At 74.4% G+C, this 57671-nt stretch carries 40 protein-coding genes, 2 tRNA genes and 1 riboswitch (1 of these 43 running past the window's edge); of the genes, 29 read left to right on the top strand and 13 right to left on the bottom strand.

Annotation, left to right across the window (positions count from 1 at the left end; translation table 11 throughout):
• On the top strand, positions 1-839 hold the end of the coding sequence (locus tag FZ988_RS02330; RefSeq protein ID WP_149202363.1) for a penicillin acylase family protein. Its footprint begins 1756 nt before the window's first position; the window shows 839 of its 2595 coding nt (coding positions 1757-2595); its start codon lies beyond the left edge, outside the window; it ends in the stop codon at positions 837-839.
• Here the strand turns inward: FZ988_RS02330 and FZ988_RS02325 are convergent.
• Positions 814-1467, bottom strand: a complete 654-nt coding sequence (locus FZ988_RS02325) for a 5-formyltetrahydrofolate cyclo-ligase (RefSeq protein WP_149202362.1) — start codon at positions 1465-1467, stop codon at positions 814-816. The two genes, FZ988_RS02330 and FZ988_RS02325, sit on opposite strands and share 26 nt — an antisense overlap.
• A 108-nt stretch (positions 1468-1575) precedes the next feature.
• Between FZ988_RS02325 and galU the strand changes: the two genes are divergently transcribed.
• From galU to FZ988_RS02290, 7 genes are all read left to right on the top strand, one after another.
• Positions 1576-2475 (top strand): UTP--glucose-1-phosphate uridylyltransferase GalU, encoded by a 900-nt coding sequence (gene galU / locus FZ988_RS02320; protein ID WP_149202361.1) that lies wholly within the window; start codon positions 1576-1578, stop codon positions 2473-2475.
• Positions 2476-2485: 10 nt separating this feature from the next.
• Positions 2486-3793, top strand: coding sequence for a molybdopterin molybdotransferase MoeA (locus FZ988_RS02315; protein WP_149202360.1), 1308 nt, complete (start codon positions 2486-2488; stop codon positions 3791-3793).
• Between the two features lie 2 nt (positions 3794-3795).
• The gene (locus FZ988_RS02310) at positions 3796-4398 is read left to right on the top strand and encodes a GNAT family N-acetyltransferase (protein WP_149202359.1); all 603 of its coding nucleotides are present in this window, start codon (positions 3796-3798) and stop codon (positions 4396-4398) included.
• 64 nt (positions 4399-4462) lie between these two features.
• Positions 4463-5575, top strand: coding sequence for a hypothetical protein (locus FZ988_RS02305; protein ID WP_149202358.1), 1113 nt, complete (start codon positions 4463-4465; stop codon positions 5573-5575).
• A 93-nt stretch (positions 5576-5668) separates the two neighbouring features.
• Positions 5669-5741 (top strand) — tRNA-Ala (locus tag FZ988_RS02300).
• Between the two features lie 95 nt (positions 5742-5836).
• Positions 5837-6202, top strand: coding sequence for a cytoplasmic protein (locus tag FZ988_RS02295; protein ID WP_149202357.1), 366 nt, complete (start codon positions 5837-5839; stop codon positions 6200-6202).
• Between the two features lie 151 nt (positions 6203-6353).
• Entirely contained in the window at positions 6354-7868 is a 1515-nt protein-coding gene (locus tag FZ988_RS02290; RefSeq protein WP_149202356.1) for a family 20 glycosylhydrolase, read from the top strand.
• 57 nt (positions 7869-7925) lie between these two features.
• Here the strand turns inward: FZ988_RS02290 and FZ988_RS02285 are convergent, their stop codons facing one another.
• Positions 7926-9434: a dolichyl-phosphate-mannose--protein mannosyltransferase gene (locus FZ988_RS02285; RefSeq protein WP_149202355.1), complete on the bottom strand. Its 1509-nt coding sequence runs from the start codon at positions 9432-9434 to the stop codon at positions 7926-7928.
• A 66-nt stretch (positions 9435-9500) separates the two neighbouring features.
• Between FZ988_RS02285 and rsmI the strand changes: the two genes are divergently transcribed.
• Positions 9501-10340 (top strand): 16S rRNA (cytidine(1402)-2'-O)-methyltransferase, encoded by an 840-nt coding sequence (gene rsmI / locus FZ988_RS02280; RefSeq protein WP_149202354.1) that lies wholly within the window; start codon positions 9501-9503, stop codon positions 10338-10340.
• 112 nt (positions 10341-10452) lie between these two features.
• Here rsmI and FZ988_RS02275 read toward each other — a convergent pair whose 3' ends face one another.
• Complete coding sequence (locus FZ988_RS02275; protein ID WP_149202353.1) at positions 10453-11082, bottom strand: isochorismatase family protein; 630 nt, start codon at positions 11080-11082, stop codon at positions 10453-10455.
• Between the two features lie 59 nt (positions 11083-11141).
• On the opposite strand from FZ988_RS02275, the gene metG reads away from it, so the two are divergent.
• From metG to FZ988_RS02240, 7 genes are all read left to right on the top strand, one after another.
• On the top strand, positions 11142-12950 hold the full coding sequence (metG, locus tag FZ988_RS02270; protein WP_149202352.1) for a methionine--tRNA ligase: 1809 nt from the start codon (positions 11142-11144) through the stop codon (positions 12948-12950).
• A 1-nt stretch (position 12951) separates the two neighbouring features.
• Positions 12952-13878 (top strand): TatD family hydrolase, encoded by a 927-nt coding sequence (locus tag FZ988_RS02265; RefSeq protein WP_149202351.1) that lies wholly within the window; start codon positions 12952-12954, stop codon positions 13876-13878.
• A 191-nt stretch (positions 13879-14069) separates the two neighbouring features.
• On the top strand, positions 14070-15362 hold the full coding sequence (locus FZ988_RS02260) for a resuscitation-promoting factor (protein WP_246169102.1): 1293 nt from the start codon (positions 14070-14072) through the stop codon (positions 15360-15362).
• Positions 15363-15637: 275 nt separating this feature from the next.
• Positions 15638-17068, top strand: coding sequence for a resuscitation-promoting factor (locus FZ988_RS02255; RefSeq protein WP_246169100.1), 1431 nt, complete (start codon positions 15638-15640; stop codon positions 17066-17068).
• 149 nt (positions 17069-17217) lie between these two features.
• Positions 17218-18072 carry a 16S rRNA (adenine(1518)-N(6)/adenine(1519)-N(6))-dimethyltransferase RsmA gene (rsmA, locus tag FZ988_RS02250; protein ID WP_149202350.1) on the top strand — a complete coding sequence of 285 codons (855 nt, stop codon included), beginning with the start codon at positions 17218-17220 and terminating at the stop codon, positions 18070-18072.
• 56 nt (positions 18073-18128) lie between these two features.
• Entirely contained in the window at positions 18129-19103 is a 975-nt protein-coding gene (locus tag FZ988_RS02245) for a 4-(cytidine 5'-diphospho)-2-C-methyl-D-erythritol kinase (protein ID WP_149202349.1), read from the top strand.
• Complete coding sequence (locus FZ988_RS02240) at positions 19103-21052, top strand: ABC-F family ATP-binding cassette domain-containing protein (RefSeq protein WP_149202348.1); 1950 nt, start codon at positions 19103-19105, stop codon at positions 21050-21052. Before FZ988_RS02245 ends, FZ988_RS02240 begins: the two co-directional genes overlap by 1 nt.
• Positions 21053-21061: 9 nt before the next feature.
• Here FZ988_RS02240 and FZ988_RS02235 read toward each other — a convergent pair whose 3' ends face one another.
• Positions 21062-21550 carry a MarR family winged helix-turn-helix transcriptional regulator gene (locus FZ988_RS02235; protein WP_149202347.1) on the bottom strand — a complete coding sequence of 163 codons (489 nt, stop codon included), beginning with the start codon at positions 21548-21550 and terminating at the stop codon, positions 21062-21064.
• The gene (locus FZ988_RS02230; RefSeq protein WP_149202543.1) at positions 21547-22158 is read right to left on the bottom strand and encodes a TetR/AcrR family transcriptional regulator; all 612 of its coding nucleotides are present in this window, start codon (positions 22156-22158) and stop codon (positions 21547-21549) included. Before FZ988_RS02230 ends, FZ988_RS02235 begins: the two co-directional genes overlap by 4 nt.
• A 163-nt stretch (positions 22159-22321) precedes the next feature.
• On the opposite strand from FZ988_RS02230, the gene FZ988_RS02225 reads away from it, so the two are divergent.
• The 6 genes from FZ988_RS02225 (at position 22322) to FZ988_RS02200 (ending at position 28370) form a co-directional block, all read left to right on the top strand.
• A tRNA-Gln gene (locus tag FZ988_RS02225) sits at positions 22322-22393 on the top strand.
• 146 nt (positions 22394-22539) lie between these two features.
• Positions 22540-24156: a bifunctional UDP-N-acetylglucosamine diphosphorylase/glucosamine-1-phosphate N-acetyltransferase GlmU gene (glmU, locus tag FZ988_RS02220; RefSeq protein ID WP_149202346.1), complete on the top strand. Its 1617-nt coding sequence runs from the start codon at positions 22540-22542 to the stop codon at positions 24154-24156.
• 4 nt (positions 24157-24160) lie between these two features.
• Positions 24161-25144 (top strand): ribose-phosphate diphosphokinase, encoded by a 984-nt coding sequence (locus tag FZ988_RS02215; protein ID WP_149202345.1) that lies wholly within the window; start codon positions 24161-24163, stop codon positions 25142-25144.
• Positions 25145-25383: 239 nt separating this feature from the next.
• A complete protein-coding gene (locus FZ988_RS02210) occupies positions 25384-26016 on the top strand; it encodes a 50S ribosomal protein L25/general stress protein Ctc (protein ID WP_149202344.1) in 633 nt (210 codons plus the stop codon).
• A gap of 97 nt (positions 26017-26113) precedes the next feature.
• The gene (gene pth / locus FZ988_RS02205) at positions 26114-26713 is read left to right on the top strand and encodes an aminoacyl-tRNA hydrolase (RefSeq protein WP_149202343.1); all 600 of its coding nucleotides are present in this window, start codon (positions 26114-26116) and stop codon (positions 26711-26713) included.
• A gap of 130 nt (positions 26714-26843) precedes the next feature.
• Positions 26844-28370 (top strand): sugar transferase, encoded by a 1527-nt coding sequence (locus FZ988_RS02200; protein WP_149202342.1) that lies wholly within the window; start codon positions 26844-26846, stop codon positions 28368-28370.
• An 84-nt stretch (positions 28371-28454) separates the two neighbouring features.
• Here FZ988_RS02200 and FZ988_RS02195 read toward each other — a convergent pair whose 3' ends face one another.
• The 6 genes from FZ988_RS02195 to FZ988_RS18865 form a co-directional block, all read right to left on the bottom strand.
• Positions 28455-30872, bottom strand: coding sequence for a right-handed parallel beta-helix repeat-containing protein (locus tag FZ988_RS02195; protein WP_149202341.1), 2418 nt, complete (start codon positions 30870-30872; stop codon positions 28455-28457).
• 480 nt (positions 30873-31352) lie between these two features.
• The gene (locus FZ988_RS02190; RefSeq protein WP_188078940.1) at positions 31353-33044 is read right to left on the bottom strand and encodes a DUF4214 domain-containing protein; all 1692 of its coding nucleotides are present in this window, start codon (positions 33042-33044) and stop codon (positions 31353-31355) included.
• A gap of 15 nt (positions 33045-33059) precedes the next feature.
• A riboswitch (cyclic di-GMP riboswitch) is annotated at positions 33060-33134 on the bottom strand.
• A gap of 276 nt (positions 33135-33410) precedes the next feature.
• Positions 33411-35732, bottom strand: a complete 2322-nt coding sequence (locus FZ988_RS02185; protein WP_149202339.1) for a right-handed parallel beta-helix repeat-containing protein — start codon at positions 35730-35732, stop codon at positions 33411-33413.
• Positions 35733-35801: 69 nt separating this feature from the next.
• Complete coding sequence (locus tag FZ988_RS02180) at positions 35802-37406, bottom strand: lipopolysaccharide biosynthesis protein (RefSeq protein ID WP_149202338.1); 1605 nt, start codon at positions 37404-37406, stop codon at positions 35802-35804.
• Positions 37403-38476 carry a polysaccharide pyruvyl transferase family protein gene (locus FZ988_RS02175; protein WP_149202337.1) on the bottom strand — a complete coding sequence of 358 codons (1074 nt, stop codon included), beginning with the start codon at positions 38474-38476 and terminating at the stop codon, positions 37403-37405. The genes FZ988_RS02180 and FZ988_RS02175 overlap by 4 nt, the downstream gene beginning before the upstream one ends.
• Before the next feature lie 235 nt (positions 38477-38711).
• Positions 38712-40754: a glycosyltransferase gene (locus FZ988_RS18865; protein WP_246169096.1), complete on the bottom strand. Its 2043-nt coding sequence runs from the start codon at positions 40752-40754 to the stop codon at positions 38712-38714.
• A 168-nt stretch (positions 40755-40922) separates the two neighbouring features.
• Between FZ988_RS18865 and FZ988_RS02165 the strand changes: the two genes are divergently transcribed.
• From FZ988_RS02165 to FZ988_RS02150, 4 genes are all read left to right on the top strand, one after another.
• Positions 40923-42143: a glycosyltransferase gene (locus FZ988_RS02165; protein WP_246169094.1), complete on the top strand. Its 1221-nt coding sequence runs from the start codon at positions 40923-40925 to the stop codon at positions 42141-42143.
• Positions 42144-42179: 36 nt separating this feature from the next.
• Entirely contained in the window at positions 42180-43340 is a 1161-nt protein-coding gene (locus FZ988_RS02160) for an acyltransferase family protein (protein ID WP_188078939.1), read from the top strand.
• A gap of 124 nt (positions 43341-43464) precedes the next feature.
• Positions 43465-44673, top strand: coding sequence for a DUF1972 domain-containing protein (locus tag FZ988_RS02155; protein WP_149202335.1), 1209 nt, complete (start codon positions 43465-43467; stop codon positions 44671-44673).
• Complete coding sequence (locus FZ988_RS02150) at positions 44670-45440, top strand: CDP-alcohol phosphatidyltransferase family protein (protein ID WP_149202334.1); 771 nt, start codon at positions 44670-44672, stop codon at positions 45438-45440. Before FZ988_RS02155 ends, FZ988_RS02150 begins: the two co-directional genes overlap by 4 nt.
• Before the next feature lie 22 nt (positions 45441-45462).
• Here FZ988_RS02150 and FZ988_RS02145 read toward each other — a convergent pair whose 3' ends face one another.
• Positions 45463-47004: a glycosyltransferase family 39 protein gene (locus FZ988_RS02145; RefSeq protein ID WP_149202333.1), complete on the bottom strand. Its 1542-nt coding sequence runs from the start codon at positions 47002-47004 to the stop codon at positions 45463-45465.
• Complete coding sequence (locus FZ988_RS02140) at positions 47001-48953, bottom strand: tyrosine-protein kinase domain-containing protein (RefSeq protein WP_149202332.1); 1953 nt, start codon at positions 48951-48953, stop codon at positions 47001-47003. Before FZ988_RS02140 ends, FZ988_RS02145 begins: the two co-directional genes overlap by 4 nt.
• Before the next feature lie 238 nt (positions 48954-49191).
• Here FZ988_RS02140 and FZ988_RS18395 point away from each other — a divergent pair, with 238 nt between their 5' ends.
• The 3 genes from FZ988_RS18395 to FZ988_RS02120 form a co-directional block, all read left to right on the top strand.
• A complete protein-coding gene (locus FZ988_RS18395) occupies positions 49192-49959 on the top strand; it encodes a hypothetical protein (protein WP_188078938.1) in 768 nt (255 codons plus the stop codon).
• 135 nt (positions 49960-50094) lie between these two features.
• A complete protein-coding gene (locus tag FZ988_RS02125) occupies positions 50095-54288 on the top strand; it encodes a PKD domain-containing protein (protein ID WP_149202329.1) in 4194 nt (1397 codons plus the stop codon).
• 219 nt (positions 54289-54507) lie between these two features.
• Positions 54508-57671: LamG-like jellyroll fold domain-containing protein (locus tag FZ988_RS02120; RefSeq protein ID WP_149202540.1), on the top strand; the 3164-nt coding region annotated here is incomplete at its 3' end.

The raw sequence follows: 57671 nt of genomic DNA, 5'->3' as shown, positions 1-57671 counted from the left end.
CGGGCACGCCCATCGACGCCGAGCTGACCTCGCAGATGCAGAACGACGCCTGGAGCGCGTACGCCGCGGCGCTCGTCCCTGCGCTGCTGCAGGCACCCGTCGAGGACGAGGCGGCGGTCGACCGCGCGTTCACGCGGGAGGGTGTCGACCTGCTGCGCGACTGGGACCTGTCGCAGGACGAGGACTCGGCCGCGGCCGCGTACTTCGCGGCCGTGTGGTCGACGCTGCTCGAGCTGACGTTCTGGGACGACCTGCCCGAGGAGGAGTGGCCCAGCGGCGACAGCAGGTGGCTCGAGGTGGTGGTGCGCCTGCTCGAGCAGCCGGACAGCGCGTGGTGGGACGACAGACGGACCGTCAACGTCGTCGAGAGCCGTGACGAGATCCTGTCGCGCACCCTGACGACGGCCCGCCTGCGGCTCACGGTCGACCTGAGCAAGGACGCGGGCGACTGGGAGTGGGGCCGTCTGCACACCGCCGCGCCCGAGCACGCGGTCCTCGGGGGCGAGGGCGTCCCCGGCGCCGTGCGTCAGCTCGTGAACCCGCGTCCGCTCCCGGTGAGCGGCGGCTCGTCGATCGTCAACGCGACCGCCTGGGACGCCTCGACGGGCTCGTTCGAGGTCACCTCGGCCCCGTCGATGCGCATGGTCGTCGACCTCGCGGACCTCGACGCCTCGACGTGGGTCACGCTCACGGGCACCTCGGGGCACCCGGGCAGCGTCCACTACACGGACCAGTTCGCCGCGTGGGCCCGGGGCGAGACGTTCCCGTGGCCGTTCTCGGCCGAGGCGGTGCGCGAGGCGTCGTCGCGCGAGCTCACGCTCCGTCCGGAGACCTCCTGAGCCAGCGGTAGGTGGTCGGCGTGGCCACCACGTCGACCGGACGGTCGTGCGGCTCGCGCGGCAGCGGGCGCGTCGTGGCGTCGTACACCTCGTCCGGGTACACCATCGCGAGCACGAGTGCCTCAGGCCGCGCGTGCTCGAGCACCCGGTCGTACCAGCCGCCCCCCTGGCCCAGCCGCGCGCCCTCGGTGTCGACCGCGAGCGCGGGTGCGACGATCGCCTCGGCCTCGGCGAGCACCTCGGCACCGAGCGTGGGACCGCTCGGCTCGGGCGGTCGCCCGGGTGCCCGGACCTCGAGGTCGGCGGCCGTCGTGAACCATGCCCAGTCGCGCTGGAGCCCGGTGCCCAGCACGGGCAGCAGGATCCGGGTGCCCCGTTGGGCGAGGCGCTCGAGCAGCGGGACGGTGCCCGGCTCGTTCGGCCGCGACACGTAGGCGGCGACGACACGTGCGGCCCGGATGTGCGGCAGGTCCCCGACGACCTGCGCGAAGTCCTCGGCGGCGCGAGCCCGGGCCTTGGGCGTGAGCCGATCGCGCTCGGCCCGGATGTCCTTGCGCAGCGCCTCCTTCAGCTCGCCGGGGTCGAGGCCCGCGACGCGTGCAGGGTAGGGCTGGGCGGCGGTGCTCATGGTCACATCATCGCAAAGAATGCGTCGGGTGCGTGCCACGCCACCCGGTTGCGCGGAGTTCACGCGCTCGAAGCGCCGCCGCAGCCTGCGCGGGCTAGCCTGCCCGACATGACCATCCGCAAAGCCGTCATCCCCGCCGCCGGCCTCGGGACGAGGTTCCTCCCGGCCACGAAGTCGACGCCCAAGGAGATGCTCCCGGTCGTCGACAAGCCCGCGATCCAGTACGTGGTCGAGGAGGCCGTCGCCGCCGGCCTCGACGACGTGCTGATGATCACCGGTCGGTCCAAGCGCACCCTGGCCGACCACTTCGACTCGGTGCCCGAGCTCGAGAGCGCGCTCGAGGCCAAGGGCGACACGACCCGCCTCGCCGAGGTCCGGCGCTCGACCGAGCTCGCGAACGTCCACTTCGTGCGTCAGGGCCAGCCCAAGGGCCTGGGGCACGCCGTGCTGTGCGCGAAGCAGCACGTGGGCGACGAGCCGTTCGCGGTGCTCCTCGGCGATGACCTGATCGACGAGCGCGACGAGCTCCTGACGGTGATGCTCGCGCTCCAGGAGAAGACGGGCGGCTCGGTGATCGCCCTGCTCGAGGTCGAGCCGGACCAGGTCCACCTCTACGGCTGCGCGGCCGTCGAGCCGTACCCCGACGCGGGCGATCCGGACCAGGTGCGGGTCACCGGCCTCGTGGAGAAGCCGGACGCCGCGGACGCACCGAGCAACCTCGCGGTGATCGGTCGCTACGTGCTGAACCCCGCGGTGTTCGGGGTCCTCGAGACGACCGGCCCGGGCCGCGGCGGCGAGATCCAGCTCACCGACGCGCTCGCCACGCTCGCGTCCATGAGCCCGCAGGACGGCGGCGGCGTCTACGGCGTCGTGTTCCGCGGCCGTCGCTACGACACGGGGGACCGGCTCGACTACCTCAAGGCCGTCGTGCGGATCGCCGCCGACCGCCCCGACCTCGGCCCCGACCTGCGCGCCTGGCTCACGGAGTACGTCGCGACCCTGACATGATGACGGCCCTATGAGATCTGTCTCCGACCAGCTCGCCGCGGTGCTCGCCGCGGCCCGTCCGGTGTCCCCGCTGGACGTGGTGCTGGCGGATGCGGACGGCTGCATCCTCGCGGAGGACGTGACCGCGCCGCAGGACGTCCCTGCCTGGGCGGTCGCCGGGTGCGACGGGTACGCCGTGCGGTCGGCCGACGTCGGCACGCGCGGTCCCGGTGCCGTGCCGGACACGACGCTGCCGGTCGTCCATGACGCACCCGTCACGGCGACGGCGGCGATGCGGCACGTCCCCGGCACGGCCATCCTCGTGGCGGCCGGCGCGCCGATGCCGCACGGGGCGGACTGCGTCGTCCCGGTCGAGCAGACCGACCGTGGCCGCGCGCAGGTCCTGGTGCGCGGCGGGGCCGAGCCGGGCGAGCACATCCGTCCCGCGGGGCAGGACGCACCCGCGGGCGAGGTGGTGCTGCACGCCGGCACCCGGCTCGCGTCGCGGCATCTCGCGGTCGCGGCCGCGATGGGCCGAGGGCGGCTCCGTGTGCACCCGGCGCCCCGCGTGGTCGTGGTGTCCGTGGGTGACGAGCTCGTCGAGCCGGGGCGCCCGCGTCGGGACGGGACGACGTTCGACGCCGACGGTCACGCGCTCGCCGCGGCCGTCAAGGGCACCGGTGCCAGCGCCGTGCGCGTCGGCCCGGTGAGCGACGACCGCGCCCACCTGCGTGAGGTGCTCGCGGACCAGCTCGTGCGCGCCGACCTCCTGGTCATCACGGGCGGCCTGAGCGCCGGCCCCTGGGACACGGTGACGGACGTGCTGGCACCGCTCGGGACGGTGCGGTTCGACCAGGTCGCGATGACGCCCGGCCGGCGGCAGGGCTTCGGCACCGTGCGCGCGGCCGACGAGGAGGCGGACGGGTTCGTGGGCGCGAGCGGCGCCGGTGCACGTGACGGCCTGGGTGTCGGGGACGAGGGCAGCCCCGGCGGCGTCCCGGTGTTCGCGCTGCCCGGCCACCCGGTCGCGGCCCTCATCTCGTTCGAGGTCTTCGTCCGTCCTGCCCTGCGCGCCATGGCGGGCCACGCGGACCTGTTCCGGCCCTCGCTCCGGGCCGCGGTCACGCGTCCGTGGGCGTCGCCCGCCGGGCGCCGGGAGTTCGTCCCCGCGACCGTGACGGGCTCGCCGAGCCAGGGGTACGTCGTGACCCCGGTCGGGGAGCCCGGCCAGGTGTCGCTGCGCGCGCTCGCCGGCGCGAACGCGCTCGCCGTCGTCGGTGAGGACACGACTCTCGTGCGGGCGGGCGACAGCCTCGCCTGCCTCGTGCTGGAGGACTGAGCATGGCCCGGGGCTGGCCGGTCGCGCTGCTCGAGGACGACGTGCTCCTGCGTCCGTTGCGCCGTCGGGACGCCCGTGCGTGGCTCGCGGCCCGGTCGCGGAACGCCGCCTGGCTCGAGCCCTGGGAGGCGACGTCCCCCGACCCGGTGGCTGGTCCGGCACCGACGTTCGGGGAGTTCGTGCGCGCGCTGTCCGCGCAGGGACGCCAGGGCACCGCCCTGCCGCTCGCGGTCGAGTACCGCGGCGAGCTCGTGGGGCAGCTCACGGTGTCGTCGATCGTCCGTGGGTCGCTGTGCTCGGCGAGCATCGGCTACTGGATCAGCGAGCACGTGGCGGGCCGCGGCATCACCCCGATGGCCGTCGCGATGACCGTCGACCACTGCTTCGGGCCCGTCGGGCTCCACCGCGTCGAGGTGAACATCCGACCCGAGAACGCCGCGAGCCTGCGCGTCGTGGAGAAGCTGGGCCTGCGCGACGAGGGCCTCCGCGAGAGGTTCCTGCACATCCAGGGCCGGTGGTGCGACCACCGGACGTTCGCGATCACCGCCGAGGAGGTCCCCGAGGGGCTCGTGGCCCGGTGGCGGGCGCGAAGCACATCGGTGTAGTTCGGCGCTCGACACGCCGACGGCCCTCCGGCCGTGCCGGGGGAGGCTCACCTACCGTCGTGACGTGAACCAGGCTGGGCCCGTCCTGACGGCGGTCTTCGGCCTGTGGATCGCGTACCTCGTCCCGCACCGTCTGCGGTACCGCCAGCAGCTCCTCGACGCCCGGTCGGACGACCGGTTCTCCGCGGGCCTGCGGGTGGTCCGCGTGGGCGGGCCGACGGCTACGGGCACGGCGCAGGTGCGGGAGGTGCCCGCGGAGCGGCGAGGGGTGCGTCTGCACCCCGACCGTCCCGCAACCCTCCCGCGTGGAGCACGCGGAGCACGACGAGGAGGCATCCCCATGGATCGACCGCACGGGACGAGCGACCGCGTGCTCGCCGACGCCGTCCGCCACTCCGCGTCCGAGCACGCCCGCCGTGCCGCGCACCTCGCGAGCCGCGCCGCGGGCGCCCGGCGCCGCGCGGCCCTGACCGCCCTCCTGCTCGTCGCGTCCGTCGGCGGCTGGGCGGCGACGATCGCGGTCCCCGGCCTGAGCGTGCTCCTCGGCGCCGCCCCCACCGTCCTCCTCGCGGGCGTCCTCGTGCTGGGTCGCCGCGCCGTCGTCGCCGGTGCGCGCGCCGACGCCGCGTGGGCCGCCGGTGCCGCCACGCGGCTCCCCGTGCCCGTCAGCGGCCGGACGCCCGTGGCCGTCGGACGCGCGGTCCACCCCTCCGAGGCGACGACCGAGGTCATGGCCCGCGTCCCGGCCAGGACGACGACCGTCCCCGGCGCCACCGCGCTCGCGGACGCGGCCGCGCGGCTCGCCCAGGACCGGCACGACGCGCACCGCTCCGCCACCGGGCGCTCGTCGGGCACCGCGACGGACGGCGACACCTCCCAGCAACGCTCCACCCCGGTGCGCACACGTGCGGCCCGCGAGCAGGAGGCGCCCGGCGACACCTGGGCCCCCGTGCCCGTCCCGCGCCCGTCGTACACGCTCAAGCCGTCGGCCCGTCGGGCCGAGCCGGCACCCCTCGTCCTCGACGAGACGCGTCACGCGGAGGCGACAGCCACCACGGACGACCGCACGGACGCGCAGCGCGACACCGACGAGGCGCGCGAGACGACGAGCGCCCCGCGGACGGGCAGCCTCGACCTCGACGCCGTGCTCGCGCGCCGCCGCGCGGCCGGCGAGTGAGCGCGCAGCTCGTGCCGGCCGCACCGGACACGACGGCGCGCGGGCAAGGATGCGGAGCATCGCCCGACGGGTGCTAACCTGTTACCCGCTCAAGGGGCTGTGGCGCAGTTGGTAGCGCGTCTCGTTCGCAATGAGAAGGTCAGGGGTTCGAATCCCCTCAGCTCCACCCTGTGAAGGCGGACGGTCCTTGGACCGTCCGCCTTCGTCGTCCCCGGCCGTGAGGGCATCGACAGGCTGTCCCGCCGGGTCCACACTGCCGAGATGACCCTCGACCCGGTACGGACGAACCCGGACCACTACCGCGTGGTCTTCGAGAACGAGCGCGTGCGCGTGCTGGAGTACCGGGACGTCCCGGGTACCCGGACGACCGTCCACGAGCACCCGGACAGCGTCATGTACACCCTCAGCGCGTTCCGGCGCAGGCTGCACCGCGGGGACCAGCACCGCGACGTCGAGCTGCCCGCCGGCGCGAGCGTCTGGCTCGCCGCGCAGCAGCACGCCGGCGAGAACATCGGCGAGACGCCCACCCACGCGATCTTCGTCGAGCTCAAGGAGCCCGCACCGGGCGGCGCACGGGGCGCAGCCGAGGGCCGCACCCCGCCGGAGGTCGGCCCCAGGCTGCCCTGAGCCGCAGACGCGGCGCGCTCCGCTCGCCGTCCTCCTCCCGCAGGGGTGCGCGGTCGGCTAGCCTGGCCGCGGCCGGTCGCCCCACGGGGCACCGCGCCCTGACCGGGGGGCAGGAGGGGCGAGCGCCCCGTGACGGCGGAAGGCGGATCCGTTGACCGAGATCCCGGTCATCCCAGCACCCCTCGAGGCGGAACGGCGGCCCGGTGAGCCGTTCGTCATCGGCCCCGGCCTGCGCATCGTCGCCGGCCCCGAGCCGGACGCGGTGTCGACGGCCATCCTGGTCGCTGGCCGGGTCGGCGAGGCCGTCGGGACACCCGTGGCAGTCGTCGAGGAGGACGACGGGTCCGCGGGCGTCATCGTGCTCCGCCTGACCGCCGACAGGACGGACGTGGGGCTCCCCGCGGACGTGGACCCGCGCCTCGCGGACGAGGCGTACCGGCTCGAGGTCTCGACGGAGCGGGTCGTCGTGACGGCCCTCGCCGGCGCCGGGCTCTTCCGAGGCGTCATCACGCTCCAGCAGTCCTCCCGGCCCTCCGGCGGCGGCCTGTACGAGGTGCCCCCGGTGCACGTCGTCGACCACCCCAGGTTCAGCTGGCGGGGCCTGTCGGTCGACCTCGCGCGGCACTTCTTCGACCTCGAGCAGCTCAGGTCGGTCGTCGACCTCATGGCGAGCTACAAGCTCAACGTGCTGCACCTGCACCTCACGGACGACCAGGGCTGGCGGCTCGAGATCCCGTCCCGGCCCGAGCTGACGGCCGTCTCGGGCACCACCGCCGTCGGCGGGGACCCGGGGGGCTGGCTCACCGGGCAGGACTACGCCGCGATCGTCACGCACGCGGCCTCGCGGTTCATCACCGTGGTCCCGGAGATCGACATCCCGGGCCACGTGAACGCGGCCCTGCACGCGTACGGGGAGCTCACGCCCTCGGGCGAGCCCACGCGCGAGTACACGGGCACCGACGTCGGGTTCAGCCGGCTCCACGTGGACCTCCCGGGGACCGCACCGTTCCTGCGGGACGTCCTCGGCGACGTCGCCGCGATGACACCCGGGGCCCACGTGCACATCGGCGGGGACGAGGTGTTGACGATGGACGCCGAGGAGTACCGGCGCCTCGTGCACCTCGCGATGGCCGAGGTCGATGCGGCCGGCAAGGTCGTGGTCGGCTGGCAGGAGGTCGCGACCGCGCTCGTGCCCGACGGCGCGCCCGCCGACGCCGCGGCACCCGTCGTCGTGCAGTACTGGGACGAGCGCGAGGGCGCCGACGACGTCACGCGCGCGGCCCTGGCCGGTGCGGACGTGCTGCTCTCGCCCGCGAGCAAGGTGTACCTCGACATGCGCTACGACGCGTCGACTCCGCTGGGCCTCGACTGGGCGGGACACATCGAGGTGCGCGACAGCTACGAGTGGGAGCCGCTCGACGTGCTGCCGGGCGTGCCGCGCGAACGTGTCGTGGGCGTCGAGGCGGCGGTGTGGACGGAGACCATCCGGACGTCGGACGACCTGTTCTTCCTCCTCCTGCCGCGGCTCGCCGCGGTCGCGGAGGTCGCCTGGTCGGCTCCCGGCAGGCGCGGGTGGGAGAGCTTCGCGGCGCGCGTCCCGGCGCACGTCCCGCGGTGGGAGACCGCGGGGCTGGTGTGGTACCGGTCGCCGCAGATCGACTGGTGAGCGTGGCGGGACCGACGGCCCCACCTCTGGGTCGGGCCTGCCCGTGGGTGCAGGCGGTCAGACCCAGCTCGGCAGCCACATGTGGAGCTGCCAGGTGCGGAACGGGATGACCTGCGCGGTCCACAGCGGGTAGTAGAAGACGCTGACGGCGAGGACGAGCGTGGCCAGGCCCACGAGCACGGCTCGGACGGTGAGCGTCCGGTCGTTCCTGCGGCCCCACGCGACGAGGCGCCCGACGGCGCAGGTCAGCGCGAGGACCAGCCACGGCAGCAGGACGATCGCGTAGAACGTGAAGATGGTGCGGTGGGAGTACGCGAACCACGGGAGCCAGCCCGCGGCGACCCCCGTGAGCGCGACGGCCGCGACACCGTCACGCCGTCGCACGACCCACCAGACGCAGGCCACGAGGGCGAGGGCGGCGAGCCACCACAGCACCGGGTTGCCGAGCGACGTGACCGCCTGCGCGCACCGCTCGGCCCCGCACGCCTGCTCGGGCGGCTCGGGCGACTCGTAGAAGAACGACGTCGGCCGCCACTGGAGCACCCAGCCGAGCGGGTGCGCGGCGTACGGGTGCTCGGCCGTCAGGGTCGTGTGGAAGCGCCACATCTCCTGGTGGTAGTGCCACAGGGCGCGGAGCGGGTCGGGCAGCCACGTCACGCCCTCGCCCGGGTGCATGGCGGCCCACGCGCGGCCGTACCCCCCGCTCCCGCGGAGCCAGGCGCCCCACCCGGCCAGGTAGCTCCCGGCGGCGACGACGACGACCGACGCGAACGCCGGGACGGCGTCCCGCACGAGGGTCCCCAGCCGCGGGCTTCGGACGCCGGCGCGGCGGCGGGACGCGACGTCCCAGGCGACGGTCATGAGGCCGAAGGCGGCGAGGAACCACAGGCCCGACCACTTGGTGCCGACCGCGAGCCCCAGCAGCACCCCGGCGACGAGCCGCCACGGGCGCAGCCCCAGGCCCGGGCCCCAGCGGCTCGCCGCGCGGGGCGGCCCGGTCGTCGCGAGGAGGCGGGACCGTGCGCGGTCGCGGTCGAGGAGGAGCGCCCCGAAGGCCGCGAGCACGAACGTCATGAGGATGCCGTCGAGCACGGCCGTCCGGGACATGACGATCGCGGTGCCGTCGACGGCGAGCAGGAGGCCGGCCGTCGCCCCGAGGGTCGTGGAGCCTGTCAGGCGGCGGGCGATCCGCGTCAGGAGGAGGACGGCGACGATGCCGGCGACCGCCGTCCCGAGCCGCCAGCCGACAGGGTCCTGGGCGCCGAGCAGACGCAGGCCGAGCGCGATCACCCACTTGCCGACCGGCGGGTGCACCACGTAGCTCGCGCGGTCGGTGTAGGTGTCGACCTGCCCGGCGACGAAGCCGGGATCGGGCTCGGCGGGCCACTGCGCCTCGTACCCGAGGTTGAGCAGCGTCCACGCGTCCTTGACGTAGAACGTCTCGTCGAACACGAGGTCGTGGGGCCGGCCGAGGCCGGGGAGCCGGAGCGCCGCAGCCACGGCGGTCACGCCCAGCGCGGTCACCCACCCGAGGACGCGATCGTCACGGAGGAGGGCCGGGCGCACGCCGCCAGGCTAGGGCACGCGCCGGTGCGGCCGGGGGGTGCGGGTCGGTGGCCTAGCCTGGCGGCCATGAACCCCGGCCGGATCGTCCTCGCGGCGACGCCCATCGGCGACCCCGCGGACGCGTCGCCCCGCCTGCGCGGGCTCCTCGAGACGGCGGACGTCGTCGCCGCCGAGGACACGCGCCGCCTCGCCGGCCTCGCGCAGCGGCTGGGCGTGCGCATCGGCGGACGGGTCGTCAGCCACCACGAGCACAACGAGGCGAGCCGTGTGGCCGAGCTCCTCGACGTCGTCCGTGCGGGTGGGACGGTCCTCGTCGTCTCCGACGCGGGCATGCCCACCGTCTCCGACCCGGGCTTCACGCTCGTGCGTGCCGCAGCCGAGGCGGGCCTGCCGGTCACGACGGCTCCCGGCCCGAGCGCCGTGCTCGCGGCCCTCGCGGTCTCGGGTCTCGCGACGGACCGCTTCACGTTCGAGGGCTTCCTCCCGCGCCGCACCGGCGAGCGGGCCCGTGCGCTGGGCGAGCTCGCGCGCGAGCGGCGCACCATGGTCTTCTTCGAGTCCCCGCACCGCCTGGACGCGACCCTCGCGGCGATGGCCGAGGCCTTCGGGGCGGATCGTCCGGCCGCGGTGTGCCGCGAGCTGACGAAGACCTACGAGGAGGTGGTCCGGGGCGGGCTCGCGGAGCTCGCGTCCTGGGCCGCCGACGGGACCCGCGGGGAGATCGTCGTCGTCGTCGCGGGCGTCGTCGACGAGCGCCCCGCGGACGTGGGCCTCCTCGCGGCCGAGGTCCTGGCGCGCGCCGACGCGGGCGAGCGGCTCAAGGACGCCGTCGCGGCCGTCGCGGAGGCCACGGGGGTGCCCAAGCGGGAGCTGTACGCGGCGTCCCTCGCGGCGCGTGGCCGCTGACCTGAACGGCCGCTGACCTGCGCGGATGCTGATCTGCGTGGACGCTGACCTGCGCGGATGCTGATCTGCGTGGACGCTGATCTGCGCGGATGCTGAGCGTGCCTGCCGCTCGCTAGGGCGTGGTGAGCGCCGGGGACGTGAGCAGCTCGACCCCGGCGGCGACCATGTCGGCGCGCGCGGCGGCGCCCAGCTCGGGTGTCACGGGCACGGTCAGGTCCGTGAGCACGCGCGTGCGGTACCCCGCACCGACCGCGTCGAGCGCGGTCGCGCGCACGCAGTGCGACTCCGCGATGCCGACGACGTCGACGTCCGTGACGCCGCGGTCCCGCAGCAGGGCGTCGAGCGGCGTCCCCGCGTCGTCGACGCCCTCGAAGCCCGAGTACGCGGCCGCGTAGCGACCCTTCTTGACCGACACCTCGGGGTGCAGCGCGGCGAGCGCGGGGTGGAGCTCGGCCTCGGGGGTGCCCGCCACGCCGTGCGGCGGCCACGTGTCGACGAAGTCGGGCTCGGTGCTGAAGTGCTCGCCGGGGTCGACGTGCCAGTCCTGGGTGGTGGCCACCACGGCGTACCGCCCGCGCGCGCGGGCCGCGAAGAGGGCGACCGCCTGTGCGACGGCGTTGCCACCCGCGACGGGCAGCGCACCGCCCTCGCAGAAGGTCGGCTGGACGTCGACGACGACCAGGGCACGCACGACCGGCGGCGTGCCGTCGTCAGCGCCGGGCGTCGGGAGGTCGGGTCTCATGGCGTCAGGCTACGGCGGGCGTCGTGAGCCCGTGCCGTCGATCACTAGGATCGGGGCCCATGGCCCACATCCTCTCGGCGGTCGCCTGGCCCTACGCCAACGGCCCCCGCCACCTCGGTCACGTCGCAGGCTTCGGCGTCCCCTCCGACGTGTTCAGCCGCTACATGCGCATGGCGGGCCACGACGTGCTCATGGTGTCCGGCACGGACGAGCACGGGACGCCGATCCTCGTCCAGGCAGACAAGGAGGGCACGACGGCGCAGGAGCTCGCCGACCGGAGCAACCGCATCATCGTGAACGAGCTCGCGGCCCTCGGCTGCTCGTACGACCTCTTCACCCGCACGACGACGCGCAACCACTACGCGGTCGCGCAGGAGATGTTCCGTCAGGTCCACGCCAACGGGTACATGGTCGAGCGCACCACGCGCGGCGCGATCTCACCGTCGACGGGGCGCACGCTGCCCGACCGGTACATCGAGGGCACCTGTCCCATCTGCGGCTACGCCGAGGCGCGCGGCGACCAGTGCGACAACTGCGGCAACCAGCTCGACCCGACCGAGCTGATCGGCCCGCACAGCCGGATCAACGGCGAGACGCCGCAGTTCGTCGAGACCCAGCACTTCTTCCTCGACCTGCCGGCACTCGCGGCGGCGCTCGGCGAGTGGCTCGACGGGCGCGAGGCGTCCGGCACGTGGCGCCCGAACGTCATCCGGTTCAGCCGCAACATCCTGGGCGACATCAAGCCGCGCGCGATGACGCGGGACATCGACTGGGGCATCCCCGTCCCGCTCGAGGGCTGGGTCGAGCAGCCGACCAAGCGGCTCTACGTCTGGTTCGACGCCGTGATCGGCTACCTGTCGGCGTCGGTCGAGTGGGCCCGCCGGATCGGCGACCCGGAGCGCTGGCGCGACTGGTGGAACGACCCGGAGGCGTTGTCCTACTACTTCATGGGCAAGGACAACATCACCTTCCACTCCCAGATCTGGCCGGCGGAGCTGCTCGCGTACGGGGGCCACGGGGACAAGGGCGGTCAGGCGGGTGCGTTCGGGGACCTGAACCTGCCCACCGAGGTGGTCTCGAGCGAGTACCTGACGATGGAGGGCAAGCAGTTCTCCTCGTCGCGCGGCGTCGTCATCTACCTCAAGGACGTGCTCGCGCGCTACCAGGTCGACGCGCTGCGCTACTTCATCTGCGCGGCGGGCCCCGAGAACGCCGACTCCGACTTCACGTGGCGGGAGTTCGTCAGCCGCACCAACGGGGAGCTCGTCGCCGGGTGGGGCAACCTCGTCAACCGCACGGCCGCCATGATCGCGAAGAGCTTCGGCGAGGTCCCGGCCCCCGGCCCGCTCACCGAGGCCGACGAGGCGCTGCTCGCCGCGGTGCGCGAGGGCTTCGACTCCGTCGGCGCGCTCATCGCGCGCCACCGTCAGCGCCAGGCGATCGCCGAGGCGATGCGCGTGGTCGGCGTCGCGAACAAGTACGTGACGGACACGGCCCCGTTCACGCTCAAGGCGCCCGAGCAGCGGGAGCGGCTCGCGACGATCCTGCACGTGCTGGCCCAGGCGGTCTGGGACCTGAACACGATCCTCGCGCCGTTCCTGCCGCACTCCGCGAACGCGGTGCACACGGCGCTCGGCGGCTCCGGCGACTTCATGCCGATGCCGCGCGTCGACGAGGTCACGGACCTCGAGGACGGTCACCCCTACCCGATCATCACGGGCGACTACTCGGCGACACCCGCGTGGGCGTCGAGCCCCGTGCCGGTCGGGGCGCGCGTCGTGAAGCCGACCCCGATCTTCACCAAGCTCGACGACGACGTGGTCGAGGCCGAGCTCGACCGGCTGCGGGACGCCGCGGCGGAGGACTGACGTGGGCAGGGACCGGTCCTGGCCGCCGGACCCGGAGGCCCTCCCGCACGAGCTCGTCGACAACCACACCCACCTCGACGCACCCGCGCCCGGTGCCGGCGGCTTCGGTGCGCCCGACGGTGACGGGTCCGGACCGCCGTCGGTCGAGGACCAGCTCGCCCGCGCGGCACGGGTCGGCGTCACGCGGATGGTGCAGATCGGGTGCGACCTGCCCGCAGCCGCGTGGACCGACAGCGCCGTGCGCGAGCACCCCGCCCTGCTCGGCGGCGTCGCGATCCACCCGAACGAGGCGGTGCTCCACGCGGGCGTGCGCGAGGTCGCCCCTGACGGCCTCGAGCCCCAGCCGGAGCCCCGGCACGACGTCGGCCTCGACGACGCGATCGCGGCCGTCGCGCGGATCGCTGCGGGCAACGAGCGGGTGCGGGTCATCGGCGAGACGGGCCTCGACTTCTTCCGGGCGGGGGAGCGCGGACGAGCCGTCCAGCGCGAGTCGTTCCGTGCGCACGTCGCGCTCGCCAAGGAGCTCGGCCTCGTGCTGCAGATCCACGACCGCGACGCCCACCAGGACGTCATGGACGTCCTGGCGCGGGACGGTGCGCCGGAGCGGACGGTGTTCCACTGCTTCTCGGGAGACGCCGCGATGGCTCGTGAGTGCGCCGCACGCGGCTGGTACCTCTCGTTCGCGGGCACGGTGACGTTCAAGGGCTCGACGGGCCTTCGGGAGGCCGTGCGCGCGGTACCGCTCTCCCAGGTGCTGCTCGAGACGGATGCGCCCTACCTGACGCCGCACCCCTACCGCGGCCGGCCCAACGCGCCCTACCTCGTCGCGGCGACGGCCCGGGCGGTCGCCGCCGAGCTCGACGTCCCGGTCGAGGAGGTGTGCCGCACCGTGTGGCGCACGTCGGAGCAGGTCTACGGTCCCTGGTGACCCGTGGCGGGCCGTGCGTGACGCGGCCGGCCGGCCGGTGGGACGGATGAATCCCGGACGCCCGACTACCGGTCGCCGCGTCCTTTCCGTTACCGTCGAACGCTGAACCACCCGCATGACCCTGCACGCCCCTGCACGACCACCGGACCGCGTGTCCGGTGCGCCCCTGCCCCCGACGGACGGACATCTTCGTGCGCATCGCCTCGACTCTCGGCCGGTGGAACCGGTCGACGGAGCAGGCGGCCCCCGTCGCGGGGCCCGCCTCCGAGGCGAGTGGCACGACCCGGCGTGAGCGTGCGGCCTTGCGTGCCGAGCAGAGCGCACCCCACCTGTCGGCCCGCGGTCGGCTCATCGGCCAGGGCCTCGTCCTCGCGCTCGTGGTCACGGGCACGAGCGCGTTCGCCGTCCTGCACAAGACGGTCACGCTGGACGTCGACGGATCGGTCACGACGGTGAGTGCCTTCGGCCGCACCGTGGGTGACGTGCTCGGGGGGCAGGGCGTGGACGTGGCGGAGGGCGACCTGGTCGTCCCCGCGCCCGACGCCCTCGTGCCTGACGACGGGGAGATCGTCGTGCGCCACGGCCGCGAGGTCGTGGTCGAGGTCGACGGCGAGCGCAGCACCGTGTGGACGACGGCCCTGACGGTCGAGGACATGCTCTCCGAGCTGGGGCTCCGCGAGGGTGTGCGCGCGTCCGTCTCCCGCTCGTCGACGATCGGCCGCGACGTGCTCCGCATGTCGACCGTCAAGACCGTGAACGTGGCGGTCGACGGGTCGACGACGCCGGTCGAGACGACCGGCTCGACGGTGCGCGAGGTGCTCCAGGAGAGCGGGGTCGTGCTCGGCGAGTTCGACCAGGTCTCCGTCCCCCTCGACGCGGCTGCGGTCGACGGCCTCGCCGTCAAGATCACCCGGGTGACGGGCGTGACCCGTTCGGAGACGACCGCCCAGCCCTTCACGACGGTCCGCCAGGACGACGAGACGCTCGTCCAGGGGCGCGAGGTCGTCTCGGTCAAGGGCCGCGAGGGCAGCCGCGCCGTCACGTTCGTCGCCTACGAGGTCGACGGGGTCGAGATCGGCCGCACCGTCCTCGCCGAGTCCGTGCTCGTGCCCGCGGTCGACGAGGTCATCCGCGTCGGCACGAAGGTCGCCCCGGCCGTCCCGACGGCCCCGCCCGTCGAGCCGGGCACGTCGCGGGCCATCGGGCTCGAGCTCACGCTGGCCCGCGGCTGGAACGAGGACGAGTTCGCGTGCCTCGACGCCCTGTGGACCAAGGAGAGCGGCTGGCGGGTCAACGCCGCGAACGGGTCGAGCGGCGCCTACGGCATCCCTCAGGCCCTGCCGGGCTCGAAGATGGCGTCGGTCGCGGCCGACTGGCAGACCAACCCGGCGACCCAGATCACCTGGGGCCTGAACTACATCGCGGGTCGGTACACGACGCCGTGCGGCGCCTGGAGCGCGTTCCAGTCCAAGGGCTGGTACTGAGCCGCCGGACCCTGCCGGGTTGGCAGAAGGTCACGGATAGGTTACGGTCGCATGTCGCTCCGGGCCTCCTGGGGTCGGACGTGCTAGAGACGGCCACTCGCTTCGAGTGACCGACGGGCACGCGCCGGACCCCTGCCCGTAGCCGGTGGGTCGTCGACCAGCCGGTGGGGCGGCGGCTGGGCCCCACGGACGTGGCCCGGTCCACACGACGGCCGGATCAGGGTTCCGGACAGCCTTCCCTCACGGGCCGAGCACGCTCGGCGGCTGGCCCCCCTGTGCCCGGACAGCTCGACGTCTGGAACCACGTGACCTTCCTGGACCTGCTCCGCCCCCGCTCGGCCCGTTCGCAGGCCGACCACCGCACCACCACCGAGCTCCACCCTGACGGCCCGGGACCGGCCCGCGAGGCAGCCTCGCACCGCGTCGCCGACGACGCCCCCCGCCCCCGCCGCCGCGTCCTCCTCGTCGCCACCCTCGCCACCGCGTGCGCCGTGCTCGCCGGCGGCTCGATCGCCGTCGCGTCGGCCCACAAGTCGGTCACGCTCGACGTCGACGGGGAGCTCGTGCGCGTCACGACCTTCGCGGGCAGCGTCGACGGCCTTCTCGCCGAGCAGGGCATCGAGCTGGGCGAGCGGGACGTGGTCGCCCCGACGCAGGACGACGCGCTCGCGGACGGCGGTGACGTCGTGGTGCGCCACGCGCGCCAGGTCACGGTCCTCGCCGACGGCGAGGAGAGCACGGTGTGGACGACGGCCCTGAGCGCCGAGGAGGCGCTCGAGACCCTCGAGACCAGGGCGCAGGACGTGCGGCTCGTTGCGGCCCGGTCCGCGGCGACCGGCCGCCCCGAGCTCGCCGTGCACCTCAACGACGGGGGGCCGGTGGACCTCGTCGTCGACGGGCGCACCGAGCGCATCGAGGACGGGTCCACGGGTGTGGCCGAGCTGCTCGAGCAGCAGGGCGTGACGGTGGGCGACCTCGACCGGGTCCACGTCTACCTTCCGGGCGACGCACCCCCCGCGCCGGTGCCCGCCGAGGCGCCCGCGGCACCCGCCGAGGCGACCCAGGAGGCTGCGTCGGCGAGCGGGGAGGCCACTGAGGTGGGCTCCGCCGAGGTGACCGACGCGGACGCGACGGCGACCGAGCCCGAGGCCGCCGTCGACGCCGTCCCCGCGGTCACCGTCGTGGTGCAGCGCGTCGTCGCGGAGGAGCGCGTCACGCTCACCGAGATCCCGTTCGAGCAGGTCGTCGAGCAGACGGACGCGCTCTACAAGGGCCAGCGTCGCACGGAGGTCGCCGGTGCCACCGGGGAGCGGACCACCGTCCACCGCGTGATCACGGTCGACGGCGTCGACGAGTCCAGCGTCCAGCTGAGCGACCTCGTCACGCGAGCACCCGTCACCGAGGTCGTCCGCGAGGGCACCAAGGCTCGGCCCGCCCCGGCGCCGACCGGCGGCACGGTCGTGACCGGCGACGTGTGGGGTGCGCTCGCCAAGTGCGAGTCCGGGGGCAACCCGACCGCCGTCTCCTCGAGCGGGAAGTACCACGGCCTGTACCAGTTCTCGGTCGGCACGTGGCAGGCCGTCGGTGGCGCCGGCCTTCCGTCCGAGGCGTCCGCCGAGGAGCAGACGCAGCGCGCCCAGGCGCTCCAGGCGCGCTCGGGCTGGGGCCAGTGGCCCGCCTGCGCGGCCAAGCTCGGCCTGCTCTGACGTCGTCCGCGACGTGGCGTGAGCCGCGGGGCGGGTGGGGTGGCCGTGACCGGTCGCCGCACCCGCCCCGCGGTATGACGGCCCCCGCCTGCCGCCCCCCGGCCGCAGCCCGGCGCGGGTCGGGCGCGCGCAGACCCTAGGCTCGCTCCATGACCACCGACGCCCTGCTCGGGCCCGCGCAGATCCGCGAGCTCGCCGGACGCCTCGGGGTTCGCCCCACCAAGACGTGGGGCCAGAACTTCGTCGTCGACTCCGGGACGGTGCGCAAGATCGTCCGCACGGCCGCCGTGCGGCCGGGTGAGCACGTCGTCGAGGTGGGTCCAGGGCTCGGCTCGCTCACGCTCGGGCTCCTCGAGGCGGGCGCGCACGTCGTCGCCGTCGAGATCGACCCCGTCCTCGCCCGGCAGCTCCCGGAGACCGTCGCGGAGCGCGACCCCGCGGGTGCGGAGCGCCTGACCGTCCTGCCCGCGGACGCCCTCGCGATCACCGAGCTCCCCGGCCCGCCGCCCACGGCCCTCGTGGCGAACCTGCCGTACAACGTGGCGGTGCCCGTGCTGCTCTCGTTCCTGGCGCGGTTCGCGTCGCTCGAGCGGGTCCTGGTGATGGTGCAGTCCGAGGTCGCGGACCGCCTCGTCGCCCCGCCCGGCTCGCGCACGTACGGCATCCCCTCGGCGAAGGCCGCCTGGTACGCCTCCGCGCGCGGTGCGGGCTCGATCGGGCGCGCCGTGTTCTGGCCCGTGCCGCGGGTCGACTCCTCGCTCGTCGCGCTCGAGCGCCGGGACCCTCCCGGGACGACCGCCTCGCGTGAGGCGGTGTTCGCGGTCGTCGACGCGGCGTTCGCCCAGCGCCGCAAGATGCTCCGCTCGGCGCTCGCAGGGCTTGCCGGGTCCTCCGCCGCCGCCGAGGACGCCCTGCGGTCCGCCGGTGTCGACCCGACCACGCGCGGCGAGCGCCTGGACATCGCGGCGTTCGCGCGGGTCGCGGAGCACCTCCCGCGCGGCTGAGGGCCGTCCCGCGGCCGTGGACGTGCACGCCTGCCCGGACGTGAAAGAGTGGTGGGGTGTTCGAGACCGCGGTCCCCGAGGTGCACGTCCGTGCGCCGGGCAAGATCAACCTTGCCCTCACGGTGGGCCGCCGTCAGCCGGACGGCTACCACCCGCTCGCGACCGTCTTCCAGGCCGTCTCCGTGTACGAGGACCTGACGGCGACGCTCGCGGAGGAGGTGAGCCTCACCGTGAGCGGTCCGCAGGCGGACCTCGTGCCGACCGACGGGACCAACCTCGTGCTGCGCGCGGCGCACCTCCTGGCCGAGGCGACGGGTGTCGAGGCCGGCGCGCGCCTGCACGTGACCAAGGGCGTCCCGGTCGCGGGCGGCATGGCCGGCGGGTCGGCCGACGCCGCGGCGACCCTGCTCGCCCTCGACACCCTGTGGTCCACGGGCCTGTCCCGCGACGCGCTGGCGGAGCTCGGGGCCACGCTCGGCTCCGACGTCCCCTTCGCGCTCCTCGGACAGACCGCGGTGGGCCGTGGCCGCGGTGACCTGCTCACGCCGGCGATGAGCCGCGGGGAGTACCACTGGGCGCTCGGCGTGCGTGCGACCGGCCTCTCGACCCCTGAGGTGTACGCGACGTTCGACGAGATCGTGGGTGGCACCACCGGCGAGCCGGAGGCCGACGTCCAGCTCATGCAGGCGCTGCGCTCCGGGGACCCCGTCGCCGTGGGCGAGGCGCTCGTGAACGACCTCCAGGACGCCGCGCTCGAGCTCGCACCCGACCTGGCCGAGACGCTGGCGGTGGCGCAGGACGCGGGCGCCCTGGGCGTCGTCGTCAGCGGGTCCGGCCCGACGGTCGCCGCCCTCGCCCGGTCGCGGCAGCACGCGCTCGCGATCGCCGCGGCGATGACCGCCGCAGGCGTCGCCGACTCGGTCCTGTGCGCCACGGGGCCGGTCGCGGGTGCGCGCCTGACGACCGCGTCCGGCACGGGCGCCCCGCACGAGCTCCCGCGCACGTCCGCACGGTCCGGGGACAGGGGCTGATGGCCCACCTGCTCGGTGCGGACGCGATCAGCCTCACGGTCGACACCCGCACGCTCCTCGACGGCGTGAGCCTCGGCGTCGACGCCGGCATGCGCGTCGGCGTCGTCGGGCCCAACGGCGCGGGCAAGTCGACCGTGCTGCGGCTCCTCGCCAAGAGGTTCGAGCCTGACGCCGGGCGCGTCACCTACGCGGGCGGCGTGCGCGTCGGCCTCCTCGACCAGCGTGACGAGCTGCCCGCGGGGACGCGCGTGCGCGACCTCGTGCACGGTGACGACGCGGTGCACACCTGGGCGGGGGACGCGGCCGTGCGCGCCGTCCACACCGGGCTGCTGGGCGACGTCGACCTCGACACGGACGTCGCGCACCTGTCGGGCGGCCAGCGCCGACGCGTGGCGCTCGCCGCGCTCCTGGTCGCGGACCACGACGTGCTGCTGCTCGACGAGCCCACCAACCACCTCGACGTCGAGGGCGTGGCGTGGCTCGCGGAGCACCTCGTGGCGCGGTTCGGCGGGCGTACCGCGCGGGGAGCGCTCGTGGTCGTCACCCACGACAGGTGGTTCCTCGACGCCGTGTGCACGCGCATGTGGGAGGTCACGGGCGCGGTCCCGGGCGGTCCGGGCGGGGCGGTGCTCGGCTACGAGGGCGGCTACGCCGCGTACGTGCTGGCCCGGGCGGAGCGTGAGCGGCAGGCGGCCGTCACGTCTCAGCGTCGGGACAACCTGCTGCGCAAGGAGCTCGCGTGGCTGCGACGCGGCGCGCCCGCGCGCACGAGCAAGCCGCGCTTCCGGCTCGACGCCGCCGCCGAGCTCATCGCGGACGAGCCGCCGCCCCGCGACCCGCTCGAGCTGACGCGGCTCGCGACGGCGCGTCAGGGCAAGGACGTGCTCGACCTCGAGGGCGTGACCGTCACGTTCCCGACGCCGACCGGCGGCGAGCGCACGCTCCTCGACGACGTGACGTGGCGGCTCGGCCCCGGGGACCGCTACGGCCTCGTCGGGGTCAACGGTGCGGGCAAGACGACGCTGCTGCGGCTCCTCGAGGGCTCACTCGTCCCGGGCGCGGGCCGGGTCAAGCGCGGGAAGACGGCCGTCGTGGCGACGCTGACGCAGGACGTCGGCGAGCTGGACGAGCTCGCCGACCTGCGGGTCGTCGAGGTCGTCGAGCGCGAGCGGCGCACGGTCTCGGTCGGCGGCAAGGAGCTCACCGCGTCCCAGCTCGTCGAGCGGCTCGGCTTCACCAAGGAGCGCGCGCGGACGGTCGTCCGCGACCTCTCCGGCGGGGAGCGCAGGCGTCTCCAGCTCCTGCGGCTCCTCGTGGGCGAGCCCAACGTCCTGCTGCTGGACGAGCCGACCAACGATCTGGACACGGACACGCTCGCGGCGCTCGAGGACCTCCTCGACGGCTGGCCCGGCACGCTCGTCGTCGTCTCGCACGACCGGTACCTGCTCGAGCGGGTGTGCGACCGGCAGGTCGCGCTGCTCGGGGACGGCGCCCTGCGGGACCTGCCGGGCGGCGTCGAGCAGTACCTCGAGCTGCGCCGGGCCGCGCAGGAGGGCGGTGCCTTCGCAGGTGCCGCGGCGGACCGCGGTGCGGGGGCCGACGGCGTCCCGGGCGGTCCGGGCCCGACGCCCGGTCGCCCCGGCGACGGCGCGGCGCCCGGTGGCACGGGACCCGGGGACGCGAGCGGCGCCGGAGCGGCGCCGGGCGGCACCGCGGCGGCGCAGGCCCCGTCGGCCGCCGAGGTCCGCGAGGCGCGCAAGACGATCGTGCGCGTGGACCGCGCGCTCTCGAAGCTCGCCGAGCGGCAGGCCCGCGTCCACGAGCGCATGGCCGCCGTCGCGTCCGACCACGCGGCGGTCCTGGCGCTCGACGGCGAGCTGCGTGAGCTCGACGCCGAGCGGGAGCGCCTCGAGGCGGAGTGGCTGGCCGCGGCCGAGGTCGTGGACTGACCGCGCGACTCAGGCGTCGAAGGGTGCCACGACGGTGCGGAGCAGGTCCGCGAGGGTGCGCTGGTCCTCGTCCGTGAGGTCGGAGAGCAGCCGGCGCTCGATGTGCAGCAGGTCCTCGAGCGCCGCGTCCACGCGGCGTCGGCCGTCGGGCGTGAGCCGCACGAGCACGCCCCTGCGGTCCGCGGGCAGCGGGAGCCGGCCCACCAGGCCCCGGGCCTCGAGCCGGTCGATCCGGTTGGTCATGGTGCCGCTCGTGACGAGCGTCTGCGTCACGAGCGCGCCGGGGGAGAGCTGGTAGGGCTCGCCGGTGCGGCGCAGCGCCGAGAGGACGTCGAACTCCCACAGCTCGAGGTCGTGCCGGTCGAACGCGGCGCGCCGCGCGAGGTCGAGGTGCCGGGCGAGCCGGCTCACCCGGGAGAGGACGGCGAGCGGGGCGATGTCCAGGTCGGGGCGCTCGCGCCCCCATGCCTCGACGATCCGGTCGACCTCGTCCGTCATGCGGTTCCCCCGGGCTCGCCGCGGAGCTCGGGTCGTCGCTGGAGGCCGGACAGCCCGTTCCAGGCGAGGTTGACCAGGTGCGCGGCGACGTCGGCCTTCTTGGGGCTCCGGGAGTCGAGCCAGTGCTGACCGGTGAGCGCGACCATGCCGACGAGCATCTGGGCGTAGATCGGCGCCGTGCGCGGGTCGAGGCCGCGACGCGTGAACTGGTCCCCGAGGAGGTGCTCGACCTGGGTGGCGACGTCGCCGATGAGGCTCGAGAACGTCCCCGTCGCCTGGGCGACGGGCGAGTCGCGCACGAGGATCCGGAACCCGTCGGTCGACTCCTCGATGTAGTCGAGCAGCGCGAGCGCCGTCCGCTCGAGCAGGACCTGCGGGTGGCCGCCGGCCTCGAGGGCCAGGGTGAGGGCGCCCGTCAGGGCCTGGATCTCTCGGTCGACGACGACCGCGTACATGCCCTCCTTGCCGCCGAAGTGCTCGTACACGACGGGCTTGGACACCTGGGCGCGGGCGGCGATCTCCTCGACGCTCGTGCCCTCGAACCCCTTCTCGGCGAAGAGCTGACGGGACACGTCCAGGAGCTGCTCGCGACGCTGCGTGCCGGTCATCCGCGCGCGGGCGGGTCGCTTGCTCGAGGAGGCCACGCGCCCATCATGCCGTGCGGCCCTGGCAGACTGGGGGATCGCTCGCCCGACGTCCGCCGGGTCTGCCCGGCCCGGCCGCCCCGACGGTGGCCCGCGCGCAGGCCCGTGACGACCGACGGGTGATCGGTCCGCCCTGGTGTAACGGCAGCACGCAGGCCTTTGGAGCCTTGCGGTCCAGGTTCGAATCCTGGGGGCGGAGCCGCACGTGCGACGGCCGCCGACGACGGCCGTCGCACCCGGGCCCCGCGCGCGACGGTAGAGTGGCGGGGCGCCAGACCATCGCGTGGCGCTGCGCCGTTCGCCCTGCGACCGGCGGAGCAGTCCAGCAGATCCCTCGGGAGTCCAGTGACCAACGCCCGCCCCGCTGCCGTCGTCGTGCTCGCAGCCGGTGAGGGGACGCGGATGCGTTCCACGACACCGAAGGTGCTGCACACCCTCGCCGGGCGCTCGATGCTCGGCCACGCGCTCGCCGCAGCGCGTGAGCTCGACCCCCGCCGCATCGCCGTCGTCGTCCGCCACGAGCGCGACCGCGTCGCGGCCCACGCCCTCGAGGTCGACCCGGGTGTGGTCATCGCCGACCAGGACGAGATCCCGGGGACGGGCCGCGCGGTCCAGTGTGCGCTGGGCGTGCTGGACGCAGCGGCGCACGCCGACCTGGCGCACGAGGGCTCCTCGACGGACGGAGCGGTCAGCCCGGTCCTGGAGGGCCCCGTCGTGGTGCTCGCGGGTGACATCCCGCTCCTCGACGGCGGGACGCTCGCGCAGCTCCTCGAGGCCCACGTGACCGACGGCAACGCGGTGACGGTCCTGACGACCGAGGTGGCCGACCCGACGGGCTACGGGCGCATCGTCCGCGAGGAGGGCACGGGCGCCGTCCTGGGCATCGTCGAGCACAAGGATGCGGACGACGCCCAGCGCGAGATCGCCGAGATCAACTCCTCGGTCTACGTGTTCGACGCCGCGGTGCTGCGCGGTGCGCTCGGACGGCTGGGCCGGGACAACGCCCAGGGCGAGGTCTACCTGACCGACGTGCTGGCGATCGCGCGGGCCGACGGCGGCTCGGTGCGCGCCCTGCGGGTCGACGACCCGGTGCTCGTCGAGGGCGTCAACGACCGGGCGCAGCTCGCGGTCCTCGCGGCCGAGCTCAACCGTCGGATCGTGACGGACGCGATGCTCTCGGGCGTCACCGTGGTCGACCCGGCGACGACCTGGATCGACGTGGACGTCGAGCTCGAGCAGGACGTGACGCTCCTTCCTGGGACGCAGCTGCACGGTGCGACGCGGGTCGCCTCGGGCGCCGTCGTCGGCCCGGACACGACGCTGCGGGACGTGGTGGTCGAGGCCGGCGCGCACGTGGTGCGCAGCCACGGCTCGTCGTCACGCGTCGGCGCGGGCGCCGTCGTCGGACCGTTCTCCTACCTGCGGCCGGGCACGGACCTGGGCGCGGACGGCAAGATCGGCGCGTTCGTCGAGACGAAGAACGCGACGATCGGTGCCCACTCGAAGGTCCCGCACCTGTCCTACGTGGGCGACGCGACCATCGGCGAGCACTCGAACATCGGCGCCGCGACCATCTTCGTCAACTACGACGGCGTGACGAAGCACCGCACGACGGTCGGCTCGCACGTGCGGATCGGCTCCGACAACGCGCTGGTCGCGCCCGTGACGATCGGGGACGGCGCCTACACGGGTGCCGGCTCAGTGATCCGTCGCGACGTGCACCCGGGTGCGCTCGGCATCAACACGGCGCCCCAGCGCACGATCGACCGCTGGGTCCTGCGCCGCCGTCCCGGGACGGCGTCCGCCGAGGCCGCGGCGCTCGCGCTCGGCGAGGACGACGACGCCCCCGCGCTCTCCCCCCAGGCCCGCGCCGAGCTGGCCCGGGCGCAGCAGGCACCGGGTGGGCAGCCCGCGGCCGACGACCACGGCTCTGCAGCACCGTCCACCACCGAAGGGCACTGAACAGATGACCGGGATCCTCTCCCACGACGGTGAGAAGCGGCTCGTCCTCGTCTCGGGTCGCGCGCACCCCGAGCTCGCCGACGACGTTGCCCGCGAGCTCGACGTCGAGCTGGTCCCGACGACCGCGTACGACTTCGCGAACGGCGAGATCTACGTCCGGTACGCGGAGAGCGTGCGCGGGGCCGACGCGTTCGTGCTCCAGAGCCACACGGCCCCGATCAACCAGTGGATCATGGAGCAGCTGATCATGGTGGATGCGCTCAAGCGCGCCTCCGCCAAGACCATCACCGTGGTCCAGCCGTTCTACGGCTACGCCCGTCAGGACAAGAAGCACCGCGGGCGTGAGCCGATCTCGGCGCGCCTCATGGCGGACCTGTTCAAGACGGCCGGCGCCGACCGCCTCATGAGCGTCGACCTGCACGCCGCGCAGACGCAGGGGTTCTTCGACGGCCCGGTCGACCACCTGTGGGCGATGCCGCTCCTCGTCGACTACGTGCGCACCCGCGTGGACCTGACCAACGTCGCGGTCGTCTCGCCCGACGCGGGCCGCATCCGTGTCGCGGAGCAGTGGGCCGCGAAGCTCGGTGGCTGCCCGCTGGCCTTCATCCACAAGACGCGCGACATCAACACGCCCAACCGGGCGGTCGCGAACCGTGTCGTCGGTGACGTCGAGGGCCGCACGTGCGTGCTCGTCGACGACCTGATCGACACGGGCGGCACCATCGCCGAGGCCGTCCGCGTGCTGCTCGCGGCGGGCGCCAAGGACGTCATCGTCGCCGCGACCCACGGCGTGCTCTCCGACCCGGCCGCGCAGCGGCTCCAGGAGTGCGGCGCGCGCGAGGTCATCGTCACGGACACCCTGCCGATCCCCGAGGAGCGGCACTTCGCGCGGCTCACGGTGCTCTCGATCGCGGCGCTCATCGCGCGTGCCATCCGTGAGGTCTTCGACGACGGCTCGGTGACGTCCCTGTTCGACGGCGCCGTCTGACGCGGTCCCGGGTGGGGCCGGTTTCCGGCTCCTGCCCGGTGCGGGTAGAGTAAGCAAGTTGCCTCGGCGAGGGACGTCGGACGGCTGTGCGGCTGGTGCCCACCCCACGACTCCGTGATTGACGCGGCGGTCGTCTCCGCGCGTCCGTCCTGTGTCCCGCGCCGAGGCCGCCGCACCGCGTCAGCTGCTGGTCGAACCAGCGATGAGTCATCCCGTCCTTCCAGACTCCAGGAGTTCCCGTGTCCGAGGTCAAGCTCGCCGCCGTCGCCCGAAACGAGTTCGGCAAGGGCGCCGCCCGCCGCATCCGTCGTGCGCACCAGATCCCCGCCGTCCTGTACGGCCACGGCGCGGAGCCGCTGCACATCGCGCTCCCCGGCCACGAGACGATGCTCGCGCTCAAGCACGCCAACGCGCTGTTCGCGATCGACCTCGACGGTGCGACGCAGCTCGCGATCGCCAAGGACGTCCAGCGCGACCCGGTCAAGAACGTCATCGAGCACATCGACTTCCTCGTCGTGAAGAAGGGCGAGAAGGTCACCGTCGACGTCAACGTCCACGTCGTCGGCGAGTCCGCGCCCGGCACCATCCACGTCGTCGAGGCCCAGTCGGTGACCCTCGAGGCCGAGGCCACGCACCTCCCGCAGGCCATCGAGGTCTCGGTCGAGGGCCTCGAGGCCGGCACGCAGGTCCACGCGTCCGACCTGGTCCTGCCCGAGGGCGCCTCGTTCGTGGGCGACCCCGAGTCGGTCATCCTCGTGATCTCCGTCCCGCAGTCGTCCGCCGCTGACGACAACGCCGCCGCCGAGCTCGCCGCCGAGCAGTCGGCCGCGTCGGCCGCCGCCGCCGAGGCCGCCGGGACCCAGGGGCTCTGAGCTCGGCCGGTCATCCGTGCGAACGCTGCGACGCCTGGTCCTCCTGGGACCAGGCGTCGCTCGTCTCCGGGCACGTCGAACCCTGGGAGGGGATGAGATGAGCGCACCGTGGCTCGTGGTCGGGCTCGGCAACCCGGGCCCCGCCTACGCGGCCAACCGGCACAACGTCGGTCAGATGGTCGTCGACGACCTCGCCCGGCGCGCCGGCTCGGCGTTCACCTCCCACCGGAGCCGCGCGGCCGTCGCCGACATCCGCCTCGGGGTGCTGCCGGGCGGTGCGCCCGGCCCCCGCGTGGTGCTCGCCAAGCCCACGACCTACATGAACGTCTCGGGCGGGCCGGTCGGCGCGCTCGCGCAGTACCTCCAGGTGCCGGTCGAGCGCGTGATCGTCGTGCACGACGAGCTCGACATCCCCTTCCCGACGGTGCGGCTCAAGGCCGGCGGCGGAGAGGGCGGGCACAACGGCCTGCGCAGCATCAGCTCGGTGCTCGGCAGCCGCGACTACGTGCGCGTGCGGGTCGGCATCGGGCGTCCGCCCGGACGGACGGACCCCGCCGACTTCGTGCTGAAGGACTTCGCCACCGTCGAGCGCCCGGAGCTGCCCTGGCTGGTGGACGCGGCGGCCGACGCCGTCGAGATGGTCGTGACGCAGGGGCTCCTGGCTGCGCAGCAACGGTTCCACGCGCCGCCGGCCTGAGCCCCGCGCGCCCCAGGCGTCCACCCTGTCGCGCATGCGGGTGAAATCGGACAGAAAGGACGTAACGCCCAGACCGGTCGGTATACCCTCAACCCAGACAAGCGGCTGGTGACCTGGGGGTGAACGACGCGTGACGATCGCAGCAGAACGAGACCTCCGGTGGTCGAGCCCGGCAGACCGTCGTGGTGCCGCCGCCGAGGTGCGCCGGTCCTGGGCCTCCTCGCAGCCCTTCGTGCAGCGCCTGACGCCCTTCAACGACGCGAGCGCGCGTGAGCACCTGTGGTCGCACCGCGCCGCCGCCTACCGGGCGCGTGTCGTGGTCCTCGACGGCTTCGCCGCCCTGGCCGCCACGCTTCTCATCGGGCTCCCGATCTACGGCCCGGGGCCGCTCCTCGCGGCCGTCGTCGCCGGGGGCGTCGTCGGCTTCGTGGTCCTCGTGGCGCTCGCCCGGGGCTACGAGGCGGGCGAGCTCGGGGACGGGCCGGCCGAGTTCCAGGCCCTCCTGCGGTCGGGGGCGTGGGCGGTCGTCGCGCTCATGACGGCGAGCTACCTCACGAAGGCCGAGATCTCGCGGCTGCTCGTGTTCGGGGGCGTGCCCGCGGCGGTCGCGATCGCCGTGATCGCGCGCTACTTCCACCGGCGGGTGCTGCACCACCAGCGGAGCCACGGCGAGGCGATGATGCGGACGCTCATCGTGGGCCAGGCCGACGCTGCGGCGCGCGTCGTGGCCGACCTCGCCGGCGCCCCGTACCACGGCTACCAGGTCACCGGCGTGTGCGTACCGAGCCTCACCGACGCGCGGCCCGTCGCAGGCGTGCCCGTCGTCGGGGCGGTCGCCGACGTCGCGCAGGTCGTCGCCGACCGGGCGATCGACGTCGTGGTCGTCTCCGGCAGCACGCTGAACGGCGAGGCGCTGCGGCGGCTGTCGTGGGCGCTGGACCGCGCCGGCGCGAAGCTCATCGTGGTCCCGGACATCCTCGAGGTCACCGCGCCCCGGCTGACCGTCAAGCCGACGGCGGGCCTGTCGCTGCTCGAGGTCGAGGTGGGTGCGACCCGGCGGCGGCTGCTCGCGAAGGCCGTCATGGACCGGACCGTCGGGCTCGCCCTGCTCGTCGCGGCCGCGCCCGTGATCGGCGTCGCCGCGCTGGCGGTGCGGCTCACGTCGCCCGGGCCGGCGTTCTACCGGCAGACGCGGGTCGGCGTCGACGGCTCGACCTTCACCATGTGGAAGCTGCGCAGCATGTACGTGGACGCCGATCAGCGCCGGTCGGACCTGGCCGCGAGCAACGAGGGCGCCGGGGTGCTGTTCAAGATGCGGCAGGACCCCCGTGTCACGCCCGTCGGGCGCCTCCTGCGTCGCTTCTCGCTCGACGAGCTCGCCCAGCTCGTGAACGTCGTGAAGGGTGACATGTCGCTCGTCGGCCCCCGGCCGCCGCTCGCGGCCGAGGTCGAGGGGTACGAGGACGCGGTCCACCGTCGCCTGCGCGTCAAGCCCGGGCTCACCGGGCTCTGGCAGGTCTCGGGCCGCTCGGACCTGAGCTGGGACGAGTCCGTCCGTCTCGACCTGCGCTACGTCGACAACTGGTCCGTCGCGATGGACCTCATGATCCTGTGGAAGACCGCGCGCGCGGTGCTCTCCGGCTCGGGCGCGTACTGACGCCGGGCCGACGCACAGAGGGCGCCGAGGGCGCACGCGAGGGCCGGTACCGGAGCATCTCCGGTACCGGCCCTACGTCGTGGCTCAGCCCCGCTTGACCGTCACGGCCACACCGTCGGTGTAGACGTTGTTGGTGACGTTCGAGAGCGCCGTCGTCGTGCTCGGCATGAGGACCGCGCACCGCGCGATGCGCGTGCCGGTGCCGAACACGTTGTCGGTGATGACCGTCCCGCTGATCGGGCCGTAGGACTTCTCGGCGACGTTGATCGTGCACGCCCCGCCGTCGGCCCGGTTGCCCTCGAACCTCACGTTCCCGACGACGCCGGAGTCCTGGGTGATCTGGACACCTGCGTTGTGCGCGTCCTCCATCGTGTTGTTCCGGATGGTGATGTTGGTGCCCCGCTGGATCTGCACGTTGTCGTCATGGGTCGGCGTGTAGTTGTAGTTGGGGTCCTGGAGGTAGTACAGGCTGTCGTGCAGCCACGAGTCCTCGACGAGGACGTCGTTCCCGGTGATCTTGACCTGGTCGATCACACCGTGGATGTTGACCCGGCGCAGCGTGAAGTTCTTCCCGACGATCCCGTCGATGTAGAACGACGGGTCGGCGGCGACGAGCTCCGAGTCCTCGATCGTCAGGTGGTTCGCCTGGTCGGCGTTCTGGATGAGCGACATGTAGCCCGTGAGGCCGGGGCGTCCGCGGACGATCGTGTTGCGGATCGTCACGTCGTTCGCCTTGACCCGCACGAACCCGCGGATGTCCAGACCGTCGATGACGGTGCCCGGCGTCGTGATGGTGAGGTCGCCGTTGTGCACCCGGAGGGCCGTACCCGCGGGGACGCCCGTGTTGGTGGGGCCGGGGACGTCCGGGGTGGTCGGCGCGGGCGGGGCCACGGTGACCGTCCGGGGGGTCAGCGCCTGGTCGGCGCCCGGTCCCACGTTGACGACGACCGCGGACACGGTGTGCGTGCCAGGAGCGGCCGGGACGACGGCGCTGAAGGCCATCTGCGCCCCGGCGACGGGGGCGGTGCCCGCGCCGGCCCGAGGAGTGCTCGCTGCGATGTCGTGCGTCGCACCGGCGACCGTCACGCGCACCGTCAGCGCACCCGCGGTGTCCGGGTCTGCGGCCCAGCCCGACACCTTCACGCCGCCCTCGACGGGCGTGGCGTCCTCGAGGTTGCCGAGCGGCTTGTGGTCGAGCACGGTGCCCGAGGTGCACCCGAGGCTCGTGTCGGCGCCGACGCCCACGTTGACGGCGGTCGCACACACCTCGTGGAGGCCGAGGCCCAGGGGCAGCACGGTCGAGAAGCCGGTCGAGCCGGGGCGGTCGGAGCGCACGCGGTCCGCGCGGACCGTCTGGGTCGTGGTCGTCCCCGTGACGGTCAGGCGCACCTCGAGCGGGGTGCTGGCGTCGACGTCCGTCGCCCAGCCGGACACGCGGAGGCCGCCCGCGTCGTCAGCGGCCGGGTCGAGGGCGCCCTGCGGCGCGTGGTCGAGGACGGCGCCGGAGGTGCAGCCGAGCGCGGTGTCGCGGCCGATGCCGCTGTTCAGCGCCGTGGCGCACACCTCGTACGCCCCGGGACCGAGGGGCAGGAGCGTCTCGAAGGCCGCGGCGTCGGAGCGGTCCGCGCGCGTGCCGTCGGCGGTGACGGTGCGGGTCACCGTGGTGCCCGTGACGGAGAGCCGCACCTGGACGGGTGCCGTGGCGTCGAGGTCGGTGGCCCAGCCGCGCACGCGCAGCCCGAGGGGGCCGTCGGTGGCGGGATCGACCGCGCCGGTCGGGCTGTGGTCGAGGACGTTCACGACGCGCGGCGCGTACACCTTGTCCTCGCCCGGGCCGACGTTGAGGGTCGTGACGGCGACCCCGTGGGTGCCCGGCGGGACGGGGATGACGGCGCTGAAGCCGGTGTTGGGGCCGTAGGCGGGCAGCGCCTTGGCGACGTCGGGCCGTGGGAGGTTCGCGACGAGATCACGGGTGATCCCCGCCACGACGACGCGCACGGTGACCGGGCCGGTGGCATCCGGGTCGGCGGCCCAGCCCCACACCTTGACGGCCTCACCCTCGACGGCGACGCCGTCCAGGTTGCCGCGCGCAGAGCTGTTGACGACCGTGACGGTCTGGCACGCGAAGGTCTTGTCGCTGCCCGCGCCGACGTCGGTCGCGGTCACGCACACCTGCTGGGCGCCCGGCGTGGCCGGGATCACCATGTCGAAGCCGCGGTAGCCGCCCGACTCCGGGAACGACCTGGCGACGTCCGCGCGGTAGGTGGACGCGGTCGCGGTCGTCCGTGACGAGCCCGCCACACCGACCATGACGACGGATGCGGTGGTGTCGGGGTCCCAGGCCCAGCCCTGGACCCGGACGCCGCCGGAGACTGCGGTGACCTTCTCGAGGTTCCCGATCGGGGACCCTGTCCGGGCGCTCGCAGGAGTGGCCTGCGCGGTACCGACGACGAGGGTCGCGAAGGCCGCAGCGACGGCGATCCTGCGCAACGTGCGGGACATGCGTTGTGGTTGGGACACGGTTGGACTCCCGATGGATGGAATGGGCTCGTCGGCGCGTCGCTGGGTGAGCCGATAAAGGGGTTCGCGCCGCCACACTGACCATCGGCAGATGTGCGCGGAAATGAGGAAGTTCAGGCGTCCGGAGTAAATTCCATGAGGGGGATTCCGGACACATCGAGCAATCCCGGCGAACAATGCGTGCGCGACGCCCGATGAAGATCAACAATGCGCGCAATTGTGCGTGGGACTTTAGTCCTCGCGTGAAAGGGCGTGATGTGCAGCACATTCTTGCGAATGCGCTTCCGTCGGCGATGTGATCATGCGACGGCCGTGCGCCGAGCTGTGTGCGGCCCCCTCGGCGGCCCGTCGGCGATCATGGCGTGCCACGGGGCGAGGTGTGGGCCGGGCATGCCGAAGGCCCGACCCCGCGCACGGGGTCGGGCCTTCAGAGGCGTTGGGCGACCGGGCGGTCGTGCCTGGTCAGCCGCGCTTCACGGCGACGACGGCGCCGTCGACGTAGATGTTGCTGGCGACCGTCGACAGTGCGGTCGTCGTCGCCGGCATGAGGATGGCGCACCGCGCGACCCTGGTGTTGAGGCCGAACGTGTTGTTGGAGATGACCATCCCGCCGATCGGACCGTAAGCCTTCTCTGCGACATTGATGGTGCACGCGCCGCCATCTGCCCGGTTGCTGCTGAAGACGACGTTGCTCACCGTTCCGCGGTCCTGGGTGATCTGTACGCCTGCATTGTGCGCGTCGGCCATCGTGGTGTTCCGGATGGTGATGTTGGAGCCCACCTGGATCTGCACGTTGTCGTCGTGCGTGGGCGTGTAGCCGTAATTCGGGTCCTGCGCGTAGTGCAGGTTGCCGTGGAGCCAGGAGTTCTCGACCAGGACGTCATTCCCGGTGATCTTCACCTGGTCGACGACCCCGTGGATGTTCACGCCACGCAGCGTGAAGCTCTTCCCGACGATCCCGTCGATGTACGGGGAGGGCTCGAGCGCGACGAGCTCGGAGTTCTCGATGACGAGGTTGGCGCCGGCGTCGGGGCTCTGCACGAGGGACATGTAGCTCGTCAGGCCGCCGCGGCCCCGGATGATCGAGTTGCGGATGGTCACGTTGGCGGCGCGGACGCGCACGAACCCGCGGATGTCGAGCGAGTCGATGACCGTGCCCGGCGTCGTGATCGTGAGGTCGCCGGTGTGGACGGTCAGGTGGGTGCCCGCGGGGACGCCGACGGGCAGGCCGCCGGGTCCGCCGACGCTGGGGGCGGGTGCGGTCCCGCCGCCCGGTGCGGGCGCGGGCGGCGCGGGCGCCGGGGCGGGCGGCGCGGCGACGGGCGGGGCCGGGGTGGCCGGGACGTAGCTGCCCGTGCGCGTGACGTACTCGGAGCTCGAGACGATCGAGCCGATCACGGCCTCGATGCGCGAGCCGGACTGGATCGCCGACACCCATGCGGCGCGGCCGCCGTCGTCGAGCGGGCGACCGAGGAGCTTGCGGTACTGGACGTCGAGCACCGCGCCGACGTGCTCGGCGGACAGCAGGAAGCCCATCGCGACGCTCACGCGAGTCGTACCGGCCTCGAGCTGGCTCGCCCAGTGGTTGATCTCCACGCCCGCCGCCTCGCGACCGAGGACGTGCTGGTAGAGACGGGTGACCCAGCCCGCCGGCGTCGAGCCCGACTGGACGTAGTACTCGTCGGAGGCGAGGAAGCCGCCCTCCATCTGCTGCAGCGTGAGGCCGCGGTTCATGTGGAGCAGCCAGTTCTGCAGCCCGGGGGCGTCGGGCGTGCGCGAGAGGTACTGGGCGTAGGAGCCGGTGATCAGCCCGCCGCGGTACTCGTCGCTGCCCGTGATCGAGTTCGCGACGCCGACGCGCGCCGCGCCCGCGTTCAGGGCCGCGCTCCAGGCGTTGAGGCCTGCCGCGTCGGGCTCGCGCCCGAAGAGGTCGCGGTAGACGGAGACGACGTAGGACGCGTAGTCGCCCGCTGCGGTCGCGACACGGGTCGGCTGCGCGACCGCGGCGACCCCCGACGGCGTACCGGCCGGGAGCGCGGTCGCGGGACCGGCGGCGGTCACCGCCCCGATCACGACGGCCGCAGCGACCGCGGCGCGCAGGGCGCCTCGCGCACCGCGTGCGGGGAGGCGTGAGGGCAGGGTGAGGTGGGGCACGGGGGGTCTCCGTCGTTCGGCAGCCTGGCTGACCACGTGGGTCCCATGGCTTTGCGCCCCTGCCTTGCGACAGGTTTGCTCTTCTCGCTGACGGCGTGATACTAGGCGCGCTCCGACGCGCGCTGTCTAGGACGTGACTCAGGTCACAGTCGTGGGAACGGGCGCAAACGGACAAAGTGTGCTTAGCGCCGGGGCATTCACCCGTTCGCCGTAGTCCTCGCGGCCCGAGGCGCGGCGTTCGACCCGCTCCGTACGCGTTTGTGCGCGTGCGGTCCGGTTCGCGCGACGGCCTCGGGCCGGGGGCGCACGGCCCGACACGAACGGCCGAGTCATGATCACCCGAACGGGTTGAGTCCCGGGTGAATCTCAGCCGCGGGAGATGTTCGCCACGAGGCCGTCGACGAACGTGTTCCCGCTGACGGTTGCCTTCGCGGCCGTGCCGCTCGGCAGGAGGATGGCGCAGCCCGCCACCCGCCGGGACGTCCCGAAGACGTTGTCGGTCACCCGCAGGCCTGACAGCGGCCCGTACGACTTCTCGGCCACGTTGATCGAGCAGGCGCCGCCGTCCACGTAGTTGCCGGCCACGGTGAGCTCGCCGACGTCGCCGCGGTCCTGCGTGACCTGGAGGGCCGCGTTGTGCGAGTCCTCCATGGTGTTGTTGCGCAGGGTGATGCGGCGTCCGATCTGCACCTGGACGTTGTCGTCGTGCGTGGGTGTGTTGTTGTAGTTCGGGTCCTTGAGGTAGTGCAGGTTGTCGTGGAGCCACGAGTCCTCGACCGTGACGTCGTCACCGGTGATCTTGACCTGGTCGACCACGCCGTGGATGTTGACCCGGCGCAGCGTGAAGTTCTTGCCGACGATGCCGTCGATGAACGGTGACGGGTGCGCCGCCACGAGCTCGGAGTCCTCGATCGTCAGGTGGTTGGCGGGGTCCGAGTTCTGCACGAGCGACATGTAGCTCGTGACGGGCGCCCCGCGGATGATCGAGCGACGGATGGTCACGTCCGGCGCCTTGACGCGCACGAACCCGCGGATGTCCAGGCCGTCGATGACCGTGCCTGGCTCGGTGATCGTCAGGTCGCCTTCGTGGACCGTCAGCGCGGTCCCCGCGGGCACGCCCGTGCTGCCCGGGCCGGGGCGGCCGGCTGGTGCGGGCGTCTCCGGCGAGGGCGCGGGCACCGGCACCGGCGCCGGAGCCGGAGCGGGTGCAGGGGCGGGCGCCGGTGTGGGGGTCGGCGCGGGCGTCGGGGTCGGCTCCGGGACGGGCGCGGGGGTCGGCTCCGGCGTGGGAGCGGGTGTGGGGGCCGGGGCCGGGGTGGGTCCGGGGGCGGGCTGCGGGGTGCCTTCGCCCGGGCCTGCGCCGGCGGGAGGCGTGGTGCCGATGTCGCCGCCGTCGGGCCGGACGAACCCGAGGGTCTCGACCGTGAGCCGCACGCTCGCCCTGGAGCTCGCGAGCGTCAGCGTGGCGTCGGCGGCAGTGACGGGCAGGTAGACCACGTTGTGGTCCGGTCCGCCGGGGCCTGCGACGAGCGCGGGGGCGTCCTGGCACGCGGAGGTGTCGGCACCGGGGCACACGGTCACGGCGGTCTCGCGCCAGGCTCCCGAGCCGCGCAGGCGCAGGGCGACGGCCGTCGCGTCCTTCGGGACGGACGGGACGCGCACGCTCACCGCACCGTGCGGTGGGAGGACCTGGGCGGTCACGACGTCGCCGCCCGGGCGCAGGATCCCGCCCTCGGCGGCTGACGCCGTCTCGACGTAGTAGCCCTGGACGTCGACGTCGACGAGGGTGCCGCTCCCGCGATGGTGCAGCGTGAGGGAGTCGCGTGCCTCCCCGCCCAGCTGCACCGTCACCGTGGCCTGGCGCGTACGGCCCGCGACGGTGTTGAGCACGGACGTCCGGGCGCAGTCCTGCAGCACCTGGCCGGCCGGGCACGCCGCGACGTACCCCGAGCCGCCGCTGTCCGTCGCGGTGAGCGTGACGACGGCGGCCGTGGCCGCGTCGGGCGCGTCGGGCAGGGTCACGGTGGTCGTGGTGCGGTCCGCGAGGGAGAGGTCGCGTGCGCCCGGCGTCGTGGGGCCCGCGACGAAGACGCCGTCGCCGGGCGCGGCCGCCGTGCCCTCGGCGACGACGAAGCCGTGCAGGTCGACGAAGGCCGTCAGGGCGCGGTCCGCGCGCAGGCGCACGGTCGGGTCGGTGGTGCCGTCGGCGCGTGCGAGGGCGACCTGCACGGTCTGCGAGGACGCCTCGTCGGCGTTCACCGCCACGGGTGTCCCGCTCTCGCACCTGACGTCGGCGGCCTCGCACACCTCGAGCGACGCCTTCCCGCCGGCGCGGGCCCCGGTCACCTGGAGGGTCACCGCGACAGCGCCTGCGGGCGCGTGCGGGACGGCGACCTCGACGACCTCACCGGCTGCGAGCGCGGTCCCCGCGAGGACCCGCTCCGGGGCGGTCGGGCGGTACGCGTCGTGCGCGAGGGGGGTGGCGCTCGCCGCGGCCGGCATGCCGAAGAGGACGAGTGCGGCGGTCGCGAGGGCCGCGGGGAGGGTGGGGACGGCGCGGCGGCTGCGACGCGCGACGGCGTGCCGGGCCGGAGGGCGGCCGGGGGCGCTGCCCGTGGTCAGGTGCCTGCGGCGGGGAGTGCTCGTCCGTGCGGTCGCGGCGGCCGGGGCCGGGGTCGGTCTCCTCATGGGGGGAGAGCCTAGGTGCACCGCATGGCAACCCGTACAGTCACCCGTTCGGGTGTGACATATGTCACATCACGATCGATCTTCGTCCGGAGTGTCCCGTTGTGCGGCATTGGTGACCCCGGTCGGCCGGTGACGGGCCAGCCGTGCGACGAGCGCGACGTCGTGCACGTCCCGCCGGACGGAGGGCACCGTGAGCCATGCCGCGACGTGCACGACGCCGGCTGCCCCGACGGTCACCAGGAGGTCGAGGGCGGCGACCCCCGAGCCCACGAGGTGCGCCGTGAGCCACCCCGCGCCGGACGCGAGCGCGACGAGCGTGAGCACCCGGCCGGCGCCGAGGAGCAGCGTCCGCAGCGGGAACCGCGTGTGCCGCGAGAGCCACCACAGGGAGAGCGGCCACGACAGGGCGGGGGCGAGCGCGTACCCGGCTGCCGCGCCGACGATGCCCCACTGGCTGCCGACGACGATGCACGCGACCTTGAGCGCGACGGACACCATCGTGTAGCGCAGGAGGACGTCCGTCAGGCCGCACGCCAGGTAGACCCAGTAGCCCACGTACGCGAGCGTCTGGAACACGCCCGCGACCGCGAGCAGTCTGATCACCGGGGCGACCTCGGTCCACTGCGAGCCCAGCAGCACGTCGGTCAGGGGGTCGGCGCCGGCCACGACCAGGCCGAGCCCCACGACCAGCGTGTAGCCGAGCGCGAGCTGCCCGCGCCGCACGAACTCGTCGAAGCGCGCCGGCTCCTCGCGCAGGCGGGAGAGCACCGGCAGGGCCACCGTCGTCGTGGGCGAGCGGAGCTGGGAGAGCGGGGTCATGAGGAGGTGGAACGCCCGGTTGTACAGGCCGAGCGGCCCCGCCCCGAAGCGCAGGCCGATCACCAGGGAGTCCACGTTGTTGCCGGCGTAGCCGATGACCTGCGTCGCCAGGAGGTTCCAGCCGAACCGCAGGAGGCCGCGCATGTCGGCGTCCCGCCGCGGCAGCCGCGGGACCCAGCGCGCGGCGATCGCGGCGCCGACGAGCAGGGTCAGCGCGACCGACACCTGCTGGGCCACGAGCGCCCAGTACCCCGCGTCCAGGAGCGCGAAGGTGAGCGCGACCGCGAGGCCGACCACCGGCGCCGCGACGTCGACCGCCGCGAGCAGCGCGAACCGCAGGTGCCGGTTCAGGTCCGCGCGGTACTGCGTCGCGAGGCCGCTGAGCAGGAACGTCACGGCGAGGGCGCGTGCGACGGGCACCAGCTCCGGCTCCCCGTAGAGGGTCGCCAGGGGCCCGGCCGCCGCGAACGCGAGGACGGACAGCAGCAGCCCCATCCCGGAGTTCAGCCAGAACAGGTTGTCGCGCTGCGCGCGGGAGAGCGTCTTCGCCTGGATCGCCGCCGACGACAGGCCGAAGTCGCGGAAGATCTCCCCGATGCCGACCACCGCCAGCACCATCGCGACCAGGCCGTAGTCGTGCGGAGAGAGCATCCGCGCCAGCAGCACCACGCTCACGACCTGGACGACCATGCGGATCGCCTGGCCGCCGATCGTCACGACCGCGCCGCGTGCCGCGCGCGCGCCGAGGGGGGCCGAGGTCGGATCGCCCGGCGCCCCGCCCGGTGCCCCGCCCGGTGCGGCCTCAGGCGCACCGCCCGGCCCTGCCGTCGGTCCGACGGACGACGGCGTGGTCATCCGAGCGCCCTCAGTGCGGCCACCGCGGGGGCGAGCGCCGCCCGGGCGATCTCGAGGGACCGCGCGGCGTCGTCGTCGAGGTCGTCGCTCCCGAGGTGGGCCATGACGTCCCCGACCGGGTCCTGCGCGGTGCGGAGGTCGACGACGCGGTCCCAGCGCAGGTCCGCGAGCAGCGGGCCGAACTTGCGCGAGTACGCCAGGGGCACGGCGGGCGTGCCGACCGACAGCGCGTTGAGGCACGCGTGCATGCGGGAGCCGACGACGACCCGGGCCGACGCGACCACCTCGCGCACCTCGGCCAGGTCCGCCGGCACCACGAGCTCGACACCCTCGTGGGCCTGCGCGAGCGCCCGGACGACGGGCACGTCGTTGTCCGGCAGGGGCGAGTCGAGCACGTGCGCGAGCAGCGTCACGCGCCGGTCGGCGGCCGCGAGCGCACCGAGCAGGTCCTCGACGGTGCGCCGGTACGCGGCCGCGTCGACGTGCGGGCTCGGCCGCCACAGCAGCCCCGACACGTTGAGCACGACGTCGCGCGTCCGCTCGACCTCGGGCACCGGCAGGGCGAAGACGACGTCCGTGGTCAGGGCGTCGACCGGCCGGCCGAGCCCCTGCGCGCACCGCGCGCTCTCGCCGTCCCGCGCCAGGACCGTCGTCGCGCGCCGGAGCGTCCAGCGGGCGAGCGCGCGACCCCGGCGGGAGGAGAACGGGCCGATGGTCTGCGGGGCGAGGACCACGGGAACCCCCGCCTCGGTGGCGAGCTCCGCGAAGGCCGTCATGCGGGCGAGCCGCCGCAGCCCGTAGATGTCGGCGAAGCTGTCTCCCGAGCGCGTGTCGAGCACCATGTCGTAGCCGCGCAGCCACTCGAGCAGGCCGGCCCGCCCCGTCACGCGCTCGCGGGCCAGGCTCCGGACGCGACCGACGCGCATGGGCGCCGCGCCCTTGCCGAAGTTCTGGAAGTCGACGGCGGCCCCCGGGAAGGTGCGCCCGACGAGGGCGGCGGTCCCCTGCGCGAGCGCACGCACCCCGAGGTTGGTCGAGGTGTCGTCGGCCCAGGCGACCAGTGCTCGCATCTCGCTCCCCGCGTGCGGGCCGCGCCGGCCGCCGGGTCCGGCGGACGTCGGACCGTCATCGATTCCGTCAGGCCCGTGCGCGCCCCGTGGCACCCACCATGACCAGGATGAATCTATCCAAAACGGACGGGGCTGTGATCGGCCCACCGGGTGAACTTGGCCCGTCGAGGGTCCGTCGGGCTCCGCCGGGCTCCGCCGGGCGACGCCGGACGCCGGCGGGCGCCGGCGGGCGACGTCAGCCGCGCGCCATGCCTGCGCGGACCTCCTCGAGCGCGCGCACGACGTCGGCGGCGTACCGGCCGGTCGAGAACCGGGCGAGCGCCTCGGTGCGTGCCGCGTCGGCGAGGCCCTGGCGCAGCCCCGCGTCGTCGAGGAGGCGCCGCACCGCGCCCGCGAGCGCCGTGGCGTCACCGGGAGCGACGAGGAGGCCCGTGCGACCGTCGTGCACGACCTCGGCCAGGCCCTGCGCGCGTGAGGCGACCACGGGGCGCCGCGCCAGCATCCCCTCCACGGCGGTGTTGCCGAAGGGCTCCGATCGGGACGGGACGAGCACCACGTCCGCGGCCGCGAGGTGGGGCCACGTCGGGTGGACGTAGCCGAGCAGCTGCACGCGGCCGATCAGACGCGGTCGCCCGGTGGCGGCGTCGCGGAGCTCGCGCTCGTACCACTCGTAGCCCGGGAAGACCGTCCCGCACACGTCCAGCGTGACGTCGTAGCCGGCGAGGACCAGTGCGTCGACCGCGTCGAGCGCGACGTCGATGCCCTTGCGGGGCGAGAGCCGCCCGACGACGACCAGTCGCCACGGTTCCGCCCGGTCGTGCTGCGCAGGTGCGGGCTCCGTGGCCGGCCCGGGCACCCCGTTGTGGACCACGCGCACCGCGCCGCCGACGCGAGGCAGGGCCGACGCCACGACGTCCCGGGCGGCCGCGCTGTTCGCGACGACGAGGTCGGCGAGCGCCAAGGGTGCGAGGAGGCCCGCGGTGACCAGGCGGTGGTGCTCCTCCGCCTCGTGCACGTGGCACAGCCGCGGGACCCCTGCCAGGCGCGCGGCGACGAGCCACGTCGGGATCGTGATCGTGTTGACGTACAGCACGTCCGGCCGCTCGCGGCGCAGCAGCCGCGTGAGCCGCAGCGTCGCGGTCACGGAGTCGACGGCGAACCCGGGCAGCCGGCGCGGGTGGAGCAGTGCCTTGCGCAGCACGGGCATCCGTACGCGCCTGACACGCGCCCCGCGCTCGCGCAGCAGCGGGACGAGCGGCCCCGGCCCGGGCAGCGCGACCTCGACGGACCACCCCGCCGCGACGGCCGCCTCGACCGTCTCGAGGAGCTGACGGTCGGACCCGTAGACGTCGGGGGACGGGTGGGCGACCAGCAGGTGCCTGGTGGCGGAGCGCCCCGCGCCGCCGGATGCCGGCCGCCCCGCCCGCTGGGCCCGTCGTGTCGCCGACAGCCCCGCGAGCGTGCCGCGCAGCACGGCCGCGAGCGGTGCGGGGGAGCGCAGCAGCTGGCGCCGGCCCCCGCGCAGGACGACGTCGCGTGCGTAGCCCGGCGCGGTGACGCGCCACCGCCGCACGCCGGCGGGGTCGAGGTGCTTCGCCGCGAACAGCAGCCTGCCGCGGCAGTTCTCGGCGTAGTACGTGCCCGACTTGCGGCGCGGGTCGGCCGTGCGCTGCGTGCCGCCGACGCTGTGCGTCGCGGTCAGGTCGGTCCGGACGACCAGGTGACCGCCCGCGCCGCGCACCCGCCACGACAGGTCGACGTCCTCCCAGTAGAGGAAGTAGTCCTCGTCGAACCCGCCGACGTCGTCCCACAGGCTCAGGTGCACCGCGAGGCACGCGCCGCTGAGCCACTCGGCGCGCTCGGGTGCGACGCCGCGCGTGCGGGTGCGCCCCGTCGCCACGTCCAGGAGCCCGCCGCGTGACCAGGGCGTCCCGTCCTCCCGGTCGATCGCCGGCGCGACGAGCGCGCGCGGGTCCTCACGCACCGCGTCGGCCAGGGCGTCCACGACGGCACCCGCGGCGGCCAGGTCCGGGTTGAGGAGCACGAGCACGTCGCAGCCGAGGGCACGCGCGCGCTCGGCGCCGGCGTTGACGCCCGCCCCGAACCCGTCGTTGGCCTCACGCGCGACGAGGTGCCAGCCGTGCCGCTCGCAGACGCGGGTCACGGCGGCGCGCTCGGCGTGGGTCGAGAAGTTGTCGACGACGACCACGGTGGCCCCGGTGCCCGACGACGTGCGCGCGAGGTGCCGCTCGAGCAGGTCGGCGGAGCCGTAGCTCACGACGACCACCGCCGTGCGCGCGGGCGCCGCCGGGCCGGCGGGCGGTCCCGGCTCGGTGGGGCCTTCCGGCGCTGCTGACCCTGCGGGCACTGACGGCACGACGACCTCCGGGTCGGGGCTGGGAGACGTGCTGCAGCGTACCGACGGCGATGCCCGGCACTGCCCGCCATGTCCCGGATGTCCGTCTTCCCGCTAGCATCCGAGGTCAGCGACGCTCAGGAGGTGCGCATGGCCGGACGGTCTCCCGGTGCCGCGCCCCTGCGGGTGCTCGAGTCCTTCCGGGCGCCACGCTCGACGACGAACCCGTACCTGAGCCTCCTGCTCGGTGCCCTCCCGGCGGACGTCGAGGCCGTGACGTTCGGGTGGCGCCGCGCGCTGACCGGCCGTTACGACGTGCTGCACGTGCACTGGCCGGAGGTGGTGGTCCGGCGCGCGAACCCGGTGCGCGGCGCGGCTGCCGCCCTCCTGCTCGGCCTGGTCCTCGTGCGGTGCCGGCTGACGGGACGCGCGGTCGTGCGGACCGCGCACAACCTGCGCCCGCACGAGGAGCACGGGTTCCTGGCACGCGCGGTGCTCCGCCTCTGCGACCGCTGGACCACGTGGTACGTCCGCCTCAACGACACGACGCCGACCCCGGCCGGCGTCCCCGCGACGACGATCCTGCACGGCCACTACCGCGACTGGTTCGCGCACCTCCCGCGGCCCGACGTCGTCCCGGGCCGGCTCCTGTACTTCGGCCTCGTCCGCCCCTACAAGGGCGTCGAGGAGCTCCTCGAGGTGTTCGGCGACGTGCCGGGCCAGGACGCGTCGCTGCGCGTCGTGGGTCGGCCCAGCGACCCCGCCCTGGCCGAGGCCGTACGCGAGCGGGCCGCGCGGGACGCCCGGGTGTCGGTGCGCCTGGAGCACGTCCCCGACGAGGACCTGGCGCAGGAGATCGGCGCTGCCGAGCTCGTCGTGCTCCCGTACCGGGAGATGCACAACTCGGGTGCGGCACTGCTCGCACTGTCCCTCGGCCGGCCGGTCCTGGTGCCGGACAACGCCGTGACCGCCGCCCTCGCGGCAGAGGTCGGCGACGCGTGGGTGCTCCGCTTCGACGGTGCGCTCGAGGCCGGTCGCGTCGCGCGCGCGCTGCGCGAGGCGCGTGACGCCGCCGGACCCGGGCCCGACCTCTCGGGACGTGACTGGCCCGCCCTCGGGCGTGCGCACGCCGACGTCTTCGCTGCGGCCGTCGCGGTCGCGCACGGTCGCGGCCTACCCGGGTGGCGCGCGCGTGGTCGCGTCCCGGCGGACGCATCCGCCGCCCGCCCCGACCCTGCGCCCGAGGTTCCCGTCGGAGCCGGAGCCGGGGCCGACGCCGACCGCGCCCCACGCACGGGTCTGCCGGGGTAGGCGATGGTGGCCGGGGGTTCGGGACCGGCCGTCCCGATGCCGGTCCTGGCGGCCGACCCGGCCGCCCGGCTCCCGGCCGCGCGCCACGTCGAGGGTCTCGACGGCCTGCGGGCGGTGGCAGCCGTGGGCGTCCTCGCCTACCACGTGCACTTCCTCGTGGGGCCCAGCACCGGGCCCGTCGCCGCCCTGGCCGGGGTCGGCTGGATCGGCGTCGACCTCTTCTTCGCGATCTCGGGCTTCATCCTCTTCCTGCCGTTCGCCCGGGCGCACCGCGACGGCCGGCCGGTGCCGCTCCGCCGCTTCTTCGTGCGCCGCGCGCGTCGCATCCTGCCCGCGTACTGGTTCAACCTGTTCGTCCTGGTGACCCTCACGGTGCCGGGGATCCTCGCGACGCCGTCGGGCTGGGCCACGGTCCTGGCCGACGCGACGTTCACGGCCGACTACCTGGGGCGGCCGTCGATCAACAGCGTGTACTGGTCGCTCTACTGCGAGGTCGCCTTCTACGTGGCCCTGCCGCTCGTCGCACGCGCGTTCGTGGGCCGCCGGTGGCTCGTGGGACTGCCCGCTGCGATCGTGCTCGCCGCGGGCTACCGCACCGCGGTGGTGCTCGCGGCACCCGACGCGGAGAGCCACGCGTCCGCGATCATGCAGTTCCCGGGCGTCCTGGACCAGTTCGCGTACGGGATGGCCGTCGGGGCCGTCTGGGCGTGGGCGGAGGTGCGGCGCGACCGCATCCCGCGATGGGCCGGGCCCGCCGTCGCGGCCGTCGGCGTCGCGCTCGTCGCCTCGGTCGTCCTCGTGGTCCACCGCCTCGTGGGCATGGTGGCGTTCTGGTCGGCCGACCACGCCTGGGGCGTGCCCGCCCTCGCGGTCGTCCGGCCCGGCCTGTCCGCGGGGTTCGCCCTGCTCATCCTCGGTCTGTGCTTCGCGCGCAACCCGCTGCGCCGCGTGCTCGAGCTCAGGCCCCTGCGCTACCTCGGGACCGTGAGCTACGGGCTCTACCTGTGGCACCTACCGGTGGTGCGCGCGCTCGCGGACGGTCTGGGCGACGTCGACGGGTCCGGCCTCGCGTACCTCGGGGCGGTGCTGGCGGTCCTCGCCCTGACGCTCCCGTGGGCTGCGTTCTCCTACCACGTGGTCGAGCAGCGGTACCTCGAGCGGCCGGCGACGGCGCCGACCGCTGGTCCGGCCGGGTGATCTCGCACGGTTTCACCCGTGCGCTCGGCGTCCGTTTGTTCCGGATTGCCCGCTTCCTCGGGCAGACTCATGGGCGGTGCCGCTGACCCTGCTGTACCGGTGAGCCCACTCGTCGGAGGTGTCCATGTCGTCGCAGGCGCTGCGCGTCGCGCTCGTGGGGACCCGCGGGGTCCCCGCCCGGTACGGCGGGTTCGAGACCGCCGTGGAAGAGGTCGGGCGGCGCCTGGCGGCGCGGGGTCACGACGTCGTCGTCTACTGCCGGGCCGGTGAGGGCGAGGCACGGCCGGACGAGCACCTGGGCATGCGGCTCGTGCACCGGCCCGCCATGCGCCGTCGGTCGCTCGAGACCCTGAGCCACACCGGCCTGTCCGTGGCCCACCTGCTGGGCCACCGTGTCGACGCGGCGATCGTCTTCAACGCCGCCAACGCGCCGTGGCTGCCCGTGCTGCGCGCGGCGCGCATCCCGGTCGCGACCCACGTGGACGGCCTCGAGTGGCGGCGGGCGAAGTGGGGTGGCGCGGGTCGGCGCTACTACCGCGCGGCGGAGTCGCTCGCGGTGCGCTGGTCCGACGCGCTGGTCGCGGACGCCCGGGGGATCCAGGACTACTACACGGACGTCTTCGGCGCCCCCACCCGGCTCCTCGCCTACGGGGCCCCGCAGGTCTCCCGTGACCGCCACGACCGCATCGCCGAGCTCGGCCTCGAGCCCGACGGGTACCACCTCGTCGTCGCGCGGTTCGAGCCCGAGAACCACGTCGAGCTCGCCGTCCGGGGCTACGCCGCCTCGGCCGCACGCCTGCCGCTCGTCGTCGTCGGCTCGGCCCCGTACGCCGAGGCCTACACGCGCGCCGTGCGCGACGCCGCCGACGAGCGCGTCCGCTTCCTCGGCGGCGTGTGGGACGCCGAGCTGCTCGACCAGCTGTACGCGAACGCCCTGACCTACGTGCACGGCCACTCCGTGGGCGGCACCAACCCGTCCCTCCTGCGCGCGATCGGCGCGGGCACCGCGACCGTGGCGTACGACGTCGGCTTCAACCGCGAGGTCCTCGGCCACGCCGGCCGCTACTTCAGCGCCCCCGACGACGTCGCGCGGTGGGTGCTGGACGCCGAGCAGGACCCGGCGGGGGCCCGCGAGCGCGGCGACGCGCTGCGGGTGCGCTCGACGGACTACGACTGGGACGCGGTCGCCGACGGCTACGAGGCGCTCGTGCGGGACCTCGCGTCGGGTGCGGCACGGCGCCCGGGGCTGAGCGGTCGCCGACGGCACGGCACCGAGCAGGACGGCGTGCGCACCACCTGGTCCGCACCACGAGAGGCGGAGGTCACCCGATGAGCGGCGTCGAGGCGTACTCCTACCGCAGCGCCCTCGTGGCGCTCGGGGGAGCCCAGAAGCACGCGGCGCGCGGGGCGCCCGCCTACTCGCGCTTCGTCAACCGCAGGCTCGGCCGCTACCTCGCGGCGGCGGCGGCCACCACACGGCTGACGCCCAACGGGGTCACCGGGATCAGTGCGCTCTTCACCATGTCCGGGATCGGCGTGCTGGCCCTGGCCGCGCCGAGCCTGCGCACCGGCGTCGTCGTCGCGCTCCTGCTCGTGATCGGCTACGCGCTCGACTCCGCGGACGGTCAGCTCGCACGCCTGCGGCGGTCGAGCAGCCCCGCCGGCGAGTGGCTCGACCACGTCGTGGATGCCGTGAAGGTCACCGCGCTGCCCCTCGGGCTCCTCGTCGGGCTCGCGCGCTCGGGTGAGGTGGCGACCGCATGGCTGGCCGTCCCGCTGGTCTCCGCGGTGGTCTCGTCCGTCCTCTTCTTCACGATGATCCTCACGGAGCAGCTGAGGCGTGCGACGGGCACGGTCCCGCTCGCGGCGCCCGGTGGTGGGCCGCGGGCCTGGCTCCGCTCGGTCCTGGCGATCCCGACGGACTACGGCCTGCTGTGCCTCAGCTTCCTGCTGCTCGGCGTGCTGCCGGTGTTCCTCGTGGTGTACGCGGGCATCGTCGCCGCGACCGCGGGCTTCCTCGTCCTCGCGTGCGTCAAGTGGTACCGGGAGATCGCCGCCACGCCGAGGCCCACCCCGGCGCCGCAGGCCTCGCGACCGTAGCGCGCGGCGCCCGTCACCGCGGTCAGCGACGCTCGAACCGCACGACCTGCAGCTGCGGTCCGTCCCAGGCCTCGCCCGGGGTCAGGCCGGCGTCCTCGAGGAGCGCGTCGTCGTGGGCCGCCTGCTCGGGCCGGTCCTGACGCCGCACGACCCACAGCACGTCCACGTCCGCGAGGCGGTCGCCGGCGTCGGCGAGCGGGACGGAGGTGCCGAACAGCGTGCCGCCCGTGGCCGGGTCCTCGAGGAGCGTGACGTCCACCAGTCCCTGGAAGGGGCCGGGGTACCCGAGGCTGACCGTGCGTGACGAGCGAAGGATCTCCGCGTCGTCCCCGTCCCTGCTCGCGAAGTAGACCCCGTCGCCGGGCGAGGTCCGCCCGTCGAGGTGCTCGGCGACGAGCGCGAGGTCGGCACCGCTCTTGGCCGTCGTCGTGCGCTGGGACGCGTACACGGGCGCAGCGAGCACCACGACGGCCGCGAGCACCGCGTAGCCGAGCCGGCGGTCGAGCGTCCGCAGGGCCGCGCCCACGAGCAGCGCGACGCCGGGGGCGCAGAAGGTCAGGTAGCGCGGGTTGTACGCCGACGGCGAGAGCACCGAGGCCGCCACGAGGGCCACGGTGGGCACCACGAGCCAGGGCAGCGCCCACGCGACGAGCGGTGTCGGGGTCGCCGGGCCACGCCGCCGCGCCGCGGCCGCCACGGCCACCGCGACGAGGACCCAGCAGAGTGCCGCGAGCGCGATCGCGGCGACCTTCCAGGCGGCGCCCCCGGCCTCGAGCGAGCCACCGGACGCCGTCGTCGCCGTCGGCGTCTCCCCGAGGAACCACTGGTTGACGACGACGTTGCGCACGAGGGCGACGAGCCCGCGGTCGGCCGAGCCGAGCTGGCCGGCCTGGCCGAGGCCCACGACGAGGATGGGCGACACGAGCAGCGCGCCCAGCGCGGACGAGCCCAGCAGGCGCAGCGCCGCGGTGCGGCCCCGCCGGAGCACCAGGACGGTCGCGAGGTGCGCGAGCGGGAGGAGCGCGAGGTAGAGGTTGACCGCGACGGCCAGGGCGAGCAGCGCGCCGTACGCGAGGTCCCGGCGCAGGCGTGGCCGCTCGAGGCTGCCGTGCAGGAGCACCGTGAGCCACACGCCGAGCGCGAGCGAGACGGCGAACGGCCGCGCCTCGATGCCCGCCCAGGTCACGCGCGGCAGGACGGCGAGCACCACCGACACGAGGACGGCCGTCGACCGGCCGGCCAGGCGCCCGGCGAGCAGGTGCACCCCGGCGGCTGCTGCCCCGACGGCGAGCGCGCTGGGCAGGCGGACGCTGAACGGCGACGCGCCGAACACCGCGACCCACGCGTGCATGAGTGCGTAGTACGTGCCGTGCACGGCGTCGATGTGGTCGAGCAGCTGGCCGAGCGCGCCGAGGTCCCGTGAGGCGGCTGAGATCGTCGCGACCTCGTCGGACCACAGCGAGACGTGCCACGAGCCCACGAGGGCGACCAGTGCCGTGGCGAGCCCTGCGAGGGTGGCCCGCCGCGCGAGGCCCTCGGTCGCCACCGGACCCGGGGGGTTCACGCCCGGTCGTGGCTCTCGTCGGTCGCCGGCTCGTCCGGCGTGGGTGCGGGTGCGTGACGCGGTGCCGCGCGGCGCTCCACCTCGGTCGCGTGCGCCACCTCCGGAGCGCGCTCCACCTCTGTCGTGCGCTCCGCCTCTGTCGCGTGGCCCACCGGCGTCGCGTGCTCCGCGCTTGTCGCGTGCTCCGCGCGCGCCCCGTGCTCCGCGCTCGTTGCGTGCTCCGCGCTCGTCGCGTGCTCCGGCGTCGTCGCGTGGTCCGGCGTCGTCGCGTGGTCACGGTGCGCCGCGGCGGTCCCGGTGGTGTCGTCGTCGGCCGCCGCGCCGTCGGGCCGCGCGTCGTGATCGCCGCGCCCGCCGGCGCCGTGCTCCCGTGCCGGGTCGAGGTCGACGTCGAGGTCGTGGTCGGCCACGGCCTCCGCGTCGGCGTGGACGGCGACGGGCTCGCTCAGGACGGGCGCGGGGCCGAAGAGGTCGTCGAGCGTCCCGGTCCGGTGGGTGTCGGCGGGGGCCGCGGCACCGAGGCCGCGCCGGGCGTCGGCGGCATGGTCCGGCGCCGAGGCCCGACGGCGGCGCTCCCGCATGCGCTCGCGGCGCGTCGGGGTGGGCGTGGACTGGGTGTAGCCGTAGTGGATGTCCGTCTTGGCGGCCTGGGCGCCGTTCACGACGAGTCCCAGGCACGTTGCGCCGACGGTGTCGAGGGACGCGAGGGCGTCGGCGAGCTCGTGGCGGCGCACCTTGCGGCTGCGGGCCAGGACGAGCGCGCCGTCGGTCCGGCGCGCGAGCACGGCGGCGTCGGTCAGGGCGAGCAGCGGGGCGGTGTCGAGGATGACGAAGTCGTAGGTGCGCGTGACCTCGTGGAGGAAGGCCTCCATGGCGTCGGAGTCGACGAGCTGGCTCGGGTTCGGGGGGATGCGGCCCGCGGCGATCACGTCGAGCCCCTCGGTGCCCCACGGCTGCACGACGTCGGCGACGGTCGCCTCGCCGATGAGCACCGCGGACAGGCCCGCGCCGCCCTCGAGGCCGCAGATCTTCGCGACGGACGGGTTGCGCAGGTCCGTGTCGACGAGCAGCACGCGGCCGCGCTTCTCCGCCATCACGAGCGCGAGGTTGACGGCCGTCGTCGACTTGCCCTCGCCGGGCACGGACGACGTGACGACGATCGCACGCAGCGGTCTCGACGCGTCGAGGAACTGCAGGTTCGTCCGCAGCCTGCGGTAGGACTCCACGAGGACGCCGTGCGGGTTGTCCAGGAGCATCTGGCCCCGCACGCCGACGGACCTGTCGAAGGGGATGCTGCCGAGCGCCGGCCGGGCTGGGTACGCCGGGAAGTCCCGCGGGGAGCGCACCCGCGTGTCGAGCTGGGCGCCGAGCAGGGCGAGCAGCACGCCGAGGCCCAGGCCGACGGCGCCGCCCGTCGCGACGTCGAGCTTGGTGTTGGGCGAGAAGGGCGCGAGCGCGGGCCGGGCCTCGGCGACGATCGTCATCTCGACGGATGCCGCGCCGTCGGCCGACGTCGGTGACAGGTCGCGCACGGTCGTCGACAGCTCGCGTGCGACGGCGTCGGCCACGGCCGCCGCGCGCTCGGCGTCCGCGCTGACGGCCGAGATCTCGATGATCACCGTGTTCAGGGGCGAGTCCGCCTGCACGGTGCCGGCGAGGGCGCGCGCCGACACGTCGAGGCCCAGCTCGTCGATCACGGGGTCGAGGACGACGGGCATCGTGGCGAGCTGCACGTAGGACTCGACGAGGTTCTGGGTGTACGTCGCCCCCTGGACGAGCTCGCTGACCGTCTCGCCGCGCGCGAGCGAGACGAAGATCTTGCTCGTCGAGCGGTACATCGGCGTGCTCGTGGCCGCCTGCGCGTAGCCGAGCCCGCCGCCCACGAGCGCGAGGACCAGGATGACGAACCACCGCTTGCGCAGCACGGCGAGGTACTCGCCAAGCTCCATCCGGCGCTCCTCGGATCGGGACGTGTCAGGCACGTGACGGGCAGGGCTGGCCGGGCCTGCGCGTGCGCTGATCCCGTCCGACGTCCCGAGGGACGTGGCCGAGGCCCCCGTCGCGTACCCAGGGGGCCACCCTAGTGCCGGATCTCACCCGGCCGGAGGCCTTCCTGGTGCTCGCGGCGGACCGGGGGCCTGCGCCTATGCTGACGGCGGCCACGCTGGGTGGTGCTCGCGGAGGGTGGTGGACGCCGTGACGGACTCGTCGCGCGAGGGGACCGGGGACGGGTCGCCGGGCCCCGGGGAGGCGGACGCCCCGGCAGGCACCGCCGCGGGCCGTCTCGGTCCCGGCTCGACAGGCCGACGGCTCGTGATCGCGGGTGCGGCGGTCGTGCTCGTCGCCGCCGGTGTGCTCGTCGCGACCCAGGTCGCCGGGGACGACGGTGGCGCTCCGTCGGCGTCGCCGTCGAGCACCGCCACCACGACCGCGCCTGACGCCACGCCCACGCCCGACGCGACCGGGTCGGCCGCGCCGCAGGGCCCGGGCGCGACGGCGGCGCCCGGTGCTCAGGAGAGCCAGGCCCCCGGTGCGGGCGACCCGGAGGTGCGGCCCACCGCCGAGCCCGTGCCGCTCGACGGCGAGGCGGCGCCCGCCGCGGGCGTGACGGCCGAGCTCGCACTCATCGAGGCCGTCGAGGGCACCGCGACGATCCCGGGCGAGGTCGGCGGGCCTTCGCTGCGGGTGACCGTGGCGATCACCAACGCGACGGGGCAGGAGCTCGACCTGACCGGCGCCGTCGTCAACCTCTACACCGGTGCCGACCGTGCACCGGCGATCGACCTGCTCGAGCCGGGGCGCGCCGACTTCCCCCTGTCGGTGCCCGACGGTGGCACGGCCGAGGGGCGGTTCGTGTTCCTGGTGCCGCAGGACGCGAGGGGCGACGTGCTCGTCGAGCTGGACCTCTCGACCGAGGCGGACGTCGTGCTGTTCCAGGGCGCCGCACCCGCCTGAGCCGCGGTTCGAATTCCACCCGGTCGGCCGACGTCCGGATGTCCGTTTTGACCTTAAAGTGGGCATTCCAGACCGTCGGTCCGCCGTGGTGCCACCGCGCCGCGAGCAGGCCTTTGACCCCGAAAGGGGAGCCGCATGCCGCGGAACCACCGCCGTCCCCGTGCCCAGCGCCTCCTCGCAGCCGTGACCGCATCCCTCACGGGTGCCGTGACCGGCCTGGCGTCGTTCGCGCTCGCGGTCGCCCCCGCGTCCGCCGACACGGTGCCCGCGGACACCGCGGTGCCCGCGACCGTCGCGGCCGACGGGCTGCCGACCGTCCAGATCGACGGCGTCGTGTGGAACCAGCAGATCGCCGGCAACACCGTGTACGTGGCGGGCAGCTTCACCTCCGCGCGGCCCGCCGGGGCTCCCCCGGGGACCGGCGAGACCCCGCGCGCGAACATGCTCGCCTACGACCTGACGACGGGCGAGCTCGTGCCCTCGTTCGCGCCCGTGTTCAACGGCCAGGTCAAGGACCTCGCAGTGTCGCCCGACGGGACGCGCCTGTACGCGGGCGGGCAGTTCACGTCGGTCGACGGCCAGAACCGGTACCGGGTCGCCGCGTTCGACGTCGCGACGGGGGCGCTCGTGCCCACGTTCCGGCCCACGGTGAACTCGACCGTGAACGCGATCGCCGCGACCGCCGACGCCGTCTACATCGGTGGGATCTTCACGAGCGTCAACGGCACGGCGCGCACCGGTGTCGCGGCCCTCGCGCCGGGCAACGCCTCGACGCTCGCGTTCAGCCCGTCGGTGCCCGAGGGTGGCATCAACGCCATCACCGTCGCGCCCGACGCGGCCTCGGTCGTCATCGGCGGGAGCTTCACGTCGGTCAACGGCTCGTCCAACCCGGGGTACGGGCTCGCCCGTGTGACCGCCGCGACAGGAGCGCTCCTGCCCCTCCCTGCCAACGCGGAGGCCCGCAACGCCGGCAGCAACTCGGCCGTGCTGAGCCTGGAGACGGACGGCGAGTACTTCTACGGGACCGGCTACCACTTCGGCAAGGCCGGCAACATCGAGGGCACGTTCGCCGTCGACTGGGGGACGGGCGCGATCGCGTGGGTGGAGGACTGCCACGGCGACACGTACTCCGCGTTCCCGGTGGGCGACGTCGTCTACCAGGCGAGCCACAAGCACTTCTGCGGCAACAGCGGCGGCTTCCCGCAGACCACGCCGTGGAGCTACCACCGCGCGACCGCCGTGACCAAGGCGGCCATGGGCGTCAACACGCCCGACTACTACAGCTACCCGGACCACGACGGCGTGGCCTCGCCGCGGTTCCTCGACTGGTACCCGGACGTCAACGAGGGCACGTACACCGGCAAGTCGCAGGGCCCGTGGACCGTGAGCGGGAACGACGACTACGTGCTCATGGGTGGCGAGTTCACCGAGGTCAACGGCGTGCCGCAGCAGGGGCTCGTGCGCTTCGCGGTCTCCGACATCGCGCCGGACGAGGTGGGGCCCGAGCGCGCGGGGTCGAGCTTCCCCCTCGTGGCGACCTCGGACGCCGCCGGGACCGTGCGGCTGACGTGGCGGTCGAACGAGGACCCCGACAACGCGACGCTCGAGTACAGCATCTACCGGACCGACCAGGCGGGTGCGCCGATCCACCGGACCTCCATGACGACGAGGTTCTGGGAGCCGCGGGGCATGTCGTTCCTCGACACCGGCCTCGCGCCCGGGTCGAGCCAGCGGTACCGCCTCGTCGCGACCGACCCCTTCGGCAACCAGGCGCAGTCGGCGTGGGCCACGGTCACCGTGGCGTCCACCGGGGCGCTGTCGGCCTACGCGCAGGAGGTGCTCGACGACGGGCCGACGCAGTACTGGCGCCTCGGCGAGCCCTCGGGCTCGACCCTGGAGGACGCGACCGGGTTCGACGACGCCACGGCCGGCTCCGGGCTGACCCGCGGCGTGACCGGTGCCCTCGCCGGCGACGCGGACCGGGCCACCACGTTCAGCGGGACGTCGTCCGGCACGGCCGGGAGCACCGAGGCGATCAACGCGCCCGAGACGTTCACCGTCGAGGCCTGGGTCCGGACCACGTCCACCCGGGGCGGGAAGGTCGTCGGCTTCGGCAACCGCGCGAGCGGGACGTCGACCTCGTCGGACCGGCACGTCTACCTCGACAACGCGGGGCGCATCCACTTCGGCATGCAGTCCGGCACCTTCCAGACGGTCAGCAGCCCGGGCAGCTACCGGGACGGCGTCTGGCACCACGTGGTCGCGACGTACGGCTCGGGCACGATGCGTCTGTACGTCGACGGCACCGAGGTCGCGCAGCGCGCGGACGTCCAGTACGACCGTGCCTACTGGGGCTACTGGCGCATCGGCGGCGACAGGCTGAGCGGGTGGCCGAGCCGACCCTGGAGCGACTTCCTCGCCGGTGGCATCGACGAGGTCGCCGTCTACCCGTACGTGCTGACGGCCGAGACCGTCGCGCAGCACCACACGACCGGTCGGACGGGGTCCGGGGCGAACCGCGCGCCGGCCGCCGCGTTCACGTCGACGACCTCCTACCTCGACCTCGCGGTCGACGGATCGTCCTCCACGGACTCCGACGGCACGGTCGTCGGGTGGGCGTGGACGTTCGGTGACGGCGCGACCGCGACGGGTGCGAGCGCGAGCCACACGTACGCCGAGGCCGGCACGTACCCCGTGACGCTCACGGTCACCGACGACGACGGCGCGACGGCTGCCTTCTCGGCGTCCGTCACGGTCGTCGCCCCGCCGGCACCCGGTGAGGCGCTCGTGCGCGACGACTTCGCGCGGACGACGGCCAACGGCTGGGGCGTCGCCTCCACGGGCGGCCCGTGGACGTCGTCCGGCGTCGCGAGCCGCATCGCGGTCGACGGCGGGGCGGGCGCGCACACGCTGGTCGCGGGCGGCACGCTCGGCTCGGCGCTCGACGCGGTGTCGTCGTCGAGCACGGAGGTCCAGGTCACGGTCAGCGCCGACAAGGTGCCCACGGGCAGCGGTGCCTTCCTGACCGTCCAGGGGCGGCGCACCTCGGCGACCGAGGCGTACGCCGCGCGGGTGCGGCTCCAGGCCGACGGCTCCGTCCAGCTCCACGTCACGCGCAACGGGACGCCCGTCAACGGCGGGACGGTGAGCGGCCTGACGTTCGCGGCGGGTGACGAGCTGCGCGTCCGCCTCCAGGTCGACGGGGTCTCCCCGACGACCGTCCGCGCCAAGGTGTGGAAGGTCGGGACGCCGGAGCCCGCCGACTGGCGTGCGACGACCACCGACGCGACCGCCTCGATGCAGGTCCCCGGCGGCGTCGGCGTGACGAGCTACCTGTTCGGCTCGGCGACCAACGCGCCCGTGACCGTGCGGTACGACGACCTGTGGGCCGGGCCGGTCGGCACGACACCGGACGGGCCCGTGCAGGAGCCCGCCAACGTCGCGCCCACCGCGTCGTTCACGGTCGGTACGGCCGATCTCGCCGCGACGGTCGACGGCTCGGGCTCGACCGACCCCGACGGGTCGGTCACGGCCCACGCGTGGGACTTCGGCGACGGCGGGACCGGCGCGGGTGCGACCGCGTCCCACACGTACGCCGCGGCGGGGACCTACCAGGTGACCCTCACGGTCACGGACGACGACGGCGCGACGGCGTCGACGGTGCAGCCCGTCACGGTCACGTCGCCACAGGTCGAGCCCGGCGGTGACGCCGTGCGGGACACCTTCGGCCGCACCGTCGCCGACGGCTGGGGCGCCGCCGAGGTCGGGGGAGCCTGGACCGTCGCCGGCACCGCGAGCCGGTTCGCGGTCGACGGCGCCGCGGGCGTCCACACCCTCGTCGCAGGCGGGACGCAGACGTCGACGCTCGACACGGTCGCGACCACGAGCGCGGACGCGTCCGTGACGGTCACGGCGGACAAGGTCCCGGCGGGCAGCGGCGCTTTCGTCCACGTCCAGGCGCGCCGGACCTCGGCCACGGAGTTCTACGGCGCACGGCTGCGGCTCCAGGCCGACGGCTCCGTCCAGGTGCACGCGACACGGAACGGCACGCCGCTCAGCGGCGGGACCGTGAGTGGCCTGACGTTCGCGCCCGGCGACCAGCTCGTGGTCCGGGTGCAGGTCGACGGCACCGCGCCGACGACGGTGCGCGCCAAGGTGTGGAAGGTCGGCGAGCCCGAGCCCGCCGAGTGGCGCGCCACGACCACCGACGCGACCGCGTCGATGCAGGTGCCCGGCGCGTTCGGCCTGAGCACCTACCTCTTCGGCTCCGCGACCAACGGGCCGGTCGTCTTCCGGTACGACGACCTGGTGGTGCGCGGCGTGGCCTGAGTGCATGAGCGGCAGCCGCCGCAGAGCAGGGCCGACGGGCGTCCGGGTGACCGGGCGCCCGTCGGCGTGCGGGGCCGCCGCCCGGTGCGCGGCGTCGCCGGCGGAGGTTCACCCGCTCGGCGGACGTGGAAATGTCCGGTTCGCCCATAAAGTGGGGGATTCGTGAAGCGGTGCCGTCGGACCCCCGCCGTGGCCCGCTCGAGTCGAGGAGTCCGGCCCATGCACGCACGTCAGCGGTTCCGTCCGTTCGTCGCCCTCGCAGCCGCAGCCGTGCTGACCGCGACGGTCCTCGTCGCCTCACCGGCCCACGCGGACACCGCACCGGCGGACCCCACGCTCCCGACCACCGTCACGGCCGACGGCCTCCCGACGGCGCAGATCAACGGCGTCGTGTGGAGCCAGGTCATCGTCGGGAACACCGTGTACGTCGGCGGCAACTTCACCAAGGCCCGGCCGGCGGGTGCCGCTCCGGGGACCAACGAGGTGAACCGGAGCCACCTGCTCGCGTACGACCTCACCACGGGCGTCCTCATCTCCTCGTTCGCGCCGACCCTCAACGGCCAGGTCAAGGACCTCACGGTCTCCCCGGACGGGACCACGCTGTACGCGGCCGGGCAGTTCACGCAGGTCAACGGCCAGAACCGCTACCGCGTCGCCGCCTTCGACACGAGCACCGGGGCGCTGTCCAGCACGTTCCGCCCGACGATCAACGCGACGGTCAACGCGGTCTCCGCGACGAACACCACGGTGTACGTCGCAGGCTCGCTCACGAGCGTCAACAAGGTCGCGCGCACCAAGCTCGCGGCCCTCGACGCGAGCACGGGGGCGACGCTGCCGTTCGCCGCGACGCTGACCGACGGCACGATCAACGCGATGACGATCGCCCCCGACGGCGGGTCCGTCGTCATCGGGGGCAGCTTCACGACGGTCAACGGCTCGTCGAACCCCGGCTACGGCCTCGCCCGGCTCGACGGCACGACCGGCGACCTCATGCCGCTGCCCGCGAACACCTACGCGCGCAACGCCGGCACCAACGCGGCGATCCTCAGCCTCGAGACCGACGGCGAGAACTTCTACGGCGCGGGCTTCCACTTCGGCGGTGCCGGGAACATCGAGGGGTCGTTCGCCGCGGACTGGGACACGGGCAGCCTGGTGTGGGTCGAGGACTGCCACGGGGACACGTACTCGGCGTTCCCGGCCGGCGGTGCCGTCTACCAGGCGAGCCACAAGCACTACTGCGGCAACACCGGCGGCTTCCCGCAGACCGACCCGTGGTCGTACTACCGCGCGACGGCCGTGACCAAGGTCGCGACGGGCGTGAACACGCCCGACATCTACGGCTACCCCGACCACGACGGCGAGCCCGCCCCCACCATCCTCAACTGGTACCCGACCATCAACGCGGGCACGTTCACGGGCAAGACCCAGGGCCCCTGGACGGTCAGCGGGAACGACGACTACGTCCTCATGGGCGGTGAGTTCACGCAGGTCAACGGCGTCGCGCAGCAGGGGCTCGTGCGGTTCGCGGTGTCCGACATCGCGCCCGACTCCCAGGGGCCGGTGCTGAGCGGCAGCAGCTTCCCGCTCGTCGGGAGCTCGTTCGCGGCCGGTACGGTCCGCCTCACGTGGAAGGCCAACTACGACCGGGACAACGCGACGCTGACGTACCGCGTGTACCGGACGAGCCTGGACAGCACGCCCGTCTACGAGGAGACGCGGACCGCGTCGTTCTGGAACCTGCCGACGATGGGCTTCATGGACACGGGCCTGACCCCGGGCTCGAACCAGCGCTACCGCCTCGAGGCGGTCGACCCGTTCGGCAACGTCGTGCGGTCCAACTGGATCACCGTGCCCGTGAGCACCGAGGGCGAGCTGTCGTCGTACGCGCAGACCGTGCTCGACGACGACCCCGTCTCGTACTGGCGCCTCGGTGAGGACGGCGGCGCGCTGAGCCCCGACTGGGCCGGCTGGTCCGACCTCACGGTCGGCTCGGGCGTCACGCGCGGCCTGACGGGCGCGATCGGCGACGACTCGGACACGGCCTCGTCGTTCGACGGGACGTCCGCGGGCCTCGCCTCGACGAGCACCGCGGAGCAGGGGCGCCAGACGTTCGCCGTCGAGGCCTGGATCCGCACCACGACGACGGCCGGTGGCAAGATCGTCGGGTTCGGCAACGCGTCGTCGGGCAGCAGCACGAGCTACGACCGGCACGTCTACATGGAGCCTGACGGGCGCGTCGTGTTCGGCGTGTACCCGGGCGGCGTGCGGACCGTCACGTCGGGCGAGGCCTACAACGACGGGGAGTGGCACCACGTCGTGGCGTCGCTCGGACCCGACGGCATGGTCCTGTCCATCGACGGCGCGCGCGTCGCGCAGCGCTCGGACACCACCTCCGCGCAGGGGTACTCCGGCTACTGGCGCATCGGCGGCGACTCGCCGTGGAGCGGTGCCGCGTACTTCGACGGCGACATCGACGAGGTCGCCCTGTACGGGGCTCCCCTGAGCGCGCAGCAGGTCAACGCGCACTACGTGGCGTCCGGCCGCACGTCGGAGCTCCCCGCAGCACCCGCGGACGCCTACGGCGCGGCGGTGTACGGCGCATCGCCCGACCTGTACTGGCGGCTCGGTGAGAGCAGCGGGACGGTGGCGCGCGACGCGGGCCTCCTTGGCAACGACGGCACCTACATCGGCGGCGTGACGCTCGGTGCGCCCGGGGCCCTCCCGTCGGCGTCGAGCACCGCGGTGACCACCGACGGTGCGGGTGGGGGCGTCGTGAGCGCACGCACGTTCACGAACCCGACGGTGTACAGCGAGGAGCTGTGGTTCAGCACGACGACGACGGCCGGCGGCAAGCTCATCGGCTTCGGCGACGCCGCGACGGGCACGTCGAGCAACTACGACAGGCACGTCTACATGGAGACCGACGGGCGTCTGACCTTCGGCGTCTGGACCGGTGCCGCGAACACGATCACGACGGCCGGCGCGTTCAACGACGGCGCATGGCACCACATGGTCGCGACGCAGGGCCCGGGCGGCATGAGCCTCTACGTCGACGGGGTCCTGCAGGGCACGCACCCGCAGACGGCGGCGCAGAGCTACACGGGCCGGTGGCGCGCGGGCGGCGACACGACGTGGGGCCCGCAGCCGTGGTTCGCGGGGACGATCGACGAGGTCGCCGTGTACCCGCACGTGCTCTCCGCGTCGACGGTCGCGTCCCACTACACCCTCGGCACCGGCACGGCGCCGGTCAACCAGGCCCCGGTGGCGGCGTTCACGGCGACGGCGACGGACCTGTCGGTGTCGGTGGACGCGTCGGGGTCCTCGGACCCGGACGGCACGGTCGCGGGGTTCGCGTGGGACTTCGGTGACGGCGCGACGGCCTC

This window comes from Actinotalea subterranea (assembly GCF_008364845.1).
Lineage (GTDB): Bacteria > Actinomycetota > Actinomycetes > Actinomycetales > Cellulomonadaceae > Actinotalea > Actinotalea subterranea.
The sequence above is the reverse complement of the archived record's forward strand: the minus strand, read 5'-3'. Positions and strand labels throughout refer to the sequence as shown.

Coding starts and splice junctions, on each gene's coding strand:
- FZ988_RS02325 (WP_149202362.1), bottom strand. CDS start 1,467: ATGAGCACCGCCGCCCAGCCCTACCCTGCACGCGTCGCGGGCCTCGAC.
- galU (WP_149202361.1), top strand. CDS start 1,576: ATGACCATCCGCAAAGCCGTCATCCCCGCCGCCGGCCTCGGGACGAGG.
- FZ988_RS02315 (WP_149202360.1), top strand. CDS start 2,486: ATGAGATCTGTCTCCGACCAGCTCGCCGCGGTGCTCGCCGCGGCCCGT.
- FZ988_RS02310 (WP_149202359.1), top strand. CDS start 3,796: ATGGCCCGGGGCTGGCCGGTCGCGCTGCTCGAGGACGACGTGCTCCTG.
- FZ988_RS02295 (WP_149202357.1), top strand. CDS start 5,837: ATGACCCTCGACCCGGTACGGACGAACCCGGACCACTACCGCGTGGTC.
- rsmI (WP_149202354.1), top strand. CDS start 9,501: ATGAACCCCGGCCGGATCGTCCTCGCGGCGACGCCCATCGGCGACCCC.
- FZ988_RS02275 (WP_149202353.1), bottom strand. CDS start 11,082: ATGAGACCCGACCTCCCGACGCCCGGCGCTGACGACGGCACGCCGCCG.
- metG (WP_149202352.1), top strand. CDS start 11,142: ATGGCCCACATCCTCTCGGCGGTCGCCTGGCCCTACGCCAACGGCCCC.
- rsmA (WP_149202350.1), top strand. CDS start 17,218: ATGACCACCGACGCCCTGCTCGGGCCCGCGCAGATCCGCGAGCTCGCC.
- FZ988_RS02240 (WP_149202348.1), top strand. CDS start 19,103: ATGGCCCACCTGCTCGGTGCGGACGCGATCAGCCTCACGGTCGACACC.
- FZ988_RS02235 (WP_149202347.1), bottom strand. CDS start 21,550: ATGACGGACGAGGTCGACCGGATCGTCGAGGCATGGGGGCGCGAGCGC.
- FZ988_RS02230 (WP_149202543.1), bottom strand. CDS start 22,158: ATGACCGGCACGCAGCGTCGCGAGCAGCTCCTGGACGTGTCCCGTCAG.
- FZ988_RS02215 (WP_149202345.1), top strand. CDS start 24,161: ATGACCGGGATCCTCTCCCACGACGGTGAGAAGCGGCTCGTCCTCGTC.
- pth (WP_149202343.1), top strand. CDS start 26,114: ATGAGCGCACCGTGGCTCGTGGTCGGGCTCGGCAACCCGGGCCCCGCC.
- FZ988_RS02195 (WP_149202341.1), bottom strand. CDS start 30,872: ATGTCCCGCACGTTGCGCAGGATCGCCGTCGCTGCGGCCTTCGCGACC.
- FZ988_RS02185 (WP_149202339.1), bottom strand. CDS start 35,732: ATGAGGAGACCGACCCCGGCCCCGGCCGCCGCGACCGCACGGACGAGC.
- FZ988_RS02180 (WP_149202338.1), bottom strand. CDS start 37,406: ATGACCACGCCGTCGTCCGTCGGACCGACGGCAGGGCCGGGCGGTGCG.
- FZ988_RS02175 (WP_149202337.1), bottom strand. CDS start 38,476: ATGCGAGCACTGGTCGCCTGGGCCGACGACACCTCGACCAACCTCGGG.
- FZ988_RS02165 (WP_246169094.1), top strand. CDS start 40,923: ATGTCCCGGATGTCCGTCTTCCCGCTAGCATCCGAGGTCAGCGACGCT.
- FZ988_RS02160 (WP_188078939.1), top strand. CDS start 42,180: ATGCCGGTCCTGGCGGCCGACCCGGCCGCCCGGCTCCCGGCCGCGCGC.
- FZ988_RS02155 (WP_149202335.1), top strand. CDS start 43,465: ATGTCGTCGCAGGCGCTGCGCGTCGCGCTCGTGGGGACCCGCGGGGTC.
- FZ988_RS02150 (WP_149202334.1), top strand. CDS start 44,670: ATGAGCGGCGTCGAGGCGTACTCCTACCGCAGCGCCCTCGTGGCGCTC.
- FZ988_RS02140 (WP_149202332.1), bottom strand. CDS start 48,953: ATGGAGCTTGGCGAGTACCTCGCCGTGCTGCGCAAGCGGTGGTTCGTC.
- FZ988_RS02125 (WP_149202329.1), top strand. CDS start 50,095: ATGCCGCGGAACCACCGCCGTCCCCGTGCCCAGCGCCTCCTCGCAGCC.